Annotated in this window: 52 protein-coding genes (2 of these 52 running past the window's edge); 30 read left to right on the top strand and 22 right to left on the bottom strand. The window is 63.4% G+C overall.

The genetic code is table 11. The features are described from left to right. Together P9236_RS09310 and P9236_RS09305 are read right to left on the bottom strand one after the other, a co-directional pair. Positions 1–1,029, bottom strand: the 5' portion of a protein-coding gene (locus tag P9236_RS09310) for an MBL fold metallo-hydrolase (RefSeq protein ID WP_278074311.1). 501 nt of this gene lie to the left of the window's left edge; only the first 1,029 of its 1,530 coding nucleotides appear in the window; its start codon is at positions 1,027–1,029; its stop codon lies beyond the left edge, outside the window. After that, on the bottom strand, positions 1,016–4,687 hold the full coding sequence (locus P9236_RS09305; RefSeq protein WP_278074310.1) for a S8 family serine peptidase: 3,672 nt from the start codon (positions 4,685–4,687) through the stop codon (positions 1,016–1,018). The genes P9236_RS09310 and P9236_RS09305 overlap by 14 nt, the downstream gene beginning before the upstream one ends. A gap of 606 nt (positions 4,688–5,293) precedes the next feature. Between P9236_RS09305 and P9236_RS09300 the strand changes: the two genes are divergently transcribed. Then, the gene (locus P9236_RS09300) at positions 5,294–5,980 is read left to right on the top strand and encodes a Crp/Fnr family transcriptional regulator (protein ID WP_278074345.1); all 687 of its coding nucleotides are present in this window, start codon (positions 5,294–5,296) and stop codon (positions 5,978–5,980) included. An 18-nt stretch (positions 5,981–5,998) separates the two neighbouring features. Here P9236_RS09300 and P9236_RS09295 read toward each other — a convergent pair whose 3' ends face one another. Together P9236_RS09295 and P9236_RS09290 are read right to left on the bottom strand one after the other, a co-directional pair. After that, entirely contained in the window at positions 5,999–10,339 is a 4,341-nt protein-coding gene (locus tag P9236_RS09295; RefSeq protein WP_278074309.1) for a cytochrome P450, read from the bottom strand. Positions 10,340–10,458: 119 nt separating this feature from the next. Continuing rightward, entirely contained in the window at positions 10,459–12,240 is a 1,782-nt protein-coding gene (locus P9236_RS09290; protein WP_278074308.1) for an adenylate/guanylate cyclase domain-containing protein, read from the bottom strand. 405 nt (positions 12,241–12,645) lie between these two features. On the opposite strand from P9236_RS09290, the gene P9236_RS09285 reads away from it, so the two are divergent. Together P9236_RS09285 and P9236_RS09280 are read left to right on the top strand one after the other, a co-directional pair. Continuing rightward, positions 12,646–12,900 (top strand): PepSY domain-containing protein, encoded by a 255-nt coding sequence (locus P9236_RS09285; protein ID WP_278074307.1) that lies wholly within the window; start codon positions 12,646–12,648, stop codon positions 12,898–12,900. An 83-nt stretch (positions 12,901–12,983) separates the two neighbouring features. Beyond that, positions 12,984–13,733, top strand: coding sequence for a lysozyme inhibitor LprI family protein (locus tag P9236_RS09280; protein ID WP_278074306.1), 750 nt, complete (start codon positions 12,984–12,986; stop codon positions 13,731–13,733). 73 nt (positions 13,734–13,806) lie between these two features. Here P9236_RS09280 and P9236_RS09275 read toward each other — a convergent pair whose 3' ends face one another. Further along, positions 13,807–15,684, bottom strand: a complete 1,878-nt coding sequence (locus P9236_RS09275; RefSeq protein ID WP_278074305.1) for a murein L,D-transpeptidase — start codon at positions 15,682–15,684, stop codon at positions 13,807–13,809. 400 nt (positions 15,685–16,084) lie between these two features. Between P9236_RS09275 and P9236_RS09270 the strand changes: the two genes are divergently transcribed. After that, positions 16,085–16,486: a rhodanese-like domain-containing protein gene (locus P9236_RS09270; RefSeq protein WP_278074304.1), complete on the top strand. Its 402-nt coding sequence runs from the start codon at positions 16,085–16,087 to the stop codon at positions 16,484–16,486. Between the two features lie 5 nt (positions 16,487–16,491). On the opposite strand, the gene P9236_RS09265 is transcribed toward P9236_RS09270, so the two are convergent. Continuing rightward, on the bottom strand, positions 16,492–17,400 hold the full coding sequence (locus P9236_RS09265) for an alpha/beta hydrolase (RefSeq protein WP_278074303.1): 909 nt from the start codon (positions 17,398–17,400) through the stop codon (positions 16,492–16,494). A 47-nt stretch (positions 17,401–17,447) separates the two neighbouring features. Here P9236_RS09265 and P9236_RS09260 point away from each other — a divergent pair, with 47 nt between their 5' ends. After that, positions 17,448–17,900 (top strand): MarR family transcriptional regulator, encoded by a 453-nt coding sequence (locus P9236_RS09260; RefSeq protein WP_278074302.1) that lies wholly within the window; start codon positions 17,448–17,450, stop codon positions 17,898–17,900. A 12-nt stretch (positions 17,901–17,912) separates the two neighbouring features. Here the strand turns inward: P9236_RS09260 and P9236_RS09255 are convergent, their stop codons facing one another. Together P9236_RS09255 and P9236_RS09250 are read right to left on the bottom strand one after the other, a co-directional pair. Continuing rightward, positions 17,913–18,524: a pyridoxamine 5'-phosphate oxidase family protein gene (locus P9236_RS09255; protein WP_278074301.1), complete on the bottom strand. Its 612-nt coding sequence runs from the start codon at positions 18,522–18,524 to the stop codon at positions 17,913–17,915. A gap of 98 nt (positions 18,525–18,622) precedes the next feature. Next, positions 18,623–18,976, bottom strand: coding sequence for a DUF971 domain-containing protein (locus tag P9236_RS09250; RefSeq protein WP_278074300.1), 354 nt, complete (start codon positions 18,974–18,976; stop codon positions 18,623–18,625). A 196-nt stretch (positions 18,977–19,172) separates the two neighbouring features. Between P9236_RS09250 and moaA the strand changes: the two genes are divergently transcribed. The 12 genes from moaA to P9236_RS09190 all read left to right on the top strand — a co-directional run bounded on the left by moaA (position 19,173) and on the right by P9236_RS09190 (position 28,249). Then, positions 19,173–20,168: a GTP 3',8-cyclase MoaA gene (gene moaA / locus P9236_RS09245; protein WP_278074299.1), complete on the top strand. Its 996-nt coding sequence runs from the start codon at positions 19,173–19,175 to the stop codon at positions 20,166–20,168. A 54-nt stretch (positions 20,169–20,222) separates the two neighbouring features. Further along, entirely contained in the window at positions 20,223–20,720 is a 498-nt protein-coding gene (locus P9236_RS09240; protein WP_278074297.1) for a hypothetical protein, read from the top strand. A gap of 112 nt (positions 20,721–20,832) precedes the next feature. Next, positions 20,833–21,192: a hypothetical protein gene (locus tag P9236_RS09235; protein WP_278074296.1), complete on the top strand. Its 360-nt coding sequence runs from the start codon at positions 20,833–20,835 to the stop codon at positions 21,190–21,192. 114 nt (positions 21,193–21,306) lie between these two features. Next, a complete protein-coding gene (locus P9236_RS09230; RefSeq protein ID WP_278074295.1) occupies positions 21,307–22,227 on the top strand; it encodes a DMT family transporter in 921 nt (306 codons plus the stop codon). A 5-nt stretch (positions 22,228–22,232) separates the two neighbouring features. Continuing rightward, positions 22,233–22,865 (top strand): molybdenum cofactor guanylyltransferase MobA, encoded by a 633-nt coding sequence (gene mobA, locus P9236_RS09225; RefSeq protein WP_278074294.1) that lies wholly within the window; start codon positions 22,233–22,235, stop codon positions 22,863–22,865. Beyond that, positions 22,862–23,377, top strand: a complete 516-nt coding sequence (gene mobB, locus P9236_RS09220) for a molybdopterin-guanine dinucleotide biosynthesis protein B (protein ID WP_278074292.1) — start codon at positions 22,862–22,864, stop codon at positions 23,375–23,377. Before mobA ends, mobB begins: the two co-directional genes overlap by 4 nt. A 152-nt stretch (positions 23,378–23,529) precedes the next feature. Continuing rightward, positions 23,530–24,315, top strand: a complete 786-nt coding sequence (locus P9236_RS09215) for an ABC transporter substrate-binding protein (RefSeq protein ID WP_278074290.1) — start codon at positions 23,530–23,532, stop codon at positions 24,313–24,315. A gap of 78 nt (positions 24,316–24,393) precedes the next feature. Beyond that, the gene (locus P9236_RS09210) at positions 24,394–25,110 is read left to right on the top strand and encodes an ABC transporter permease (protein WP_278074288.1); all 717 of its coding nucleotides are present in this window, start codon (positions 24,394–24,396) and stop codon (positions 25,108–25,110) included. Beyond that, positions 25,107–25,931, top strand: a complete 825-nt coding sequence (locus P9236_RS09205) for an ABC transporter permease (protein WP_278074287.1) — start codon at positions 25,107–25,109, stop codon at positions 25,929–25,931. The genes P9236_RS09210 and P9236_RS09205 overlap by 4 nt, the downstream gene beginning before the upstream one ends. Before the next feature lie 193 nt (positions 25,932–26,124). Then, on the top strand, positions 26,125–26,994 hold the full coding sequence (locus P9236_RS09200; RefSeq protein WP_278074285.1) for an NAD(P)-dependent oxidoreductase: 870 nt from the start codon (positions 26,125–26,127) through the stop codon (positions 26,992–26,994). Between the two features lie 6 nt (positions 26,995–27,000). Beyond that, a complete protein-coding gene (locus P9236_RS09195) occupies positions 27,001–27,705 on the top strand; it encodes a DNA alkylation repair protein (RefSeq protein ID WP_278074284.1) in 705 nt (234 codons plus the stop codon). Beyond that, positions 27,665–28,249 (top strand): GNAT family N-acetyltransferase, encoded by a 585-nt coding sequence (locus P9236_RS09190; RefSeq protein WP_278074283.1) that lies wholly within the window; start codon positions 27,665–27,667, stop codon positions 28,247–28,249. The genes P9236_RS09195 and P9236_RS09190 overlap by 41 nt, the downstream gene beginning before the upstream one ends. Before the next feature lie 48 nt (positions 28,250–28,297). Here P9236_RS09190 and P9236_RS09185 read toward each other — a convergent pair whose 3' ends face one another. Then, positions 28,298–29,647, bottom strand: coding sequence for a hypothetical protein (locus tag P9236_RS09185; RefSeq protein ID WP_278074282.1), 1,350 nt, complete (start codon positions 29,645–29,647; stop codon positions 28,298–28,300). Here P9236_RS09185 and P9236_RS09180 point away from each other — a divergent pair. After that, positions 29,646–30,455, top strand: coding sequence for a DUF3299 domain-containing protein (locus P9236_RS09180; RefSeq protein ID WP_278074281.1), 810 nt, complete (start codon positions 29,646–29,648; stop codon positions 30,453–30,455). The genes P9236_RS09185 and P9236_RS09180 overlap by 2 nt on opposite strands. Positions 30,456–30,477: 22 nt before the next feature. Here P9236_RS09180 and P9236_RS09175 read toward each other — a convergent pair whose 3' ends face one another. The 4 genes from P9236_RS09175 to P9236_RS09160 all read right to left on the bottom strand — a co-directional run bounded on the left by P9236_RS09175 (position 30,478) and on the right by P9236_RS09160 (position 33,071). Beyond that, on the bottom strand, positions 30,478–30,969 hold the full coding sequence (locus P9236_RS09175; protein WP_066992738.1) for an Lrp/AsnC family transcriptional regulator: 492 nt from the start codon (positions 30,967–30,969) through the stop codon (positions 30,478–30,480). Positions 30,970–31,078: 109 nt separating this feature from the next. Beyond that, entirely contained in the window at positions 31,079–31,783 is a 705-nt protein-coding gene (locus P9236_RS09170) for a uracil-DNA glycosylase family protein (RefSeq protein WP_278074279.1), read from the bottom strand. Further along, on the bottom strand, positions 31,723–32,334 hold the full coding sequence (locus tag P9236_RS09165; RefSeq protein WP_278074277.1) for a glutathione S-transferase: 612 nt from the start codon (positions 32,332–32,334) through the stop codon (positions 31,723–31,725). The genes P9236_RS09170 and P9236_RS09165 overlap by 61 nt, the downstream gene beginning before the upstream one ends. A gap of 113 nt (positions 32,335–32,447) precedes the next feature. Next, entirely contained in the window at positions 32,448–33,071 is a 624-nt protein-coding gene (locus P9236_RS09160; protein ID WP_278074276.1) for a thermonuclease family protein, read from the bottom strand. Between the two features lie 76 nt (positions 33,072–33,147). Here P9236_RS09160 and P9236_RS09155 point away from each other — a divergent pair, with 76 nt between their 5' ends. After that, positions 33,148–34,668, top strand: a complete 1,521-nt coding sequence (locus P9236_RS09155; protein WP_278074275.1) for a HAMP domain-containing sensor histidine kinase — start codon at positions 33,148–33,150, stop codon at positions 34,666–34,668. 14 nt (positions 34,669–34,682) lie between these two features. Here P9236_RS09155 and P9236_RS09150 read toward each other — a convergent pair whose 3' ends face one another. After that, entirely contained in the window at positions 34,683–35,678 is a 996-nt protein-coding gene (locus tag P9236_RS09150; protein ID WP_278074274.1) for a nicotinate-nucleotide--dimethylbenzimidazole phosphoribosyltransferase, read from the bottom strand. A 159-nt stretch (positions 35,679–35,837) separates the two neighbouring features. Between P9236_RS09150 and P9236_RS09145 the strand changes: the two genes are divergently transcribed. Both P9236_RS09145 and P9236_RS09140 read left to right on the top strand, forming a co-directional pair. Next, entirely contained in the window at positions 35,838–36,068 is a 231-nt protein-coding gene (locus tag P9236_RS09145) for a DUF1289 domain-containing protein (protein ID WP_278074273.1), read from the top strand. A 13-nt stretch (positions 36,069–36,081) separates the two neighbouring features. Beyond that, on the top strand, positions 36,082–36,786 hold the full coding sequence (locus P9236_RS09140; protein WP_278074272.1) for a TIGR02281 family clan AA aspartic protease: 705 nt from the start codon (positions 36,082–36,084) through the stop codon (positions 36,784–36,786). Positions 36,787–36,858: 72 nt separating this feature from the next. On the opposite strand, the gene dusA is transcribed toward P9236_RS09140, so the two are convergent. Both dusA and P9236_RS09130 read right to left on the bottom strand, forming a co-directional pair. Beyond that, complete coding sequence (gene dusA / locus P9236_RS09135) at positions 36,859–37,869, bottom strand: tRNA dihydrouridine(20/20a) synthase DusA (RefSeq protein WP_278074271.1); 1,011 nt, start codon at positions 37,867–37,869, stop codon at positions 36,859–36,861. A gap of 202 nt (positions 37,870–38,071) precedes the next feature. Next, positions 38,072–38,497, bottom strand: a complete 426-nt coding sequence (locus tag P9236_RS09130; protein WP_278074270.1) for a DUF982 domain-containing protein — start codon at positions 38,495–38,497, stop codon at positions 38,072–38,074. 179 nt (positions 38,498–38,676) lie between these two features. Here P9236_RS09130 and P9236_RS09125 point away from each other — a divergent pair, with 179 nt between their 5' ends. Then, positions 38,677–40,134 (top strand): NCS1 family nucleobase:cation symporter-1, encoded by a 1,458-nt coding sequence (locus P9236_RS09125; protein ID WP_278074269.1) that lies wholly within the window; start codon positions 38,677–38,679, stop codon positions 40,132–40,134. Between the two features lie 103 nt (positions 40,135–40,237). On the opposite strand, the gene P9236_RS09120 is transcribed toward P9236_RS09125, so the two are convergent. The 5 genes from P9236_RS09120 to tpiA form a co-directional block, all read right to left on the bottom strand. After that, a complete protein-coding gene (locus P9236_RS09120) occupies positions 40,238–40,783 on the bottom strand; it encodes a DUF1697 domain-containing protein (protein ID WP_278074268.1) in 546 nt (181 codons plus the stop codon). Positions 40,784–40,805: 22 nt separating this feature from the next. Then, on the bottom strand, positions 40,806–42,443 hold the full coding sequence (locus tag P9236_RS09115; RefSeq protein ID WP_278074267.1) for a CTP synthase: 1,638 nt from the start codon (positions 42,441–42,443) through the stop codon (positions 40,806–40,808). Positions 42,444–42,614: 171 nt separating this feature from the next. Continuing rightward, positions 42,615–43,733: a L,D-transpeptidase gene (locus tag P9236_RS09110; RefSeq protein ID WP_278074266.1), complete on the bottom strand. Its 1,119-nt coding sequence runs from the start codon at positions 43,731–43,733 to the stop codon at positions 42,615–42,617. 213 nt (positions 43,734–43,946) lie between these two features. After that, positions 43,947–44,444: a preprotein translocase subunit SecG gene (secG, locus tag P9236_RS09105; protein ID WP_278074265.1), complete on the bottom strand. Its 498-nt coding sequence runs from the start codon at positions 44,442–44,444 to the stop codon at positions 43,947–43,949. A 169-nt stretch (positions 44,445–44,613) separates the two neighbouring features. Further along, positions 44,614–45,381, bottom strand: a complete 768-nt coding sequence (gene tpiA, locus P9236_RS09100) for a triose-phosphate isomerase (RefSeq protein WP_278074264.1) — start codon at positions 45,379–45,381, stop codon at positions 44,614–44,616. Positions 45,382–45,524: 143 nt separating this feature from the next. Between tpiA and P9236_RS09095 the strand changes: the two genes are divergently transcribed. The 6 genes from P9236_RS09095 (at position 45,525) to lexA (ending at position 51,797) form a co-directional block, all read left to right on the top strand. After that, complete coding sequence (locus P9236_RS09095; protein ID WP_278074263.1) at positions 45,525–47,417, top strand: peptidyl-prolyl cis-trans isomerase; 1,893 nt, start codon at positions 45,525–45,527, stop codon at positions 47,415–47,417. Beyond that, positions 47,414–48,424, top strand: coding sequence for an anthranilate phosphoribosyltransferase (gene trpD / locus P9236_RS09090; protein ID WP_278074262.1), 1,011 nt, complete (start codon positions 47,414–47,416; stop codon positions 48,422–48,424). The genes P9236_RS09095 and trpD overlap by 4 nt, the downstream gene beginning before the upstream one ends. A 4-nt stretch (positions 48,425–48,428) precedes the next feature. Continuing rightward, positions 48,429–49,241, top strand: a complete 813-nt coding sequence (gene trpC / locus P9236_RS09085) for an indole-3-glycerol phosphate synthase TrpC (RefSeq protein ID WP_278074261.1) — start codon at positions 48,429–48,431, stop codon at positions 49,239–49,241. 2 nt (positions 49,242–49,243) lie between these two features. Further along, on the top strand, positions 49,244–49,738 hold the full coding sequence (gene moaC / locus P9236_RS09080; protein ID WP_278074260.1) for a cyclic pyranopterin monophosphate synthase MoaC: 495 nt from the start codon (positions 49,244–49,246) through the stop codon (positions 49,736–49,738). A gap of 2 nt (positions 49,739–49,740) precedes the next feature. Continuing rightward, the gene (glp, locus tag P9236_RS09075; RefSeq protein ID WP_278074259.1) at positions 49,741–50,946 is read left to right on the top strand and encodes a gephyrin-like molybdotransferase Glp; all 1,206 of its coding nucleotides are present in this window, start codon (positions 49,741–49,743) and stop codon (positions 50,944–50,946) included. A 116-nt stretch (positions 50,947–51,062) separates the two neighbouring features. Further along, complete coding sequence (gene lexA, locus P9236_RS09070; RefSeq protein ID WP_278074344.1) at positions 51,063–51,797, top strand: transcriptional repressor LexA; 735 nt, start codon at positions 51,063–51,065, stop codon at positions 51,795–51,797. On the opposite strand, the gene P9236_RS09065 is transcribed toward lexA, so the two are convergent. Further along, on the bottom strand, positions 51,781–54,246 hold the full coding sequence (locus P9236_RS09065; protein ID WP_278074258.1) for a ComEC/Rec2 family competence protein: 2,466 nt from the start codon (positions 54,244–54,246) through the stop codon (positions 51,781–51,783). The genes lexA and P9236_RS09065 overlap by 17 nt on opposite strands. 102 nt (positions 54,247–54,348) lie before the next feature. On the opposite strand from P9236_RS09065, the gene gltX reads away from it, so the two are divergent. Both gltX and gltA read left to right on the top strand, forming a co-directional pair. Next, the gene (gene gltX / locus P9236_RS09060; protein WP_278074257.1) at positions 54,349–55,773 is read left to right on the top strand and encodes a glutamate--tRNA ligase; all 1,425 of its coding nucleotides are present in this window, start codon (positions 54,349–54,351) and stop codon (positions 55,771–55,773) included. Positions 55,774–55,954: 181 nt separating this feature from the next. Continuing rightward, positions 55,955–57,116: the 5' portion of a citrate synthase gene (gene gltA / locus P9236_RS09055; protein ID WP_278074256.1), read on the top strand. Its footprint extends 167 nt past the window's final position; only the first 1,162 of its 1,329 coding nucleotides appear in the window; the start codon lies at positions 55,955–55,957; the stop codon falls past the right edge of the window.

Genomic DNA, 57,116 nt, shown 5'->3' with positions numbered 1-57,116 from the left:
GCCGCGGTCGAGCTGCAGGGCGAGGTCCGCGGCAATCCCCATCCAGTCGGCATCGATACGGCGCCAGGACTGGTCGGGATCCTCGTTGCTCGACGGGTCGAAGACCGGCCCGGAATAATGCTTGCGGATGAAGGTTTCGACGCCGCGTTTCGCCTTCTCCCCGTCGGCGCCGTCCAGCGCCACCGACAGCGGCGTGCCGATGCCGCTCTTGAATGGGCTAAGCTCGTCGAGATAGCTCCCGTCGTCGGTTTCGTTGACGGCCAGACCTGCCTTGAGGGCTCGCGCGAATGCGCCGCCGGTGGCGAGCGGATACATCTCGCTCGCCTTTTCCTCGAGTTGCAGCGCCGCCTTGTCGCGCGGCGGACCCAGGACATAGACGCGCAGGTTCGGCATGTCGCCGATCGACGGCAGAGGCCTGCCTGGTTCGAAATAGAGCGGAGGTTTCGACGACAGTTTCGCCGCCGCGTCTCGCGCCGCCCGAACCCTTTCTCCCGCGGCGCCGAACTGGAAGCCGAGGACAGCCTGCAATCCGTCGTGGAGGCCCGCCATATACTGGGTTAAGGCGCCCGCTGCCTCGAGCTTCTGGCTGACGCCCTGCAGCGCGGACAGGGCCTGGGCCTTGAATTTGTCGAGCTCGGCGGCCTGCGGATCGTCGGCATTCTCGGTCCATGCCATCCACACCTCGCCGACAGAGAAGTCCTTGAACAGGTCGTTCGAGGTCAGAAAGCCGGAGACGTGATCCCAGTGCTCGTGAGTGACGACGAGGACGTCGATCTTGCCGCCTGTCTCCTTCTTGAGGTCGGCAACGATGTCGCCGACGAGCGCCGCACCGCCCTTGATCGACACATGGACGCCGCAGTCGATCAGCATGCGGAAGGGCGAGCCGTTCGGTTTCTTGAAGCTCAGCAGATGGCAGTCGCCGATGCCTTGGCAATAGTGGCGGACCGTGACGGCCGGCGCATGTGCGGGCGTGGCGGCCGCTCCCGCTTGCGGCTTCTTTCTTGTCGCCGGCTTTCTAGGCATTGCCATCGTCCTCCCCATGGCTGGCGTGCAGCAGGGCGAAGGGCTCCGAGACCTCGCTGCCGAAATAAAGCGCCCTGAGCGGCGACAGGTAATTCGCCTTCACGGTCTTGGCCTGACGCTCACGCCGCTCGGCGCTGCCGGTGTTCTTGATGATCGAATAGCGGATTTCCTCCTGATGCTCGCGCGGATCGATGATGATCGTCGCGCCACCGCGGAACCAGAAGAAGCCATCGCCGGGCTTCACGCCCTGCAACACCGGCTTGCCGTCGAAACCAACGGGGACCCGCTGCTGAATGACGGCGATCACCTCGGTGCGGAACGAGCCGTCCGGTTCGACGCGGCGGGTCGGTCGTACGTTGAAGACCTCGAAGGTGGTCTCGCCCTTCTTCGCTTCGTGCAGCAGGCTGCCGTCCTGCTTGTAGCGCGGCAGATCACGCAGCAGGCCGAACTGCTCGTAGAGCTCGGGATCGGAGGCAAAGCGCTCGCGCATGGCCGTCCACAGCCTGTAACGGTTCTTCTCGTTGAGGTTGAATATCCCGGGACGGTCGAGCTTCTGGTTCCAGCCCATGTCGATGCCGCTCAACAACCCCTTGAGCCAGGGTGGCGAAGGATCGTCGGGCTGGCTCCAGGCCAGCGTTTCTTCCGAAATCGTGCGCACGTCGCGCGGCAAAAGCTTCAGCTTGCGGAAGGACTCCATGAAGGCCAGGCGGTAGTGGAACGGATCGTCTGGAAAGGCGTCGATGTCGGCGGTGATCACCGCGCGCAGATACTCGCCGAAGGTGATGTCGACGGACGGACAGTAGTCGAGTGCGCGAATGCACATCGTCAGCATCTGCTGCGCGACCTTGGCGGTCTCCTCGGTGAGGCGATCGACCAGGCCTGGGTGAAGCGCGCCGGCGGGCAGCACGCCGCTTCCGCCCGTGGCCAGGCGTACGATATCCTGGATGCGCCGGTCGATAATGGCCAGAAACGCCTGGTAGACGGCGAAGACCAGGATCGAGCCTCGCTTGTGCGGCTCGAATGTCTTGTCATAGTCGAGGTCGCTAGCGCTGTAGTCGCGCAACGGCCCGGCGCGGCCGCTGCCTTCGCCGAACTGCTTGGCGATGCCCGACAGCAGCGAGGCCGCCGAGACGTCGCTGCGCACCTTCGCCATCTCGAAGCTGACCAACTCCTTGAGGCTGAAATGCTGAAACAGGGCGACGATGTCGGCAAACGCTTCGTGGAAGGCCGGAACGTCGGGGTTGGAGGCCTCCTGGAAGCGACGGTGCAGCCCGTCGAGCAGCGCATGTGACATCTCGTGGGCGATGATGTCGCTCGACAGGCAGGAAAACACCGTCGTGCCTGGCGTGGTGACATCGTCCCGCTTGCTCTCGGCCGGAAAATAGCCGAACAGCAGGGCCTTCTTTTCGGGACTGTAATAGGCATTCTGCGCGCGCAGGGCGTGCGGGTAGATGCGCAGCCGCGGCACTTCGCAAGCCCTCATGGTCATGTCGCCGCCTGGGCCGGTGCTTTCAGGATAGTGCGGAGCCCACAGAGCGCGGCGTCCCAACGCGCGCTCGAAATGCCCGATCGTCGTCATGGCGACGGCATAGACCATCTGCTGGTGGAACTGCGGATTGCCTTCCGACGGCGTCAGTCCGTCCTGGGCGAGCAGGGTCTTTTCGTTGAGGTCGACCGGATCATAGACGCAATTGGACGCCGGATCGACGTCGACGACCTCGAGGTATTCGCCGACCGGACCAGCCTCCAAGGCGTCGGCGGTGGCGGGCTTGTCGTCCCAGGGAACGGAAAGGGTCGCCTGATAAACCGACACCGAATCGAGTTGCTTTGCCACCGACGGATCGAGTGCATAGATGCGCAGCCGGCGCTTTGGCGGCGTCGCCGGGCGCGGTTTGCGCTTGATCGGCGGCGCATTGACTTGCGCAGCGGCGGCAACGGGTCGGGCCGACCTTCCCAGCCTGTCTTCCAGGAAAGCCCGCAGCGGCTTCGAGGGATTGCCCTCGTCCAACGCCGCTTCCAGGTAGCGGTTGCGCGCCGCGGACGAGATTGTGTCCGGATCGCCTTCCGGCTCGGCGATCGCCTGGTCGACCGAAGCCACGCTTTGCGCCATCTGGGTCAGTTCCAGCGCCAGCATCTTCCGGTGTCGAAGCTCCGCAGGCGACAGGGGCGCCAAGGCGTTGTCGTCGCCGACTATGAGATCGAGCCAGCCCCAGGAATATTTGGCCGGCGGCAGTTTCTTGTCTTTCAGCAGGTTTTCGGCCAGTGGCATGATCAGCAGCGCGGCATCCGCGCGCAACACCCCTTGCCCCGCCTTCTGCAGAGTTTCGGCGGCGCTCATCCTGGGCGTTGACTTCGCTGCCGCGGTGAACAGCGCGTGGCGAACGGCTTCGACGCGCATCCAGGGCTGCGAGTAGTTCTTCACGACGTCCCAGTGCTCGGCCAGCCAAAGCGCCGCGGCGGCGGCGATTTGCGGCGTCGCCGCCGAAGTGCCGTTGCCATCCATGTCGACGACCTTGGCGCAATCGATCTCGGCCCAAGGCACGTTCGGCGTATAGGCGCCAAGCGCCGTCGCCATTTTCGAGGCCGGCCCATAATTGCCCTGCATGGTCCCCAAGCTCAGGCCGGAATAGGCGCGGCCGTCGGCCATGACGCCGCACGCCGCAAGTACGCGATTGTAGCGGGCGGGAAAGACGATGCTTCGCGGTGTGAGGGTGAAGTTGTTGCCGGCCGCGGTAACCATCACCACGCCATCGTCATAGGCAAGGTTGACGGCGTCGACCAATGCCTGCGAGGTCAACCCGCCCATGCTCATGGACAGCACCTGCGCGCCTTGCCGGCGCGCATAGTCTATGCCCTGCACCATCGTGCCCGTCGTCAGCCGCACCACCCAGTCGGCGATGCGCACCGGGAGGATCTTTGCCAGCGGGGCACCGCCGACGAAATCCGTGAAACCTGGCCAATTCGGCGATGTGCCATCGAGCCTGTTGCCGGCGAGCAGGCTGAGCGTACCGGTGCCATGGCCGCGATTGCTGGTGAGCGTGTCGGCCGGCGCATGATCGGTTGCGTTGCCTGGCCCGGTGCCGTCGTCGACGAAATTACGCTGCTTGGTCGCGAGAAGCCCGGCCGGCAAGGTGCGATGGCCAGGGTCGAAGCCGGTATCGAGATGGGCGATGGTGATGTTGGCCTGCTTGGCGCCGACCTTGTTGCGGGCATCGGTGAATTGGCTGAAGGCCGGACCGGCATTCCAGGCGACCACGCCTGATTTTGTCGCCTGCCCGCCGCTCGGATCCTGGTCGTCGAACGTGCAGGCGGGGCTGGCGCTGGCCGCCATGCCGCGGTCGCCGCTGCTGTTCTTGTAGTCCCAATGCTGAACGATGTCGGGTTCGACCGCCAGGACACCGTCGCCGGCCGTCGCGAAACCCCTGCCGCGGGCCACCAACTTATGGGCATCGTCCCAAGGATTGTCCGAACCTGCCGCCGTGGAGGAAACCTGCAGCCAGGTCGCGCCGCGACCGGCGGCAGCGCCAAGGTTTGCGCCCGACGCATCTGGCGGCAGGGTCAGGATCGGTTCGACATCGAGGCCGCCCATGCCAAGTGACCTGCCTTGCGCCGCAAACCCAGCGCCGTCGCCGCTGACCTTGATCAGAAGCCTCCTCGCCGCCATGGCACACCCTCCCCCAGAAATGGAATCATGGTGTTGGCCGTCAGCTGCAGTCAGGCCAGGTCCCAAACCATGCTTCGATCGTTCTGTTTGCCAACTAGGAAACCGGCCGATTGTCTTTCCGCGCCAACATGCTTGGCGCCCGAAATATACATTCGGCAAAATGACAATCGCGCCGGCCGGCAGGCGCCTCTGTGATTGCCTTCACATACGCCGGGCGAACTTCGCGCACAAATATTGCACCGGGTGGCACTGGCTTCTGCTTCAACGCACAGGTTCGAATGGCTTCCGGGCCTGAAAATGGGGTCGGTCCTCGGCGGGGAATTTCGATCACCTAGCCATTTTCAGATTTGCTGTCCGCGCACGTCGGTTACCTCCCGCCGCGCGCGCGGACGGCGTTTCGAAGATCGGTTCGTGTCCGCCAGCGCGCTCCGGTCTCCTCATCGCAGGAAAAAGCTTGCCGACTATTTTACCGCCGGCAGCCCACGTCTGGCGCTCGAACTTGGCAATGGCCGTCGTGTCGCTGGAGCAGCAACGAAAGGAGACCAGGCCTTGATCGAGCATGCACTTATCATACAATTTCCGCTCAACGAGAGGCGGAATCGCATCATGTCCCAAGCCAGCGCAGACGACAGGAGCGCCCTGCCGCGTCTGGCGCGGATCGATCCGCGCCACTTCGATCTTCTGTTCGGCGGTTGTAAGGTCGAACGTTATGCCGCCGGCCAGCACCTGTTCATGCAGGAGGATTCATCCGACCGCATCTACGGTGTGATAAGTGGCACCGTCGAAATCTCGCTCTATTCGCCGGGCGGGCAGAAGCTGGTAGCCAATATCGAGCTCTCGCGCAGCCTTGTCGGCGAGATCGGCGCCTTGGACGGACGCCCGCGCACGGCAACCGCGATCTGCCTCACCGCATGCGAGCTGGTTTCGCTCAGCCGGACGCAACTGTTTGATCGCATTGAAAAAAACCCGCCACTGGCGCGCGCCATGATCGAACTCCTGTGCACACGGCTGCGCTGGGTCAGCGGCGAGCTCGGCGACCAGGCTTTCTTCGGCATCGAGGCCCGGCTGGCGAAGCGGCTGGTGTTCCTCAGCGGCGTCATGGCCGACTCCGCCGGCTGGATCCCGATCTCGCAATCGGAACTTGGCGAATTCCTGGGCGCGACGCGAGAATCGGTAAACAAGACGCTCAACGACTGGCGCAGCCGGCATATGATCGCCATCAAACGTGGTGGGCTGCGCATCACCAATGCCGCGGCACTGAACCAGATCGCCGAATCGCAGGACGACGACTGAGCGGCTTCTGCCCCCGAATCAGAGTCGCGAAATCAGGTAGCGCAGCGCGGACCGGCTCGGCATGAAGAAGTAGCCGCCGCCCTTCGTGGTAACGAATTGCGGCATGTTCTTGAGGACCGTGACCTTTTCCCATGACGGGATCGAGAACCGGCCATGGCTGCCTTCCTGCGTCCCGATCATCGGGTCCTTCTCGGCAACCAACCCCTGGAAAGAGGTGGACGAAACCCAGGTCTGCTGAATGAACTCGTATTGGCGCTCGATGTCGGCGTTGAGGCACATGAAGAGCAGACCTCTTTCGACCTTTCCACCCCTCGTCTTTTTCTCGTAGGTGCGACCGACGCGCAGGATGCGGTGGCGCTTGCCGATCTGGATCTGGGTCTCGCGATCCTCTCCCAGCGAATCGCGCGGGTTGGAGCGGCGTACATGGGAACCCAGAGGACAGTGATGTCCTTGCGGATCCTCGGCACCGAGCGCGAAATCATTGTCTATGGCACGGCCCGGGCGGTCAGGATTGCGCACCAGCGAACTGCCGTTCTGCCAGCGGCCGAGCATCTTGGCAGCAACCCAGTCCTGCGTGATGGCCGAGTTTTCCGTCTCGCCCGCAGCGCTCGCGGCAGCCTTGGCGCAATAGTCGTTGAAGCGATCGACATGCTGCTCGAACTGGCGCACGACGAGGAAGGAGCCGTTGCGGCCGAAGTCGCGCGGCGGCGGAGGCAGACCTGGAATCTGGCGGCTGCGGCGCACCTGCGACAGGATGCCGGTCTGGTCCTGTGAGGCCGAGACGGAAGGAGAGGCCGGATAAAAGCCGTGCTCGTCGCGGTAGCCGAACAGAAACTCGCCCGGCGCAACGAGATGCATCGGTGCGACACCTTTGTTGGCGCGCGACGTGCCCCGGACGACTGGCTGGGAAACGCCATCGACAAAGCCGAAGTGCTCATAGGCGCGCTCGCGCTGCGGCTTGCCGTCATGTTTGGTGGCGTTGCTAACGGCCTCGCCGTCCTTTTTTACAGCACGTGACGACGCGGGACCCTTCTTCGGCTCGCGATTCACGATGAGCGGCAGTTCGGCGACGATCGTCATTCCGGCGCCGGTCGTCTCTCGCTTCACGGCGGCTACGTCCGGCTCCAGTGTTTCTTCCGTCCTGGCGTAGCAGACCAGGACTGCGTCTATGCGCTTATCGAGCGAGCCCCAGTCCCATTTTTCCGGGCCATCGCCACCCATATCATCGAGGATACGGCTGCGCTCGGGGTTGCCCATGCCGTGCCTGAAGGCGATTGGGAAGGTTTCCAGCGGATCGTCGTCGACATTGCCCTGCAGGCCCAGGTGCCTCAGTCCGCAAGGGCCGAAGGCCACGATCATGGCCCGATCGGCCGGCACGCCGTCGCCGAAGGTCGTCCGCTTGAGCACGAAATCCAGCCACGCCTTGCGCGCCCCCGCCTGCAGATTGTCCGGCACCTGGATCGCCAGCATATGCCCTCTGGCAAGCGCACCCAACGGGCCGAAGAAGATGGTCTGGATCTCTCCGGTCTCCAGTTGCTGTTCGAGAGGTGTCGGGAAGGCGGAATTGATGTTGGCCAGCAGCGAGGTAGTCTTTTCAACCGTGGTCTTTTCGACCGCCGGCCGCTGCAGCGAACCGAACAGGCTCAGCCAGTCGCGAGCCTCATTGCCGACAGCTGATGCAATGCCGCGCCTTATCCGGGAGTTGATGCGGATACGCCTGGTGTTGAGGTCAGGATAGGCCGAGTACCAGAACAGCGTCGGCACCTGTTGGCGCCGTGCCCAGCGCTTGAAGCGGTCGCCGTCGCGCGCGCCGTCGAGAAACAGCCAGCGCGTGCGCGGATAACCCTTGGTGTTGCTCCAAACGCCGGTCAAGCCAGGCGCCGCCTTGGCTATGAAGTCCTCGAGATAACTTTCCCAGCTGCCGCCGTAGTTGGAGAAGAACATCAGCTTGTCGGTGCCGGGCAGCAATATCCAACGGGCGAAATGAATGGTGTTGATGGTGTTGAGAAAGCCCGGCCTGAACGCTTTCTGCGCCCCTATCGAGATCAGGTAAAAGGAAAGCCTGAGCGCCAGGCGTCTCAAGGTGCCGGCCTTCATCGTCGAAATCGCGGTCAGATTGTTTTGCGCCGCACGGTCCTCCTTGGCGAGGATCTCTTTGAGGGTAGATATGTCGATCGATGTGGTCTCCGGGCGATCCTTGTCCTCCAGGTATCGCAGCGCCCAGAAGCAGAGCCCAAGCAGGAGCGCAGCGGATGCCAGTATTCCAAGCGCGCTCAGCAACAGCGAGATACCGACGATGAAGGTGCTGCGCAGGCTGAACCCGACCGGATTTTCGAACACTTTCGCATAAGTCAGCCAGGCGCAGCCGAGCCAGAGCGCGATAACGCTCGCAAATACAGGCGGCGCAAGGAACGTCGAGCCAAATGCTCGACGCCAACTGCCCGGCGGCCTCTCCAGCAAACTTTCGGCCGGTTCGAATGCCCAAGAAAACGTTTCCAGCAACCGCAAATGCTGGCGCGCCTCGGCGAGCACTGCGGGAGCATCGCCTATGCCGCTGCGCGGTCGCTCGACGACGCCCCGGACCGCTTCGAACAGATCCTGCTCAGCCTTGATGCGTTGGACCGAGTGTCCCGGAGTTCCGGAAAAGACCAGCCCTGCCGCGCTGCCGAAAGAGGGCGATATTTCGATGTGACGCTTCTTCAGGAAACCCTCCAGCGAGCCACCGTCCCGCAAGCCGCACGCGTCCCTGAAGATCGGCCGCAGCCGGTGGCCCATGGCCTGCGTGATGGCGCCGATGACGTCATCGGTGCTGCCGTCGCCGGAGATCTCGAACACAAGTGCCCCGGTCTCCAGGCCCGATTTCTCGTCCTTGCCGGTGGCGGCGACGGCTAGGCTGGTGAAATGAATCGTGCCGACCCTGTTGAGCGCGTCTTTGATCTCGTCGATGGCCGGATTGCCTAGGGCGTCGACCTTGCTGCGCACGACATCCAGCGGCACGGCGCGGTTGATCGGGCAGACCACCGTCACCATCGACTGGGCGACCGTGCGGCAAAGCGGCGAGCGCTCGAAATCGACCTTGAGGCTCGCCGGATACGCGCCGATATAGCCCAATTTGCCGGCCCGGCCCCGGACGCGATCGAGCATCGGCTTGCTGAACAGGGCGCGAACGCATTCGCCGATCTGGATGCGGGCAATCTCGGCACCGATGCACAAGTGGATGCCGTGGCCGAAAACCATGTAGTCGCGATGCGGCCGCGACGTGTCAAACTCGTTTGGCCGCTGTACGATTTCCGGATCGAACATGGCCGACAGTGTCGCCGGCATCACGACCGTTCCGGCCTTGACCAGACGTTCGCGGCGCGTGCCCTGGCCGATGACCGCGTCGCGCCTGGTGTAGCGCCAGGGTCCGATCCAGATCGGCTTGAAGCGCATGGCTTCGAGTATCGCCCGGTCGAGCCTGTCGATGCTGTTTTCGGCAAGCGCCGCATCGACGGCCTGCCGGGCATCGGCACGCGACAGGATCACGTCCAGGCAATTACCTCCGGCGAGCACGTTGGTCGGGACGAAGCCGGCGATCATGCCGAGCATGATGGAGTGTATGTCGGGCAGCGACAGGCGTTTCTGATCGAGCTGGGCGACCAGCCGCGCCAGCGGCCGGTCGTCTTTTTCCCGCCGGTTCCTGATCGCGGCGATCGAACGATCGATGACCTTGATCAGGCGATCGCCGCCGACGACCGCAAGCTGGCGCGTGGTGGCGTCGGCCAACGGATCGGAGAAGAAAAGCGCGCTGAGCGCGATCGACCAGTCGGCGAATTCGGTCTCGTCGTCGATATCGAGGCCGAAATAGTCGCGGCAGATGCGCACCGGCACGATCTTCATCAATCCGGCGACGGCATCAAAGCCGGGGCTGGCACGGGTCATGATGGCGCGCGAATGGCGCTCGGCAATCGGCCTGACGGTGGCTTCGACTTCCGACGGCGGAAAGGCGCTGAGCACGGCGGACTTCATCTGCCGGTAGGCGCCACTGTCCTGCATGCCGAGGATGAAGTTCGATCCCCTCGCCAACTCGGTCATTTCCGGCCCGTAAGGCGTTTCGAACTCGTCGCCGCGCTCCAGTATGTCGCGGACGTCTACCCCTTTGGTGACGAGTAGAAACCTGCGGCCGAAGGCGAGGTTCGGATGGAAGCGCCGCAGCAAGGCCAGCCACCAACGCGGATGATCCTCCATGAGGAACTTGGCTATGCGTGCGGACAGCCCCTTCTTGCGCAGCCGCTCGATGTCGAACGGCGGCATTGCCGACACGGGGCCTTGCTTTTTCTGGGCCTCGCGTATGCCTTTGAAATACTTCCACTTGATCATGCGCGTTCGAGCCCCCCGGCTGTCCACATCATCGAGATGCCGGCGACCTCATGGCCTAGGTTTGCTTCGGTCCGGCGTATGTGATTTTTTTCACAGTCGTCCGTGTTCGATCCCAGCGATCATGCAATGGACTTGGCCCGATCGAAATTCGCGATCAGGAAGTTGTTCTTCGCGGGATCGACGAACGGTATCCAGCGAATCCTCTGCTCGGAGAAATCCGGATGCCTGGTCGCGAAAATGGCGAGTTCCCGTTCGGCCTCGTCGCGGCGGCCGCTCCGTATCAAGGCGCCGATTTTGAGGAACCTGGCATAGAAATAGCCCGGCGAAAGATTGAGCGAGCGGTCGGCAACGGCAATTGCCGCCGGCCAGTCTTCGACGAAGCAGTATGCAGCAGCCAGTTCCCCCAGATTATGGAAGCGGTAGAGGTCGAAGGGACTCAGCCGCTCGGTATCGAGGAAGTACGGGATTGCGCCGGCGGCATCGCCGAGCAGCAGGTGGGCGCTGCCCATCGCTGAGCGCGCGAAGGCAAAGCTCGGATTGATGTGGATCGCCTCAGTGAGATGCTCGGCGGCCGACGCCGGCCGGCCGCGCATGATGTCGGCAGCGCCGAGATAGGCGTGCGGCCGCGCGTCGAGGCTGTCCATCAGAAGCGCCTTGCGCGCGAACGCCTCGACCTTGTCTAGGTCGTCGCTGTCGCCGAAGCGGAGCCAAGCCCGCCAGAAATACCACCATGCCAACTCGTTCAGCACGGCGCTGGAATTCGGATCTTCCTGATAGGCCTTGTCGAAGAATTCGAGGGCGATCTCAGTGTCTTTGCGCGTGCGCCTGTTCATGTGCCAGCGGCCGCGGCGCACCAGTTGCCAGGTCTCGAGGCTCTCCCACGGTACCTGGAAAGTGCGCACCTGCTCGGCCCGGTCGACTTCCTTGTCGAGAATCGAAACGATCTCGCTGCCAACCTGGTCGCGCAGGCTGAAGATGTCGACCAGGTCGCGGTCGAAGCGCTGCGACCAGACGAGGCGCCCGTTCGACGTATCGGTGAGCGAGGCATTGAGCCGTATCTGACCGCTATTGCGCGCCAGCGTGCCGCCGACGATGTAGCGCGCGCCAAGCGCATTGCCGATCAGCCTGGTTCCGAGGCTGTCGTCACGGAACTGGAAACTGGATCCTTTGGCGATCACCGAAAGCCAGCGGGTGTTGGACAGGCCGTAGATGATATCCTCGGCAATGCCGTCGGCCATGTAGCCGACATCAGGCTCGCTTCCGTCGCCCTGGAACGGCAGCACCGCGATTGCCGGCGGTCCCTTTGAGAACGGTCTGTAATGCCCGGGAGCAGCAGGGATTGCGGCCAGGGGAGCCGCCATCGCCGCACCGTTGCCGCCGCGCCCGGCGATAAGGACGCGCACCGGCAAGGCGATGTTCTTCAGCATGAACTCGCCGAGGTCGGTAAAGGCCGCCGTCGTCTTGTCCTTCACGTGGTGCCAGGTCGTCTCCGAAATGGCGAGACCGTCATGCGGGGCGAATTCCTGAAGCCGGGCGGCGATGTTGACGTCGTCGCCGTAGAGACGACCCTCACGGACGATGACGTCGCCGGTGTTGATCCCGGCCCGGAATGGCATGCGCATCTCCTCGCCCACCGAGGCATTGAGCGCCATGATCCGATCTTGGAAATCGAAGGCCGCGCGCAAGGCTTCGATCGGATTGCCGAATTCGGCCATGATGCTGTCGCCGGCAACGCCGAATGTGCGACCGCCGAAGGCGCCGCAGCTGTCGGTGATGATATCGCGCCTTTCCTCGAAGGCCGCGACGGCGCGTTCGTCGTCGATGCCCATCAGCCGCGAAAAGCCCACGGCGTCGATAGAAATGATTGTCGCAAGCTGACGGGTATAGTTCCGTTCAGCCATGGTTGAGCCCTCGGTCCCTGTTTTCGGTCCAGAACAGGCGACTTCCGCTCTCAAAACACTTCGCCGTTTGCCAACGGAAAATCCTCGGCAGGCTCGGCGCGCCGTTGCCACCCTGTCGGGAACTTTAACAGGCTCTTGCCAAAAGCTCTACCACGAACAGCTAATGGAACGCGTCTTCGGTCCGATCCATGGTTAGCCGTTTATTACCTGAGGAACCAGGTCGCGGAACCTTCCTTACATATTGGAATCTCTTGGCTTTGATTATTTCAGCTTTCGCGAATGAAGGTGCCGCTGGTTGCGGCGAAACGAGTGTGGAGCAAGGCGTTGTTGCCCTGTGGCGGAACCAACAGGCCGGGATCCGAGTTTTCCAGCGCACTTGTGCCAACACGAGATTGAGGGGCAGTCATGCGCACTGTTGTTTTGGCAAGCGGTATCGCGTTTTTCCTTGTCGGCGGGTCGGCTTTCGCGGCCGAGCAGACGTTGCCGCCGCAAAATGCCAAGAAGCTCTCTGAAATCGTCGCCAAGGTCGAGAAGCGGAACGACTTCCAATATGTGAAGGAGGTCGACTGGAGCAGTGACGGCTATACCGTAACCTATTACACGACCGACAAGGCCAAGGTCGAAATCACCTATGATCCGCTGACCGGCGAGCCGAAGTAAGCGTGGTGCTTGCTGTCAGCCATTCCATCCGGACGGCTTCCTGCATAGACTGATGCTTCGAAAGCCGCACGGCGGAGGAGAATGTGCGTTTCTCGATCAGGGTGGTTTTCTGGCTCGCCCCGGCGTCGGTCCTGGGCACGTTGATCCTGAGCCTATCGACCTCGGAGCCGGCGCGCGCAGACGGGCCGTCCTTCGACTGCCGGAAGGCTGAGCTGCCCGCCGAGAAGGCGATATGCGCAGACCCGCAATTGTCGGCCATCGATGCGCTTGTCACCAAGGCGTTCAGCAGTTTCGAACCCGCCTTCGGCGGCGACAAGCGCAAGATCGCCAGACAGCTGATCGCGGACCGGAATGCCTGCAAGGCAGAGGCTGCCTGCATCGTCAGCGCCCAGAACAATGCGCTGCAGACCTATGGCACGGTGCCTTCCTGGGTTGAGGAGTACAACATTGCCCTGATCGACAAAAAGGCGCTCGACCTGGCGGCGCGGGCGCCCAAGCCGGCCGATCAGCCCCTCCCCTCGTCGATCGGCGGATGCGGCATCACCCATATCGCGACGCTGACGACAAGACTGGGCGACGATCCGCTTGCAACCGCCGGTCCGGAAGCCGGAAGCGCTGCGACATTCACGAATGGCGGAACCGCGGTGTCCTACGACCGCGAGCCGGGACTGGCGAGCTCCAAAGTCGGCGATCCGGTCGTCATGTGTCTGATCTCGATCCCGCGCGACTGTCCGCAAGGCGATCTGCGCGGCAGGGTCTATTACGGCGTCGATCTGGCCGGAAAGGGCACATGGACCCTGCCCGATTCGCAGCATCTATGCGGCGGCGCCTGAAGACCCTGCCGCAACGCCGGGCAGGCGCATCTTTCGCAGGGCGCGATGCCGGCTTTTAGCGCCCATCAATCGCTCAGCTTGACGGCGTGCGCACGGCTTCGGTCGCGTCCAGCGCCTGCATCAGTTTCGAATCGCGATCGTAGACGTCGTCGAAATACTCGACCTTGCCGGACATGTCCGGCCAGGCGGTGAAATAGGCGACGTAGACCGGGATGACGCGCGTGACATTCTCCGTCGAATGGCCGTGCTTCAGCTTCTCGGCGATATCGTCGACGGAAGTGCCGAGCACCGCGGCCGCCATGCCGCGTGGGTCCTGCAGGCGGATGCAGCCGTGGCTCAACGCGCGCACGTCGCGTTCGAAGAACGACTTCTGCGGCGTATCATGCATGTAGATGGCGTGCTTGTTGGGGAAGAGGATCTTCAACTCGCCAAGCGCATTGGCCTCGCTCGGCTGCTGGCGCACGCTGTACGGGATTTTGGCGCCGTAAGCGCCCCAGTCGACCGCGGCCGAGGGAATTTGCCTGCCGCTGGAATCCGTCACCTCATAGCCGGCGCGATCGAGATAGCCCGGATCGCTGCGCAGTCTCGGTAGCATCTCGTTGACGATGATCGACTGCGGCACACCCCAATAAGGGTGGAAATCGACCTGCTTGATCTGATTGTAGAAGAAGGCGGTCTGGTTGGTGACCTTGCCGATGACCACGCGGGTCTTCAGCTTTTCCTCGCCATTGTCGATATAGCTCGCCGTGAATGCAGGCTGGTTGATGAAGACACGCGGACTGCCGAGGTCGGAGGGGAGCCAGCGCAACTCTTCGAGCGCGACCCTGACCTTCCCGATCTTGTCGGCCTTGGATGTTCCGGCAAGCGAAGCGACGGTGCGCGGGCCGATGACGCCGTCGCCCTTCATGCCAGCCCGCTGCTGCACCGCCTTGATCACCGGCACCAGTTCGGGATCGTAAATCTCGCTCTTGCCGAGCCTGGCAAGGACCTCGCCATAGTCGCCGCCCATCTCGTCATCGAGATTGCGGGCAATCAGCGTCAAAAGCTTGGGCAGTTCCGGGCTGCTTTCGCCGGGCTTGAGCAGCAGCGCCGGATCGACGACGATCTCGTTCTCCTCGCTGGCCTGGAGCGACTCCAATTCGACACGCAGCGCCTGGTATTCCGGGTTCTGCGGGTGCCGCGATTCGAGATAGGTGCGCACCTCCTGCGTGTGCGCCAGCGTCTTCAGCACGCCTTCGAGATCGAGCGGCTTGGCCGGGAAATCGTAATAGCCGGTCATGCGGTTCGGGTCGACGCGGCCGCTCTGGGCGTCATGGGCATAGCGCAGCACGCGCGCCGACAAGGCCATCTCGAAGCGGACCAGTTCCTTGGTTCGCTCTTCGGGCGTCGCGGAAGCCGTGGTCGCCGGAACATCGACGGAGTAGTCGGCAGGCGTCAGGCCGTAGCTCGCAGCCTCGCCAAGCACCCGCACGGCATCCTGCGCCCTGCTGTTGGGTGCATCCCCCGTCACCCAGACGAAATCCGGATTGGCCGAGTAATAGGCGATCAGCGCCTTGGCGATATCGGGTTCGGCAAAGAGTTCATAGTCGCTCAGGCCCGCCAGCGCATCGCGAAACACGCTTCCGGTCACGGACGGCACAAAGGCTGCGTCCTGCGCGGTCGCCGGTTGCGGAACCGGCAGCAGCGACTTGAAGTCGACGCGCACGAGCTTGTCGGCCCTGTAGGTGTTGTAGGTCGGGCTGCTGATTCTGGCGCTGCCTCCGCCGCCGGCGCCGGGCAGCATCTTGCGCAGCTTCGGCGGCGGCGGAAACTCTCCTTGGGGGCTACGCCGAATGCCGCCGCCGAACAGCATGTCGAACAGGCCCTGCGCGCTCGCCGGCTGCTGCCCGAAGGCGAGTGCCGCCGCGATCGCGATCGGCATGACTGCCTTTTTGTTCCCGAGGATTTTCATACTTCACCCGCACCGGTTGAACCGGTTTCCCGTTCCGCGCCGCTAGACGGTCCCGCCCTCCGCATGGCGGATGTAAGGCGCGACTATACCGATTCATACTGATTTCGTTAAGCTTCCATAAATTTCCACGGCCGTGTTGCAGAACAGTTTCACATCCTTGTGAGACTTAAAACGAGCAGGCCGTTCCAAGTGTTCCGACACTCGGGGACAATCAGGCGTGGCGTTGCCGATAGGCGAAAAAGTCACATAGGTACGGGCAACGTTTCGAGTGGACTGTCGTCAAGCAGGAATCACCGGCGGATTCGACGGCCGCCCTGTGCGGCACGGCCAAGACGTGACAAACCACGGTCTTTGTGATCGAAATTCCGGCGGCCTCGAGCCACAGCCTGGAGGATGTGCAGTGAAGAAGGGATATCGCGAACTTCTCGACGAGGCGAATGCCGAGATCGAGGTCGTGTCGCCCGAGGAAGCCGCCGGGCTGCTGGAGGATGACGGCACGATCTTCGTCGATCTGCGCGACCCCCGCGAAGTCGAGCGTGACGGCAAGATCCCCGGCGCCAAGCATGTGACGCGCGGCATGCTCGAATTCTGGATCGACCCCGAAAGCCCCTATCACAAGCCGTTCTTCGCTTCGGGAAAGACATTCGTCTTCTTCTGCGCCGGCGGCTGGCGCTCGGCGCTGGCTACCAAGACGGCGCAGGACATGGGCCTTACGCCGGTCAAGCACATCCTTGGCGGCTACACCGCCTGGAAGGCCGCCGGCCTGCCGGTCGAGCCTAGTCAGAAGAAGAAAGCCGACTGATCCGATTAGTGCAGCGTCGACTCGCACTGCTCCGTCACGAAGCCCACGGCGCGCGCGACGATATCCTTGTCGGCAAGGATGCGGCGGTGGCCAAGCCCTTCGGCCCAATGCAGGCGAACATGATCGCCGGCTCCCGCATATCGCCTTGCGTGATCGGCATGGACTTCGCGGTCGTCCGGCGCATGGATGACGAGCGTCGGCACCGGCGCCTCGGCAAGCTGGCGATCACCGGTGAATTCGCTGAGCGGCCGACCCGACAGATGCTTCACCCGATCCGCCATGGCGACCCGGGAGCGCGGCCCGACATTCATCATCCGACTAAAGTCGTCGAAGATCGCCGGCAAGGAACTCGGAGCCGCGATCAGCACGAGCTTTGAGGCCGAGAGCGGCGGCACGTCCTTGACCGATGCCGCGACCGCGTTGGCAGCGATCGCACCACCGAAGGAATGGCCGACCACGGCCGCAAATGGGCCGAACCATTCGCCGGCTACTCGCGCCGCATCAACCGCGTTCACCATGTTGAGATGGCGGCCGAGCGAGTGGCCATGCCCGGGCAGGTCGAGCGAGACGACCTTGTAGCCGGCGCCGCGAAACCCTTCGATCAGTGCGCGCATATATTCGGTGCGCGAGCGCCAGCCATGGATGACGAGCACCGTGCCGCAGGAACGTCTGCCCGGCTCCGGCCGGAACTCGTGCACCGCAACGCAGTCCGTCTTCGTCTTCAGCCTGTGATGGCGCGCCTCGGCCATGAAGCCGGCAGCGCGCTCGACGGCGCGGCGCTCGCCATCGCTCAAGGATTTGACGTTTGGCGTGCGACAGAACAATTCGAACGCGGCGCGGCCGCTGAGACGCGGGGCGACACGCTCGGCCGCACCAAAGACGCCCCGGATGACCTTCAACCCAAATGATGCCATAGTGGCGGTCCATCCATTCGTTCAAGCATGAACATAATAGTTCAAAGATGAACATTAAGCAAGAGCTGCCCTGGGACAATCCGCGCTTTCGCAACTGGGTTGCGGTGGCGCGCGCCTGCCACGTGCTGGAGCGCACGCTGGCGGTAAAACTCGCCCCGCTCGATCTCAAGCCGGCGCAGCTCGACGTGCTGATGAACCTCTACCGCCACCCCGGCATGTCGCAGCACGACCTAGCCCGCAAGCTCTTGGTCGGCCGCTCCAATATCACCATGCTGTTGCCGCAGTTGGAAGCCCGCGGCCTGCTGCGCCGCGAGGGCGACGAGAAGGACAAGCGCGTGCTGCGGCTGAACCTCACCGAGGCCGGCGAGGCTCTGCTGATGCAGGCGCTGAAAGTGCACATGGCGCTGATCGAGAAGGCTATGAGCCAGTCGACGCCGGAACAGTGCGACATGATCGGCGAGCAGATGCGCAAGATCGCCGAGGTGCTGAAGGAAGCCTGAACGGCGATTTCCTTACCACATCGTCTTTTTCGCCCGCTCAGGCCACTCCCTGTCGTAGGTTTCGCCGTCGATGTTCTTGCGGCTCGTGATCTCGAGGATTTGCCCGGGCGTCGGCAGCGACTTCGGATCGACATGCTTTGCCGGATTCCAGAGCTCCGAGCGCACGATGGCGCGGGCACACTGAAAATAGACGGTGTCGACCGAAATGACGGTGACCGACCGGGCCGGCTTGCCGTCGACGGTAAAGGAGGCGCAAAGCTCCGCGTCGGTGGTGACATGGGCGCGACCGTTGACGCGCAGCGTAGTGCCGGAGCCTGGCACTAGGAACAGCAGCCCGACGCGCGGGTCGCGAATGATGTTCTTCAGCGAATCGGCGCGGTTGTTGCCGCGCCTGTCGGGCATAATCAGCGTCTTCTTATCGACGAGGCGCACGAAGCCGGCGAGATCGCCGCGCGGCGAACAGTCCAGCCCTTCCGGTCCGCTGGTCGCCAGCGCTACGAAGGGCGAGGCCTCGATGAAGGCGGCATATTCGGGAATCACATGGTCGAGCTCCTTGACGATCGAAGCCTCGCCGGGCAGCCCGTAAAGGGCCTCGAGCTGTTCGACCGAAGTGATGAGCGCCATCTTTTTCGCCTCCTGACCTTTTGCCGGCGCTACTCCACTTCAATGACGCCTTGACGACAGCCGGTCACTCGAAATTCGACGTCCACCACCCTGCCAGGCTAGCGATCGCGGCTGAGCCCCTTCTCGGCAAGCTCGGCGAGATAGGCATCCCAGCGCTCGTCCTTCTCATGCCCGAGCGTATGAAGATAGTTCCAGGTGAATATGCCGGTGTCGTGGAAATCGTCGAAGGTGATGCGCACCGCGTAATTGCCGACCGGCTCGATCTTGAGGATCGCCACGTTGCGCTTGCCGGGCACGGTCACCCGCTGTTCGGGCGAATGGCCTTGCACCTCCGCCGAGGGCGAGGCAACGCGCAATAACTCCGCCGGCAATTCGAACGGCTGATGTCCGGGAAAGGTGACGGTGAGCAGTTTGCGGTCTTTCGAGACCCTCAGTTCCTTCGGCGCGGTCATGTCTTGGTCCTGCTTTAGCTTCCCCATTCCCTACGCCGCTTCGCGCGGTGCGGAAAGGCCATAGAAGGCAGCCGACACGCAATGTCGGTCGGGAGATGTTACCAAAGATCAAGACCTTCTATCTTGAATGCGGAACCGGATCGTATCACATAGCGATATATTACGACGCCGCTCAGGCTACGGGAAACGCTTGCAAATGGACATGATCGACCCCTTCGGTCGCACGATCAGCTATCTGCGCGTGTCGGTTACCGACCGCTGCGATTTCCGCTGCACCTATTGCATGGCCGAGGACATGACCTTCCTGCCTAAGAAGGATCTGCTCTCGCTCGAGGAGCTCGACCGGCTCTGCAGCGTCTTCGTCGAAAAGGGCGTGAGGAAGCTCAGGTTGACCGGCGGTGAACCGCTGGTGCGCAAGAACATCATGCATCTGGTTCGCCAGCTGTCGCGCCATCTGGAGAGCGGCGCCCTTGAAGAGCTGACGCTCACCACCAACGGCTCGCAGCTTTCGCGCTTTGCCGCCGAGCTCGCCGATTGTGGGGTCAAGCGCATCAACGTCTCGCTCGACACGCTGGACGCAGACAAATTCCGCCAGATCACCCGCTGGGGCAATCTCGCCAAGGTCATGGAAGGCATCGACGCCGCGCAGGCCGCAGGGCTTCAGGTCAAGCTCAACGCCGTGGCGCTGCGCGACTTCAACGACACCGAAATCCCCGAGATGCTGCGTTGGGCGCACGGCCGCGGCATGGATTTGACTGTGATCGAGACCATGCCGATGGGCGAGATCGACGCCGATCGCACCGACCAGTACCTGCCCCTGTCGCTGCTGCGCGCCGCGCTCGAGCGCCAGTTCACGCTGACCGACATCCCTTACAAGACCGGCGGCCCTGCCCGCTATGTCCATGTCGCCGAGACCGGCGGCAGGCTCGGCTTCATCACGCCGATGACGCATAATTTCTGCGAGAGCTGCAACCGCGTGAGACTGACCTGCACTGGTACGCTCTACATGTGCCTCGGCCAGGAGGATGCCGCCGACCTGAGGGCGCCGTTGCGCGCCTCCGAAAGCAACGAGCTGGTCGGCGAGGCCATAGACGAGGCAATCGGGCGCAAGCCGAAGGGCCACGATTTCGTCATCGACCGCCGCACAAGCCGCCCATCGGTGTCACGCCATATGAGCGTCACCGGCGGCTGATTTTTTCTCCGATTTGGTGCAAGATCACCCTCGGTCACTGACCTTGGGGGCACCATGAAAGGTCTTCACCTTACCCGGCGCGCGCCTCTGGCGATCGCTCTGTCGTCCTTGCTGACGATCGTCACGACCGCTGCCGTCGCCAAGCCATTCACCTACGTCAATGCGCGTTTTGGCACCTCCTGCACCTTTCCCGACGAAATATTCAGCATAACCGAAGCCGAGCCGGAGAATGGCGACGGGCAGCAATGGAGCGCGCCCGACGGCGCCAGCCTGACCTGCTCCGGCATCTACAACATCGATAACGACACGCCGAAGGGCTTCGTCGCCGACGAAAAGGCCAACACCGGGCCGGGCTACGAGATCACCTACAACAAGACCGGCAAGAACTGGGCGGTGCTTTCCGGCATCAAGGGCGACAAGGTCTTTTACGAACGGCGCCTGTTCGGAAAGGACGGCGTCATTCGCAGCGTCTGGATCGAATATCCTTCATCGCTCAAGGCGAAATACGATCCGCTGACAGGCGCCATCGCGACCAGTCTGCGCGGCCCTTGAGGCATATGCGACGCGCTGAAAATAAACCCGCCGCGCCGCCCCACGCCTGATTTACCGTCGGTCCGTTCCGGCCTAGCCTCCGGACGCGATTTTCGCATCCAGGGGGATTCTCATGCGCAAATTGATCCTTACACTTGCAATGCTTGGCGTTGCTTCGGTGCCGGCCGCCGCCCAGTCGATCGGCGGTACCTACACGGTTTCCGGCACCAATTTCGACGGCTCGTCTTACGGCGGTGAGGCAACCATCACGCTCACCAGCGAGACGACCTGCACCATCCATTGGGAAACCGGCAGCTCGACCTCGGACGGCATCTGCATGCGCAACGACAATGCCTTTTCGGCGGGCTACGTGATGGGCAAGGAAATCGGCCTCGTCGTCTACAAGGTGGAGGACGACGGCTCGCTGCACGGGCTCTGGACCATCGCCGGCAAGGACGGCAACGGCACCGAGACGCTGACGCCCAAGAAATAGGGCGCTGTTTTCCTGCAAGCCGGGCCACGACCGATGCCGTGGCCCATTTCTTTGACGTTGCTGTTTCCCGCTTGGCTGCTAGAGGCTTGATCCAAAGAACAATTGGAAACGCCTTTGCCTCTTTCGCCCAATCTTCGCGGCGCGCTGTTCATGGTCGTGGCCATGGTCGGCTTCACGCTCAACGACGCGATCACCAAGTTTTCCTCCGAATCGATGAACATGGCGCAGGTCATGCTCGTGCGCGGCGCCTTCGCCTCGCTCTTTGTCGGCCTGCTTGCCTGGCATCGCGGCGCACTTGCCAATCCCGGCGCGATGCTGCAGCCGATGGTGGCCGTGCGCGTCGCCGGCGAGGCCGGCGCCACGGTCTCCTTCCTCGTTGCTTTGGCGCACCTGCCGATCGCCAATGTCTCGGCCGTGCTGCAGGCGCTGCCGCTTGCGGTGACGATGGGAGCCGCGCTTTTCTTCGGCGAAGGCGTCGGCTGGCGGCGTTGGCTGGCAATCGCTGTCGGCTTTGCCGGTGTGCTGATCATCGTGCGGCCGGGTTTCGAGGGTTTTAGCGCCTATTCGCTGCTGGCACTGACGAGCGTTGCCTGCTGCGCCGTGCGCGACCTCGCCACCAAGCGCATCCCGCAGGCGATCCCGACCATGCTGGTGTCGGCGGCAACGGCGCTGGCCATGACGGTGCTCGGCGCGTTGCTGCTGTCGCCGATGGGCGGCTGGACGCCGATGAGCGGCAAGGCAACCGCGCTGCTGGCGCTAGCGGCAGTGCTGGTGCTCATCGGCTACCAGTTCATCATCATGGCGATGCGCTCAGGCGATATCTCCTTCATAGCGCCGTTCCGCTACACCGCGTTGCTGTGGTCGATCCTGCTCGGCCTCGTCATCTTCGGCGACATTCCCGACCTGCCGATGATTGTCGGCGCCGCTATCATCATCGGCTCCGGGCTCTACGCGCTCTATCGCGAGCGTGTCGTCGGCCGGCGGCAGCCTGCCGCCGAAAGCACTGGACCCGACATGGCGCCGGACGGCATATAGGCCAGATGGACCGAAGCGTCGCGGGCATCATCCTTGCGGGAGGCCAGTCGCGCCGGATGGGCGGCGGCGACAAGCCCCTGCTTTCGTTGGGCAAAGCCAGGGTAATCGACCATGTCGCCGCCCGTCTTAGATCGCAAGTCGGCACGCTGGCGCTCAATGCCAATGGCGACCCGGCAAGATTTGCGGGTACGGACCTGCCGGTGCTCGAAGATTCCGTACAGGGCTATGCCGGCCCGCTGGCCGGCATCCTCACGGGCCTCGAATGGGCGGCGACGAACACGGCCTGCCGGTCGCTTGCGAGTGCGGCAGGCGACACGCCGTTCTTCCCCGGCGATCTCGTCGATCGATTGGCCGCTGCCGCGGGCGAACGGCCGGGCGCGATCGCTGTCGCCAGTTCCGACGGCAGATGGCATCCGACTTTCGCCCTCTGGCCGCTTGGCCTCGCTGATGCCTTGCGCCATTTCCTGGTCGACGAGGACAACCGCCGGGTTTCCGCCTTCATGGAGCGGCACGGTTTTGTCGAGGTGGAGTTTCCGATGATCGAGGCCGAAGGCCGGCGGATCGACCCGTTCTTCAACATCAATACCCCGGACGATCTTGCGAAGGCCGAAAGTCTGTTGCAAAGCCTCCAGCCATGAGACGCGTATTCGGCATCACCGGCTGGAAGAATTCCGGCAAGACGACACTGACCGAGAAGCTGGTTGCCGAACTGGTGCGCCGTGGCTGGACCGTCTCGACGGTGAAGCACGCCCATCATGACTTCGACATCGACAAGCCTGATACGGACTCCTTCCGCCACCGCCAAGCCGGCGCCATGGAGGTCGCGATCGTCTCCGGCCGGCGCTGGGCGCTGATGCACGAGCTGCGCGATGAGGACGAGCCGAAGCTGGACGAAATCCTGGCGCGGCTGGCGCCTTGTGACATCGTGCTCGTCGAAGGCTACAAGCGCGAGGCGCACAAGAAGATCGAGGCAAGACGGCTCGACGCCAAGGACCGGACGCCGCTTTCGATCAACGACCCAAACATCGTCGCCATCGCCGCCGACTTTCCGGTCGAAGGCGAAAACCTGCCTGTCTTCGACCTCGACGATACGAAATCGATAGCCGACTTTATCGAGCGCGCGACCGGGCTCATCGCAAAAGGCGAGTAACGCAACGGCACGCGGTGATTGTCGTTTGCTGTTGATTTGCAGTTGCTTTTTTCTTCGAAAGAGTGGGAGTATCTCGCCCGGCGGGCGGTCAAGAAAGCACCGCCCACAAGAGCCGCATGGGACAGCGGCCATGACAATATGAGAGGATCATCATGCGTATTGCACTGCGTATCGCGCTCGCCGCTTCGGCCGCGCTGCTGACACTTGGCGTTGCCCAGGCTCAGGAAAAGACCCTGAGGATCGGCACCGAAGGCGCGTACCCGCCCTTCAACAATCTGACCTCGGACGGCCAACTGGTCGGCTTCGACATCGATATCGCCAAGGCTCTCTGCGACGAAATGAAGGTGAAGTGCACCTTCGTCGCGCAGGACTGGGACGGCATCATTCCGGCGCTCCAGGCCGGCAAATTCGACGCCATCGTAGCCTCGATGTCGATCACGCCCGAGCGCCAGGAAAAGGTCGACTTCACGCACAAATACTACAACACGCCCTCGGCGATCGCCGTGCCGAAGGATTCGCCGCTCAAGGGCGTGACCAAAGCGGACCTCGCCGGCAAGTCGATCGGCGTCGCTACCACGACCACGCATTTCAACTATGCCTCGAAGACCTACACGGACAGCACGATCAAGGGCTATCCGAGCAGCCCCGAGGAGCAAGCCGATCTTGCCAACGGTCGCCTCGACGCCATCGAGGACGATATCGTCGTGCTGCAGCAGTGGCTGGATTCGCCCGACGGCGCCTGCTGCAAGATCCTCGGCCAGCCCTCGCCGCAGCCGGTCGAGATTTTCGGACCCGGCGCCGGCATTGCCGTGCGCAAGGGCGAAACCGATCTGGTCAACAAGCTGAATTCCGCGATCGACACCATCCGCAAGAACGGAAAGTACAAGGAAATCAACGACAAGTACTTCAAGTTCGACGTCTACGGCGCCGAGTCCTGATCATTGCGCTCGGGGCGGTGAGGAAGACCTCACCGCCCTCCCTTCATTCCGGGATCGCCACGGAGACACGCCCCGCCAATGCCGGCCCAAAGCATTTGGACACTTCTCAGTTGGGGCCCCGATGGCTGGAGTGACGACATCGCCTCCGGCGTGCTGGTCACGATTGCGCTGGCGCTCGCCACGCTCCCGATCGGCCTGGTGATCGGTTTTTTCGTCGCCTTCGCCAAACAGTCCCAGGAACCGTCACTGCGGCTCGCGGCCAACATCTACACGACGGTCTTTCGCGGCCTGCCCGAACTGGTGACGCTATTCCTGTTCTTCTTCGGCATGCCCCTGCTGCTGCAATATGTCGTGCGCCTGTTCGAACCCGAGGCGGCAGTCGACGTGAACAGCTTCATTGCCGGCATGATCGTGCTGTCGCTGATCTTCTCGTCCTACGCGAGCGAGGTCTTTCTTTCCGCCTTTCGCGCCATTCCCAAGGGCCAGTATGAGGGCGGCTACGCCATTGGCCTTTCGAAATGGCAGACGATGCGCCTGGTGATCCTGCCGCAACTGCTGCGCATCGCTTTCCCGGGCCTCGAGAATTGCTGGCTCAGCCTGCTCAAGGACACCTCGCTGGTGTCGGTCGTCAACCTCGCCGAAACCTTGCGCAATGCCGGCGTCGCGGCCCGCGTCACCAAGCATTCCTTCCTCTTCTACAGCGTCGCGGCGCTGGTCTTCCTGGTGCTCGCCATCCTGTCGTCTATCGCGACCGGCTATATTCTGCGTTCGCTCGGGCGGAGGGAGGCGCGATGAGCGTCAGCCAGGCTATCGCCGTCGATAGACCGCCGCCACAGGCGCGCGGCTGGCCGCGCGCCCGCATCGTTGGCTACGCGCTGGTCGGCGTGTGGATCCTCTTCGGCTTCGGCATCGTGGCCTATCTCGTCCACGCCTGGAATGCGGAGTTCTTCGCCAGATACGCGCCGGCTTATCTGCAGGGGCTGGGAACCACCCTGTCGCTGGTGACCATTTCGATGGTGACTGGCGCGATCCTGTCGCTGCCCGTCGCCTACGGACGCATGTCGAAAAACAGGATCTTGTCCGGTCTCGCCTATTGCTACGTCTATTTCTTCCGCGGCACGCCGCTGCTGGTGCAAACCTATCTGGTCTACTACGGCGTCGGGTCCTTCCGGCCTGAGCTCGAAACGGTCGGGCTGTGGTGGTTTTTCCGCGAAGCCTTCTACTGCGGCGTCTTTGCCTTCTCGCTCAACACCGCCGCCTACCAGGCCGAAATCCTGCGCGGCGCCATCGAAAGCGTGCCCAGGGGCCAGTGGGAAGGCGCCGCATCGCTCGGCCTGCACAAGCTGCTAACGCTGCGCAAGGTCATCATGCCGCAGGCGATCATCGTGGCGTTGCGGCCTTACGGCAACGAGCTCATTCTGATGATCAAGGCTTCGGCCATCGTCGCCATCATCACCGTCTACGACCTGATGGGGAATGCGAAGCTCGCCTACGCAAAATCCTTCGACATCCAGGCCTATATCTGGGTGGCGATCGTCTATCTGGTGCTGGTCGAGATCCTGCGCCACGGCGTCGAATGGATCGAGCGCCGGATCACCATTCACCTCAAACGATAGAGCGCCCGAGCAATTCCAGGAAAAGTGCGTAGCGGTTTTCCATCCGGAATTGCGTAAAGGCAATATTAGAACGGCTCTCTGAGCTGAACCGCTCTGGCTCGCCTGCACCAGTCGATGCGGCTCCGCGTGTCTTGACGAATTTTTCGCATGGCCTAGACCTTCCGCCACTGAATCTCTGTTGGAAGGCAGGCTTATGGCATCGGTTGCATTTCTCGGTCTTGGCGTCATGGGCTATCCGATGGCCGGGCACCTCAGGAACAAAGGCGGCCACGACGTCACCGTCTATAACCGCACCACGGCGAAAGCCGAGCAGTGGGTCTCCCAGCATGGCGGCAAGCTGGCGCTGACGCCGGCCGAAGCGGCCGCGGGCAAGGACTTCGTCTTCTCCTGCGTCGGCAATGACGACGACCTGCGCTCGGTGACGACGGGCGCCAGGGGCGCCTTCGCCGCGATGAAGAAGGGCTCCGTTTTCATCGACAACACAACTGCCTCGGCCGAAGTAGCGCGTGAACTTGCCGAGGCCGCTGAAAAGGCCGGCTTTTCCTTCCTCGACGCGCCGGTGTCGGGCGGTCAGGCCGGCGCCGAGAACGGCGTGCTGACGGTGATGGTCGGCGGCGAGCGGTCGGCCTTCGACAAGGCAAAACCGGTCATCGACGCCTTTGCCCGCATGGTCGGGCTGATGGGACCGGCGGGCGCCGGTCAGCTCACCAAGATGATCAACCAGATCGCCATTGCCGGCCTCGTCCAGGGATTGGCCGAAGGCATCCATTTCGGCAAGAGGGCCGGTCTCGATATCGAGAAGGTCATCGAGGTGATCTCCAAGGGCGCTGCCGGCTCCTGGCAGATGGAAAACCGCCACAAGACGATGAACGCCGGGAAATATGATTTCGGCTTTGCCGTCGACTGGATGCGCAAGGATCTCGGCATCTGCCTGGCCGAGGCCAACCGCAACGGCGCCAAGCTGCCGGTGACGGCGCTGATCGACCAGTTCTACAAGGACGTTCAGGACATGGGTGGCCGGCGCTGGGACACGTCCTCGCTGCTGGCTCGTCTGGAAAAATAGGCGACGATGGCCCTGCCCGATTCGAGCTGGAGCGCCGACGACATCGTCGCCCATTTGCGCTCGATCGGCACGAAGAAAAACCTGGCCGGCATGGCGCGGTTCGGCATCAACACCGCGACCGCACTTGGCATCGGCAATTCCGATTTGCGGCCGCTGGCGCGCAAGCTGAAGAAGAACCACGAACGGTCGCTGCTTCTCTGGCACACCGGCATCCGCGAGGCGCGGCTGATGGCCGCCTTCACAGGCGAGCCGAAGAAGCTCGACATCGGCCAGTGCCGGCGCTGGGCCGCCGACTTCGACAGCTGGGAGATCGTCGACACTGTCGCCGACCTGTTTGCCGAAACACCGTTCTGGCGCGAGCTGATCGAGGAATTCGCCCAGGATGAACGCGAGTTCGTCCGCCGCACCGCCTTTGCCATGCTGGCCTGGGGCACGGTGCATCTGAAAAAGGAGCCGGACGCGACCTTCCTTGCCTATCTGCCGCTGGTCGAGAAGCATGCGGGTGACCCGCGCAACTTCGTTCGCAAGGCGGTCAACTGGGCGCTGCGGCAGATCGGCAAGCGGTCGATGGCGCTGCATGCCCCTGCCCTTGCGTTGGCCGAGAAACTGGCGGCATCGTCCGACAAGACGGCGCGCTGGATCGGCAAGGACGCTGTCAAGGAATTGACGGATGCCAAACAGCTCGAACGGCTCGCCGCCCGAAGAACTTGACCTCGCCTCCATCCGCTTCATCGAGGTGACGCGGGAAACGCGCGGCCGTTTCGAAACCTTGTTCGAGCAGCCTGGCGCGCCGAAATATTGCTGGTGCATGGCTTGGCGCCATTCCAGCCGCGAGCACATTGAGAACGACGAGAAGAAGCGCATGATGATGGCGCTGATCGAGGCAGGCACGCCGGTCGGCCTCGTCGCCGAGATCGACGGCAAGATGGTCGGTTGGTGCTCGGTCGCGCCGCGCGAGACTTACCGCAAGCTTTCCAAGCGGCAGGACGACGGCGAGACAGGCGTCTGGTCGATCGTCTGCTTCTATGTCCCAAGCGTTTTGCGCGGTGGCGGCTTGGCTTCGGCCTTGCTGGACGCAGCCATCAAGCACGCCTTTGCCAAAGGCGCGCGCGTGGTCGAAGCCTATCCTGTCGACGAGGCTGCCCCGAGCTATCGCTTCATGGGTTTCCGCGACATGTTCGCGGCCCGCGGCTTCAAAGAGGTTGGCACTGCGGGCGCTCGCCGGCATGTGATGCGGCTTATGCCTAACAGGTGATTGGATGCCCTTGATGCCATTTGCTACCGCGCAAGGAAATGCCGGTTGCTATCGCCGCAGGTCATGAACCCCGAGCTCTTTCCACATCCACCCGAAGCTGTAGGTTGTCATCGGATGCGTCGGATCGGGCTGCTTGGCAGTCTGGTTTTCGAGATATTTCAGCCAATCGGCGACTTTTTGGCGACCGGCTGCGGTTTTGGCAGCCTGACGCGGCGTCTGGTTCCCCAACATTTTGACCGGCTGATCGAGCGTTTCCAGGTAGTGCCGATCCAAGTGTTCGTGGATGCTCTGCTCGGCGACTTCCCGCCGGATGTCCGATGGCGATGTTTTGGCACCTTTACGTGGCTGTTCGGCTTTCATCTGCTCGACAGTGCGGATTTCTGTTAGGGGTGTCCTGATAAGATCGCCGAGAGCCTGCTGGATCAAACCAGTCCCTCTTGCCGCCCGAGCTGCGGAATTGGCCGAAAGATGTAGGAAACGGCCCTTCAACTCGACATTACCCAGCACAAGCGGACCGTTGTCCATCGTGGTATCTATGGCAGGACCTGTCGCTGCTTTTGATTTGTCCCTGCCTTTCGGCGTCTCTTCCAGCCAGTTCCAGAATTTCGCGTCCGCCTGCGACAAGGCTGGAATATCGTTCAATCGGGCTGCGATGTCCTCCTGTTTCACCCCCGCTGCAAGCGGAAAGCGGGCGTTGTGGAATACGATTTCGTCACCATCGGTGTTTTGTAGCCGAGGCCCCGCCATCCTTCCAAGAGTGTCGAACAACCATGAGAGCGTGAACATGAATGCGGCAGCCTGCAGCTCGTCATCTTTGATGGCCGGTAGCTTTTTCGCATTTCTTTTGCCGAACAGGCCCCGCAGCCCGTCGAACAATGTTTCGGTGGCTTGCGGGGTAAAGGGCAACACACCCCCGGCCATGACGTTCTTACCCATGACAGGTACGATCCGCGCGGCAAGCCTGTCCCACTGCATCAAAGTCTTGGTGGCGGTACCCTCGCTGACCGCGATCGGCTCGCCGCCGCGGATAAGGTCGCGCGCCATAAAGGACGTGCCCGGAACGACGTCGCTCACCTCATACAAACTCATGACGGAGGTGCGCAGCGCCACCATATAGGCCTTTGAATGCGCCCTCTCCTTCCAACCTCGGCGCCTCAGATATTCATCGACGGTGTTGCTGGGTTCGCCCTCGAAATCTTGCGTCAGGAAATCCTCGAAAACGCAACCCCAGAGGGCATTCGTCCAGTGGTCGCCGAGGACTTCGGCGAGGTCTTCAAACTCCCCTTCGCCCTCGAGGATGGGGCCGAAATGTTCGTTGAAAACTTCTTCGAAGCATTCACGCCATTCGTCCCGCGCTAGAAACTTCATCAGCCCGCTGAGATCGTGGCTGGTCGGCATGAACATTCTCCGGTTTCTTGCCCCCGGCGCGACGCGTTCGCCGCCATTGTTTGTCGGTTATTTTCAGCGCCACTCCCGCGACCAGGCAAGCCCTCGGCGACGATTTCCCGGTGTTTCTTCCATTGCGACTTTCCGCCGGAGCGTTTCTGCGGCGCCCATCAATTCCATGCAGCCCAAAAATGCTGCAGAGATCACGGCAGATTTACTCGCTCGCAATCGCGAACCGGCCACAATGGAGCCAATGAAAAACCCTCTCAAAGCAGGCACAATCATCGCAGCGGCACTTGGTCTTGCCGTTAGTCAGGCCTCGGCAGAAACCGCGCACATCTTCTGGAAGGATCTGCGCCCGGCGACGCAGGCAGTCGCCGCGGACGCCAACCTGCCGATGATCGCGGCGAAACTGCCCGATCATGGCGAGACGCTGTCGCTCGATTTGCAGGACAAAACCATTCAATTGGCCGGCTATGCATTGCCGGTCGATCGCGATGGCGACCTCGTCTACCAGTTCCTGCTGGTGCCTTGGACCGGCGCCTGCAGCCACATGCCGACGCCGCCGCCGAACCAGATCGTGCTGGTGACACCTGCGCATCCCTACAAGCTGGCGGAGGCCTACCAGCCGGTCTCCGTGACCGGCGTGCTGAAGCCCGGTTTGGAGAAGAGCCAGCTCTTCATCCTGGATGGCGTCCTGATCGTCCAGTCCGGCTACACGGTGCGCAAGGCCGAAGTGGCCGGCGTCGAGAACGTGCCGGACGCCGTCACGCTGCCGGTCAACTCGCCGTGGAATTTCCTCAACAAAAAGAAGAACTAAGTTCTATCGTTTCGGGCAGCGCTTACGCCGCGTTCGCACCCGATTCCTTGTCCAGGATCATGTAGTCGAGCGGAATTTCCGTCGTGTACTTGATCTGCTCCATGGCGAAGGACGACGACACGTCGCGGATCTCGATCTTGGCGATTAGCCGCTTGTAGAAGGCGTCGTAGGCGGCAATGTCGGGCACCACCACGCGCAGCAGATAATCGACGTCGCCGCTCATGCGGTAGAACTCGACCACTTCCGGAAATTCCTGGATGACCTCGGAGAAGCGCCGCAGCCATTCATGGCTGTGCGAATTGGTGCGGATCGACACGAAGACGGTGACGCGCACATTGACCTTCTCGTGGTCGAGAATGGCGACACGCCGCTTGATGACGCCCTCTTCCTCGAGCTTCTGGATGCGCCGCCAGCAAGGTGTGGTCGACAGGCCGACTTTCTTGGCGACATCGGCGACCGCAAGTGTCGCGTCCTCCTGCAGGAGGCGGAGAATTTTTCGGTCAAGGCGGTCCATCGGGAGAACTCCAGGGGAATAGTTTCGCTATAATCCCTTTTATCAGGGCCTTTCACAAGAAAGAAATTCTGCCGATGGCGGCAAAAGCGAGTGATATCTTGCCGAATGCCTAGCCGATGCGATAGCGGATTTCCGACCGCAGGAAAGGCAGCAAATCCATTTCAAACCAGGGATTCTTCTTCAGCCAGCCGGTGTTCCGCCAGGATGGATGCGGCAACGGCAGCACCCTCGGGCCGGCCGCCGCATCCCAGATGGCACGCCAGTTTTTGACCGTTTCCGTCAGCGACGACCCACGCGCCATGCCCATGTGCCAGGATTGCGCGTAGCCGCCGATCGTCAGCACCAGATTGATTTGCGGCATCAACGCCATGAGCGGCGCGCGCCAGGCCGGCGCGCATTCGCGGCGCGGCGGAAGATCCGCGCCCTTGGCGTCCTGCCCCGGAAAGCAAAAGCCCATCGGCACGATGGCGAATTTTCTCGTGTCGTAAAATTCTTCGCTGCTGACGCCGAGCCAACTTCTGAGGCGATCCCCGGAAGCATCGGTGAACGGCATGCCTGAGATGTGAACCTTGGTGCCCGGCGCCTGGCTGGCGAGCAGGATGCGTGCGCTGGACGACGGCCTGAGCACTGGCCGCGGCTCGTGCGGCAAGGGTCGGCCGCGCGGCTGCTCGACGCAGATGCGGCAGGCCCGCACCTTGGCGGTGAGGCATTCCAGCTCTTCGCTCGTATCGGAGAGTTCGTCCAAACCCGGCCTCAGGCAGCGGCGCTTGGCCGGCTGGCGAGCGCCGCGTGCCAGCGCAGCACGTTCGTGCACTCTTCAGGCACCTTGATGCGGGCCGGCTTCATGAAATCGATGGCGATCAGCCCCGTGATGTCGGCGACCGAATAGGTGTCGCCTGCGGCGAATTCCCTGCTCACCAGCTCGCGGTCGAGGAGATGCAGGAACTCGATGGCCTTGGGCTTGTTTGCCTCGCCCCACTCCGGGATCTGCGGCACCTCCCACTCCTTCATCGCCGGGTGGATGTGCCGGAACGCCGCGGCAACGCAGCTCATGAGATTGAGCTCCATGCGTCTTTGCCACATCTCGACCATGGCCTTGCCGAGCGCGCCTTCGCCGAACAGAGCAGGCTCGGGATGCAACTCTTCGAAGTAGCGGCAGATGGCTATCGATTCGGTGATGATGGTGCCGTCATCGAGTTCCAGCACCGGCAGCCGCCGCAGTGGATTGCGCGACGCCACGGGCTGCTCGCGATGTTCCAACGCGCCCATATCGACTGGCACCAGCGGAACCGTCAGTCCCTTTTCCGCCAGGAAAACCCGAACCCGCCTGGGGTTCGGCGCGCGACCGCCATCGAACAGCTTCATTCCATTCTCCGATCTTTCGCCCCGATCATAGGGCGCGCTTCAATGCATGTCGCCCATGTCGCCCAAAAGTGCTCAGCGTTTTTGGGGAGACGGACATGATACCAAACAGAGCATCACCGGAAGCGAACAAGCTCGCGCAGCGCATCGCCAAGCGAAACCAACATGCCGTGCTTCCTCTCGACCGGCTGATCGTGATGGCCGTCGCGCCAGTCCTGCGGCTCTTCGAAGGAGCCGGCCCAGATGCCGGCCTTGGCGGCTCGCGCAACAGTCTCCTCGGTTTCGAAGTCGCCGAAGGCGACGGCCCATCCAGCCTGCACTTGAGCACGGTTGAGGTCTGTGTCGCCTGCCTTGCAGTCGCCGAGCAGCCTGCCGTAGCGGTCGCGCTGCCAGCCGCTGCAGGAAACCGGCCTGCTGGCGATCAGCCGCACCAGCGACTGCCGCGCAAGCTTGCCGCAGGGATAGTCTGAGCCGTCCTTGCGGCACGACTGGGTGTACTCCGGAGCGTCGATGCCGCGCATGCGGATGCGCTCGGTACCGAGCGTGATCGAATCGCCGTCATTGACGATCGCCATGCCCTGTTCCTTGCGCGTTTCGAAGCGGTCGAGCCGCGCCGCCACCAGGATGAAGAGACCGAGCAGAAGCGCGGTCAGCGCGTAGTCCAGCAGCCTGCGCCACAAGGTTCGCGGCGGGGCTGGCGCATATCGCCGGCGCGGTCTTCGCGACCAGGAACGGCTCATATGGCAAACAGTCTCTTAATCATTCGAACGTAGCTTAACGAACTGAAAATCGCTGCGCGCAGAAATTGAACTTGGCATGCCTTTGCTACGCTCGGACACAGCGGACAAATTCATTGTGGACCGCAGGAAACCGCATCGCAACAGCGATGTGGCGCGCGCGGTGCGCAGGACGCGTGATCGTCTCTCGCAGCAGGCCGGCAGCCTCGACTTCGACCGCGAGCTGCTGAAGCTGCATGCGCGCGCCATGGCGGTCAGCGCGATCGCCATACCGCTGCTCGTGCTCACCGTGGCGGCAGTCGGCCGCTTTGCCGGCTTGGGCAACCAGGTCGCCATCTGGGCTCTTTTCACCCTTCTCTGCTACACGATCGTCGCTTTCATGGCGCGGCGCGTCGAGCGCACGGAGGCGGCCGAGCTCGACCCGGTGCGGACGCGCCGCGATTTCCTGATCGGCCATGCGCTATGCGGCCTCGGCTGGGCCTGGTTCGCCTGGCTGGGCTGCGACACATGCCAGGTCGACCAGTTCCATGTCGTCAAGGCCATGGTGCTTCTGGTCGCCATGGCGACGACTGCGGTCATGGCATCGTCGCTGGGCGGCGCCCTGCTCGCGACCTTCGCCGTTCCGGTCGCGGTCTATGCCTATGCCGTCGCACGTGTTTGGACGCCGATCGAAGGGATCATGGCGGCGCTTCTGGTCGCCGCCCTGCCCTTTTTCGGCTACGTCGCGCGCCATCTCAACCAGGCTTCGTGGATGGTGCTCTCCTTTCGTTCCGAAAAGGACGCGCTGATCGCCGAGGTCGAGACGGCGAAGTCGATGTCCGACGAGGCCAGGCGGCGCGCCGAGGACGCCAATCTGGCGAAGTCGCGCTTTCTCGCTTCGATGAGCCATGAGCTGAGGACGCCCCTCAACGCCATCCTCGGCTTCTCTGAAGTGATGGCCAATGAAGTGCTCGGGCCGATGAACAACCCGACGTATCGCGATTACGCGCGTGACGTGCATGATTCCGGGCAGCATCTGCTCGACCTGATTAACGAGATCCTCGACCTGTCGCGCATCGAGGCCGGCCGCTACCAGCTCAACGAGGAGCCGGTGGTGCTGGTGACGATCGTCGAGGACTGCTGCCACATGATGGAGCTCAGGGCCCGCAACAAGGACATCCGCATCATCCAGGAGTTCGAGACCACACTGCCGCGCCTGTTCGGCGACGAGCGGGCAATCCGGCAGATCGCACTCAACCTGTTGTCCAATGCTATCAAGTTCACCCCGTCGGGTGGCGAAGTCCGCGTCCGTGTCGGCTGGACCGCGGGCGGCGGTCAGTACATCTCGGTCAAGGACAACGGTCCCGGCATACCGGAAGAGGAAATCCCCGTGGTGCTTTCGGCCTTCGGCCAGGGCACGATCGCCATCAAGAGCGCCGAGCAGGGAACCGGTCTCGGCCTGCCGATCGTGCAGGGCCTGCTCGATATGCATGACGGCGAGTTCGAGCTTCACTCCAAGCTGCGCGAAGGCACCGAGGCCATCGCCATCTTCCCGCTGAGCCGGGTGATGGAGGAATTGCCGGCGCTGCCGACCAAGGCCGTCGCCGCGCGGCGGCGCTAGTCCGGGCAAGTATTCTAGAGCCGAACCGCCGCCGCCATGCCGGAACTGGCGAGCGCCGCCGCCTTGACGAGACCGGCGGCAAGCCCAGCCCCTACCCCTTCTTCGTGACTGATACCGAGATCGAGCAAGGGCCGCAGACCGAGTCTTTCGGCGACCTTGGCATGACCGGGCTCCGGCGACAGGCTGGCGAGCAGGCAATGGTCGATCGCTGAGGAATTGACCCTGTGCAGGACCGCGGCGGCAGCCGTCGCGACGAAGCCGTCGAGCAGCACCGGAATCTTCTGCATGCGGGCGGCGAGAATGGCGCCGCACATCGCCGCGAACTCGCGGCCGCCGACCCGTCGCAATGCTTCGAGCGGATCGCCGAGGCCGGTGCCATGAAAAGCCAGCGCCCGATCGACCACTTCGGCCTTGCGCGCCATCATTGCTGCATCCGCGCCCGATCCCGGCCCGATCCAGCCGGCGCCCTTGCCGCCGAACAGGGCCGCGCATAGCGACGCCGCAATGGTCGAATTGCCGACGCCGAGATCGCCCAGGCATAGAAGGTCGGCGCCGCCGGCGACCGCTTCCATGCCGAAGGCCATGGTAGCGGCGCAGCCGCGCTCGTCGAGCGCCGCTTCCTCGGTGACGTCTCCTGTCGGAATGTCCAGCGCCAGGTCGAAGACCTTCAGGCCGAGATCGTTGGCGATGCAGACCTGGTTGATCGCCGCGCCTCCGGCGGCGCAGAGTTCAACGGCATTGGCGGTCGCAGAAACCGGCCGCGGCGAGATGGCATGGCGGACGGCGCCGTGGTTGCCGGCGAAGATCGCCACGAGCGGCCGGTTCACCGTCGGCGGCGCACGCCCGCTCCAGGCGGCGAGCCAGGCCGCGATGTCCTCGATCCGGCCAAGCGAGGCCTTCGGCTTGTCGACCTTGGCAAACAGCGTGCGGACGCGGGTTTCGGCGGCTGTGTCCGCCAGCGTCAGCGTCGTCAGGAGAGTGCGGAAGTCATCGAAAGGCTTTGCGGTCATTCCGGATGCGGTTCTTGCTGGAGAAGGCAGCGGCATAGCCGCGTTCGCGGCCGGGCACAACCTCCGGCAATGCCGCGAAAGCGTTGCCTGGCGGCGCATTGCGGAGGGCTTGCATTGGCTTTGCGGTTGCACCATGTGGAGTGAAGCCAAGAGAACAGCATGACCGCCATCGAGTCTCCGTGCATACTCGTCTGCTCGATCGACATGAAAACCGGCTTCTGTTTCGGTTGCGGCCGCACGCGCGATGAAATCGCCGGTTGGATCGCGATGACGCCTGAGGATCGGCGGGCGGTTATGGCCGATCTCCCGGGCAGACTCGAGACGGTGGAGCGTCGGCCACGCCGCGAGACGCGACGCGCCCGCATGGCGCGCGAGCGCGGCATGCCGTGAGAAAGGGCCGGCCATGAATCGCCTGTTCTGGATCGTCATGCTGGTAATCGGCGCGGGCCTGATCCTGCTGATGATGAACGATTCCGCCGGCAGCACCTTCGGTATCGCGAACCGCGATTTCAGCCGGCTTATCTGGGTGGGAGTCCTGGTGGCGGTGATCGGCGCCAGTCTCGTCCGCTCGGGCCGACCGCTCGGTGACATGGCGCGCAATCTCGGCGTCTGGGCGGCAATCGTGCTGGCGCTGATCGCCGGCTACCAGTACCGCTACGAGCTGCAGGACGTTGCCAGCCGCGTCACGGCCGGCCTCGTTCCGGGAAGTCCGCTGGCGCTCGGCTTGGACAACGGCCGCGCCACCGTGACGCTCGACAAGGCCGACAACGGCCATTTCGAAGCGCGAATCCTGGTCAATGGCGCGCCGGTGCGGACGGTTGTCGATACCGGCGCGACCAGCACGGTGCTCACGGCCGCCGACGCCCAGGCGGCCGGCTTCAACCCGGCGGCGCTCAGCTACACCGTGGACGTTTCGACCGCCAACGGCATGGCGCGCGCCGCCACCGTCAGGACCGACGAGGTAGCGATCGGCGGCATCGTGCGCAAGGATATGCCGGTCATGGTCGCAGCGCCCGGCATGCTCGAGCAAAGCCTGCTCGGCATGAATTTCATCAGTTCGCTGTCGGGTTTCGATGTGCGCGGCGACCGCATGATCCTGCGGGACTGATGCAATTCCAGGAAAAGTGTGTAGCGGTTTTCCGTTCGGAATTGCGTAAAAATAAGCTGCTCGACAAAAGCCTCAGGCGGCCTCGGCTTCGGCCGTCGCGAAATCAATGGCCGCGAATGCGGTCTTGAGAACTTCCGGCCCCGCGCCTGGCTTAGTGGCATCGGTGGACAAAATCTGCCTGTAGCGGCGCGCGCCCGGAAGGCCGTGGAACAGCCCGACCATGTGGCGCGTGACATGACCGAGCCGCCCGCCCTTCTCGATGTGACGCGCAGCATAGGCCGCCATGGCGTCGACCAGCGCCGCATAGTCGAAGGCGGTCGGCGGCTCGCCGTAAAATGCGGTATCGATCCCGGTGAGAACGCCCGGCGTATGATAGGCCGCGCGGCCGAGCATGGTGCCGTCGACATGGCCGAGATGTTCCGAAGCCTCGTCGAGCGATTGAATGCCGCCATTGATGCCGATGAATTCGTTCGGCTTTCTCGCTTTCAGCCGATAGACGCGCGGATAGTCGAGCGGCGGGATGTCGCGATTCTCCTTGGGGCTAAGCCCCTCCAGCCACGCCTTGCGGGCATGCACCCAGAGGGCATCGGCGCCGGCCGCCAACACGCCGTCGGCCAGCGCGTCGAGCGCGGTTTCGGGATCCTGGTCGTCGACACCGATGCGGCATTTGACGGTGACGGGGATCTTTACGGCTACCTTCATCGCCGCGACGCATTCCGCCACAAGCACCGGCGTCTTCATCAGGCAGGCGCCGAATGTGCCCGACTGGACGCGGTCGGACGGGCAGCCGACATTGAGGTTGATTTCGTCATAGCCGAAGGCCTCACCGATCACGGCGGCTTCGGCGAGCCTTTGCGGATTGGAACCGCCAAGCTGCAGCGCAACCGGATGCTCGATATCGTCGAATCCAAGCAAACGCTCCCGCGCGCCATGGATGATCGCGTCCGCCACCACCATCTCGGTGTAAAGCAGCGCCCGGCGCGTCAGCTGACGGTGGAAGAAGCGGCAATGCCGGTCCGTCCAGTCCATCATTGGTGCTATGGCGAGGCGCACCTTTTTGTAGTTGCTGCTCTTTTCCTGCATTTTCAGTGCTTTCGGCCCCAGCCATGAGGCATCCGCGCTCACATAAGAGATTTCGCTGCAATTTCCTACCCGCGGGCACGGAAACTGGCTGAAGGAGCGAATTGTCTGCAAAGAGGAGGTGTTCGACGGAATCACAAAAAAGCAAGAAGCGCTGCGCCAACTTAGGCGCAACGCCTTGTTTTGGCGTGATTTTCAGCTCAGCCTACCGCCTCAGGGCGTAGACATTGTCCGTGGGCGTGCCGCCCAAGGGCAGCGCCATGTCGTCGTCGAGAATCCGGGTGATGCGGGCAAAGCCGACAAAGGCCTTTCTCGCTTCCTCGGCCGACATGGTGCCCGACATCGCCGCCGAACAGCAATTCAGGGCGCACTGATAAACGGGGCCGCGTCTGCCCGTTGGCCACTTCCGCAGGAACACCATCGCTTCGGAGACGCTATCGACTTCCTCGAAGGGGTACCCCTGCCCACGCGCGATTCGCACTGGGGTAAAGAAATGCAAGCGATCCATCTTATCCTCCCGGTCGACCGCAAGGCGGCCGAACCGGAATAAACGCACGTCCGGCGGTTTGGTTCCAAACAAATTTGGTTGCCGTCCGAAAAAGTTCGGAATCGGGCGGTTGGCGCCCGTCACAGCCACTAGCTCGAGCCGACTCAGCCATCATACGCCTTGGTCGGCGATAATGGTGATTCTCATTGAATGTCTTTAAGGCGAAAGCCGGCAAATGGGTTGCTTGCCGGTTCCCCTGCGTAAGGCTTAACCTCGACGGTTAACGCGTGAGGGCGCGTTTTTGCAAAAGGGGAACACTTACAATGACCATACAAGGCGCATCGCCCGGCCTCTACAATGAGGATCTGGCTCCGGCAACGGTCAGAAACTGGGGGCCGTTTTCGATCTTCAACGTCTGGACGTCCGACGTCCACAGCCTCTGGGGCTACTACCTCGCCGCAAGTCTGTTCCTGTTCTGCGGCGGCTTCGTCAACTTCATTATCGCCATCGGCATCGGTTCGCTGATCATTTACGCGCTGATGAACCTGGTCGGCTATGCCGGCGTGAAGACCGGCGTGCCCTACCCCGTGCTCGCTCGGGCTTCCTTCGGCATCTGGGGCGCCAACATCCCGGCGCTGGTGCGCGCCGTCGTCGCCTGCTTCTGGTATGGCGCGCAGACAGCCGCCGCGTCAGGCGCGATCGTCGCGCTGCTGACGCGGCTGCAATGGTTCGACGAGTTCAACAAGAGCTCGCATCTTCTTGGCCATTCAACCCTGGAGGTGATCTGCTTCGTCGTCATCTGGGCACTGCAGCTTCTGATCATCCAGAAGGGGATGGAAACGGTGCGCCGCTTCCAGGATTGGGCCGGCCCCGCCGTGTGGGTGATGATGCTGATCCTGGCGGTCTATCTCTGTGTGAAGTCAGGCACCTTCGCCTTCACCAGCGACATTCCGATGGACGTGCTCCTCGACAAGACCAAGGATGCCGGCGTGCCCGGCGAGCCGGGATCGTGGACGGCGCTGTTCGCGGTGGCGGCGATCTGGGTGACCTATTTCTCGGCGCTCTACCTCAACTTCTGCGACTTCGCCCGCTACGCGCCGGACAACGCGGCGCTGCGCAAGGGCAACATCTGGGGCCTGCCGGTCAACCTGATCCTGTTCTCGCTGGTCGCCGGCGTCACCACGATCGCCGCCTACGACGTGTATCACGAGGTGCTCCTCCATCCCGACCAGATCTCCGCCAAGTTCGACAGCTGGTTCCTGGCGGCTCTCGCGGCGCTGACCTTCGCGGTGGCGACGCTCGGCATCAATGTCGTGGCCAACTTCGTCTCGCCGGCCTTCGACTTCTCCAATGTCTTCCCGCGCCAGATCGACTTCAAGAAGGGCGGCTATATCGCCGCGTTGATTGCACTTGTGCTCTATCCCTTCGCGCCGTGGGAAGGCAGCGCTGCCTCCTTCGTCAACATCATCGGCGCGACGATGGGGCCGATCTTCGGCGTGATGATGGTCGACTACTATCTGATCCGGAGGGCCGAGGTCGACGTCAACGCGCTCTACCGCGAAGACGGCGAGTTCCGCTTCCAGGGCGGCTGGCACGTCAACGCCTTCATCGCCGCCGGCATCGGCGCGATCTTCTCCTCGATCCTGCCCAACTTCACCAACTGGCTGCCGTCCTGGTGGGGCGTCTATGGCTGGTTCTTCGGCGTGGCGATCGCGGGCGCCGTCTACTACGTGCTGCGCACCATGGCGCTCGGCGCCGGAGCGAAGACGGCGAAGGCCTGAAAATGAGGCAGTAGGCAATAGGGACCAGGGAATAGCTTCTCTACTGCCTACTGCCTACTGCCTACTGCCTACTGCCTACTGCCTACTGCCTACTGCCTACTGCCTACTGCCTACTGCCCACCATCTCGGCCAGCCCACGCACCGTATTCCAATTGCGCGAGGTGCCGACGCCCATGCGCTTGTGATTGGAGGCTGCGAGCAGCCGCGAGCTTGGTCTTTCGCGGGAAAAGACCACCCAGATATCGCCGTCGACCAAAAGTACCTTCTCGTCCTTGGCTGCATAGGCCTGGAGCGCTTCAACCGCATCGGCCGGGGCAGACTTGCGCATCACCCGCACCGCGACCTGGTCGCCTGCATCGGCGGATTCGTCCGGGAATGGATTGCCTGCTGCGAGTTTCAGCCAAGCTTCGGCGCCGCGCACGATGATGTCGACACGGCGGCCGAAGGTTTCCTCGAAAGCGCTCTCCAGCCGTTGTTCGAGAACGGAAATCTTGGTCGTGCGTGCCTCGAAGACCAGATTGCCGGTCGCCACCAGCGTGCGGACATTTTTCAGCCCGAGGCTTTCGGCCATCGCCTTGAGGTCCGACATGACGACGCGCCGTCCCCCGCCGAGGATGATGCTGTAGAGCAGCGCGACATAAGTCTGCATGGCCAATCCGCCAGCCGACCGTTCAGACCAGTCGGCTCTGCTCCATCGCCGCTTCGATGAAGCTCGCAAACAGCGGATGCGGTTCGAGCGGCCGGCTCTTCAGTTCCGGATGGTACTGCACGCCGATGAACCAGGGATGGTCGGGATATTCGACCGTCTCCGGCAGCACGCCGTCGGGCGACATGCCGGCAAAGACCAGGCCGCAATCCTCGAGTCGCTGCTTGTAGTCGATATTGACCTCATAGCGGTGCCGGTGGCGCTCGGAGATCTGCGTGTCGCCATAAATTTCGGCAATCTTCGACCCCTTGGCGAGATCGGCCTGGTAGGCGCCAAGCCGCATCGTGCCGCCAAGATCGCCGGTGGCCCTGCGCTTTTCCAGCATGTTGCCCTTCAGCCATTCGGTCATCAGACCGACGACTGGTTCGTCGGTCGGACCGAACTCGGTCGAAGAGGCATGCTCGACACCTGCCAGCGAGCGCGCCGCCTCGATGCAGGCCATCTGCATGCCGAAGCAGATGCCGAAATAAGGCACCTTGCGCTCGCGCGCGAATTTCGCCGCCAGGATCTTGCCCTCCGAGCCGCGCTCGCCAAAGCCGCCGGGAACGAGGATGCCGTGCACCTTTTCCAGCCACGGCGTCGGATCTTCCTTCTCGAAAATCTCGCTTTCGATCCAATCGAGCTTGACCTTGACGCGGTTGGCGAGCCCGCCATGCGAAAGCGCCTCGATCAGCGATTTATAGGCGTCCTTCAGCCCGGTGTACTTGCCGACGATGGCAATCGTCACCTCGCCTTCCGGGTTGTGGATGCGGTTGGACAACGCCTGCCAAGGCTCCATGCGCGGCTTCGGCGCCGGGTCGATGCCGAAAGCGGCGAGCACTTCGGAATCAAGGCCTTCCTTGTGGTAGGCCATCGGCACGTCATAGATGTGCGGCACGTCGAGCGCCTGGATGACGGCGCTTTCGCGCACGTTGCAGAACAGTGAAAGCTTGCGCCGCTCTTCCTTGGGGATCGGCCGGTCGGCGCGCACCAGCAGGATGTCGGGCGCGATGCCGATGCCGCGTAGTTCCTTGACCGAATGCTGCGTCGGCTTGGTCTTCAGCTCGCCCGCGGTAGGGATATAGGGCATCAGCGTCAGATGCACATAGACCGCGTTGTTGCGCGGCAGGTCGTTGCCGAGCTGGCGGATCGCTTCCAAGAACGGCATCGCCTCGATATCGCCGACCGTGCCGCCGATCTCGCACAGGACAAAATCGTAGTCGTCATTGCCGTCAAGGACGAAATGCTTGATCTCGTCGGTGACGTGCGGGATCACCTGCACGGTGGCGCCGAGATAATCGCCGCGCCGCTCGCGCTCGATGATGTTCTTGTAGATGCGGCCGGTGGTGATGTTGTCCTGCTGGTTGGCCGAGCGTCCGGTGAAGCGCTCGTAGTGGCCGAGATCGAGATCGGTCTCGGCGCCGTCGTCGGTGACGAACACCTCGCCGTGCTGGTACGGCGACATCGTTCCGGGGTCGACATTGAGATAGGGATCGAGCTTTTTGATCCGCGCGCGATAGCCTCGCGCCTGCAGAAGAGCCCCAAGAGCTGCTGCGGCGATGCCTTTTCCGAGTGAGGAAACCACGCCGCCTGTGATGAATACATATCGCGCCATGGGAGTCATCGCTTAACGCGGCCTGATTGATTCCGCCAGAGAAAAAACCGCCGCGAGGGCTTTTTCTCAAAATGGCGCCAGTGGCCTCGAAGAGGCCTTTTCTTGCGGTCAAAACGAAAGGGCCGGCGGTGCCGGCCCTTTCGGCAGTTGCATGAACGCGTCGACGATGACGATTGGTCGTTAGATAATAACGACCTTGGTGCCGATCTTGACGCGGCTGTAGAGGTCCATGACGTGCTCGTTGATCATGCGGAAGCAGCCATTGGAGGCGCTGGTTCCGATCGACTGCGGCGCAATGGTGCCGTGGATGCGCAGATGCGTATCCTTCTTGCCGTCGTAGAGGTAGATGGCGCGCGCGCCGAGCGGATTCTCGCCGCCGCCGGGCATGCCGTCCTTGTACTGGCCATAGTGCTTCGGCTCGCGCTTCTGCATGTCCAGCGTCGGGATCCAGCGCGGCCATTCCTGCTTGTCGCCGACGGCCACCGTGCCCTTGAACTGCAGGCCTTCGCGGCCGACCGCGATGGCGTAACGGCGTGCGGTGGAAAAGGACTCGACGAGATAGAGGCGGCGGGCACTGGTGTCGATGACGATCGTGCCCGGCTCATAGCCGGTGAAGGTAACGTCCTGAGGCACGAATTCCGGCTTCACCTTGAACGGCCGCTTGGCGTCCTTCTTGGCGAGCGCCGAATCGAGCGCGCGGGTCTCCGGCAGATAGCTGATCGAGGACACCGACTGGCCGCCGAACAGCCCGGCGAACAACCCGCTGCTGCTCGCCTGCCGCTGGCCGGGCTGTTCGCTGCGCAGCTCACCATTGTTGCCGGTGGTCGTGATATTCATAGCCTCGGCCGGGATCGGTTCGTCGGTCTGGATCGGCGCGATAGGAGCCAAGGCTTCGAGCGGTGCGATGATCTTGGTGGTCTTCTTCATCGGCTTGGCGTCGGCCACTTCCGCCGACGTGCCCTTCTTGGATAGCCATTCCTGACGAGCCGCGTCCGCCTTGGCCTTGGCCGCCTCGCGCATCGCCATCTTGCGGGCCTCGAGCGCCTTGGCTTTGGCCGCTTCCTTGTCAGCCGCGATCTTGGCTTCGAGCTTGCTGATCTGGGCGAGGTCCTCGGAGGTTGGATTTTTCTTCTTCTTGAGGAGCTTCAGCTGCGATGCGTCGCTCTTGGCGGCGACGGGGATGGCGCCGGTCTTCTCGACCGACGGCGAAGCGGCCAGGTTTGCCGGTGAGGCGAAGGCCGCGGAACCGATGCCGAGGACGGCACAGAATCCCAAAATAATGAAGCTGCGAAGCTGCATGGCGAAGATCCGATCGTTCAATGCTTGTTGCCCACGGCGTCGCCCGGCGCCCCCCAAGGACGCCGAAAAGTGCCGCGCGCAATCTATAATCGATTAGCCGCGGACCTCTCAAGCTGAGCGAAGCGCTACGCTTGGTTGAATCTTCGTGATCAAGCAGCATTTGCCGCGACTGTGTTCAAAGAACAACAGATCGCGGCAGCAATGTTTGCCCGGCTACTGGTTCGGAACCTGCGGGGTGACCGGCAAGGTGACGCCGTTCGCGGCCGGCGGCGCGGTCGGATTCGCCGGCGCCTGGGTGGCGGGAGCGGTGGCCGGAGCCGTGGTGGTGGCGCCATTCGAAAGCGGGGTCGTGGTCGTCGTGCCGCCGGCAGGCGCCGCCGGCTGCGAACTGCCTACCGGACCGTTCGAGCCCGGCAGTTGGTTGAGCACACCCTTGCCGGCATTGTTGGTGGTCGAGGCAGGCGTGCGATCGAGAATGTCGATCGGCTTCTCGCCGTATCGAGCGATGATGGATAGTGCGAGCGAAGTCACGAAAAACGCGGCGGCCAGGATTGCCGTTGCGCGGGTAAGCGCATTGGCGGCGCCCCGCGCCGTCATGAAACCGGAGCCGCCGCCAATGCCGAGACCACCGCCTTCGGAGCGCTGCAGCAGCACCACGCCGACAAGCGCGAGCACGACCATGAGGTGGATGACGATCAGTACGGTTTCCATAATTTATCCTGGCGAGGCCTTGCGCGGCCGCGCATACGACCGATGATTTGGAGGCGGCTCCTTACAATGCTTTGGTGGCATTTCCAAGCCCGTGGCCGGGAATATGGGGAGCAATGCGGCCGTTGCAAAGATTTCAGCCTGCCTCTGCCGCGTAAGCCGGCTTCTGCGGCTACGCCATGTTCATGTAGGCTTCCGCGATGGCGAGGAAGTCGGCCGCCTTCAGGCTCGCGCCTCCGACCAGCGCGCCGTCGACATTCTCGACGCCGAGCAGTTCCACCGCATTGGACGGCTTGACCGAGCCGCCATAAAGAATGCGCATTCTGGCCGCGGCATCGCCGAGTAGCGCAGTGAGCTTGCCCCGGATATGCGCATGCGCCTCGGCAACGTCGGCGGCGGTCGGCGTCAGGCCGGTGCCGATGGCCCAGACGGGCTCATAGGCGATGACGGTGTTTGCGGCGGTGGCGCTTGCCGGCACGGAACCATCTAGCTGACGCGACAAGACATCGAGCGTCGCTCCGGCCTCGCGTTCGGCGCGCGTCTCGCCAATGCAGATGATGGCCACCAGCCCTGCCCGCCAGGCGGCCGATGCCTTGGCGTTGACGATCGCATCGTCGTCGCCGCATTGCTCACGACGCTCGGAATGGCCGACGATGACATGGCTTGCGCCGGCATCCTTCAGCATCTCGGCCGAAATCTGGCCGGTGTAGGCGCCGCTCTCCTTGGGGTGGCAATCCTCCCCGCCGGCGCGAACCGGCGTGCGGGAAAGGATCTCGGCCGCTTGGTGAAGCAAGGTCGCCGGCACGCAGACCAGCGCTTCCGTCTCCGCATCGAGCCCGCTCATGAAGCCATTGCCGATCATCCTCAACTCGTTGAGCGAGGCGCTGGTGCCGTTCATTTTCCAGTTGCCGGCGACGAGCGGACGGATTCCAGGGGTCATGGGGTCGGTTCTCCAGGCGACATAAGGCTGCGCCCTCACTACCAAAATCAAGCCACAAAGCAATCGACAGTGGGCCGGAAGGACGCTATTGCGCTTGCTTCAGACTCGGCGCATGCGAAAATGCGCAAAAATCGGAAGTAAGTATGCTTGGTTTATTGAGAAGCGCGGCGAGCACCTGGGTCGCGAAGGCGTTGCTGTCCTTGCTGGTGGTGAGCTTTGCCGTCTGGGGTATTTCCGGGCGCCTGTCGGGAACTTTGGCTGGGCACCATTCGGTGATCACCGCCGGCGGGACGACGGTGTCGATCAATGAGTACCGCCTCGCCTATGATCGCCAGATCAACTTGCTCTCTCAGCAATATGGCCAGCGCATCACGCACGAGCAGGCGAAGCTGCTGGGCATCGATAACCAGGTGCTCGCGCAGCTCGTTTCGGGCGCCGTCCTCGACGAGCAGGCCCGCAAGCTGGGACTCGGTCTTTCCAAGGACCGGCTGGCCGAGCTGACACGCGACGATCCGGCCTTCAGAGGCCCGAGCGGGCAATTCGACCGCAGGACCTTCGAATATCTGCTGCGCCAGGTGGGCATGCGGCCGGAGGACTATCTCAAGAACCGCTCGCAAGTGGCGGTGCGCCAGCAGATCGTCGAGGCGATCTCCGACGGCCTCAAGGCGCCGCAGACCTTCCTGAAGGCGGTTGCGCTCTATCGCGGCGAGGACCGCACGATCGACTATCTCGTGCTGCCGAAGACGCTCGTGCAGCCGATCGAGGCGCCATCTGACAGCGCGCTCAAAACCTATTTCGAAGCCAACAAGAAGAACTATGCCGCGCCGGAATACCGCAAGTTCTCCTATGTCCGGCTCGAGCCGCAAGACATCATGGACCCGACGGCGGTGACCGACAGCCAAGTCGCCGACGACTATAACAAGAACAAGGCGCGCTACACGACGCCCGAAATGCGCACCATCGAACAGCTGGTGTTCAAGACGCCGGACGCGGCCAAGGCGGCATATGATTCACTGAAGGCCGGCGCCACCTTCGACAAGATCGTCACCGCCGAGGGCAAGACCCAGGCCGACACCCTGCTCGGCACGCTGTCCAAGGACAAGATCGCCGACAAGGCGGTCGCCGACGCGGCCTTCTCGCTCAACGCCAACGAGGTTAGCCCGGTGGTCCAAGGCGCCTTTGGCCCGGTTCTGCTGCGCGTTACCGAGATCAAGCCCCAAGTGGTGAAGCCGCTTTCGGAAGTGTCCGATCAGATCCGCAAGGACCTGGCGCTCGGCGAGGCTAGCCGCGTCCTGCTCGACGTGCATGACAGCTACGAGGACACACGCGCCTCGGGCGCCTCTCTGGCTCAGGCCGCCGACAAGCTGAAGCTCAAGGTCGTCACCATCGACGCCATCGACCGCACCGGCCAGCGGCCGGATGGCACGATCGTCAAGGACCTGCCGGAATCGGCGAATCTCATCAAGGCGGTCTTCGAGGCCGAGCCGAATACGGAAAATGAAGGCCTGACCACCGCCGACAACGGCTTCGTGTTCTACGAGGTCCAGTCGGTCACCGCAGCGCGCGATCGTACGCTCGACGAAGTCCGCCAGAAGGTGGCGGCCGACTGGACGGCGGCCGAGACCGACAAGCGGCTCGATGCGAAGGCGCAGGAGTTGGAAAAGCGCCTCAAGGCAGGTGCGACGCTCGACGTCATCGCGGGCGAGCTGAAGCTCGAAAAGCAGACCAAGCGAGGCCTGAAGCGCGAAGCCGACGATGCCGATTTCGGCAAGGAAGGTGCTGCGGCCATGTTCGGCGTCGGCGAAGGCGGCACGGGTCTGATCCCCTCGCCCACCGGCGACGGCCAGATCCTGTTCAAGGTCGCCGAAGTCTTCGAACCGGCTGGCGCCGATGGCAGCTCGGTTCCCGACGATGCGCAGAAATCCTTCAGCGCCGGCATGTCCGACGACCTGCTCGACCAGCTGGTGGCGCAGTTGCAGTCGCAGTATGACGTTCGCATCGATCCGGCCGCCGTTTCGCAAGCACAGACACGATGAGCGCTCTCAAGACACACATAGCCAAGGTCGCCACCGGCACCGCACTCTCCTTCGAGGAAGCGCGCGAGGCCTTCGACATCATCATGTCGGGTGACGCGACGCCGGGCCAGATCGGCGGTTTCCTGATGGCGTTGCGCGTGCGCGGCGAGGCGGTGAGCGAGATTTCCGGGGCGGTCGCCACGATGCGCGCCAAGATGCTGCGCGTCGAAGCCCCGCTCGGCGCCATCGACATCGTCGGCACCGGCGGCGACAACTCGCACAGCGTCAACATCTCGACCGCCTCTGCCTTCGTCATCGCGGCGGCAGGGGTTCCGGTCGCCAAGCACGGCAATCGCGGCCTGTCCTCGCTGACCGGTTCCGCCGACGTGCTGACGGCGCTCGGCGTCAAGATCGACATTTCGCCGGAGACGATCGGCCGTTGCATCCACGAGGCGGGCGTCGGCTTCATGTTCGCGCCTGCGCATCATCCGGCGATGAAGCATGTCGGCCCGATCCGGGGCGAGCTCGGCACGCGGACCATCTTCAACCTGCTCGGACCGCTGTCCAATCCGGCCGGCGTCAGCCGACAGATGGTCGGCGTCTTTCTGCCGGAATGGATCATACCGGTGGCCGAGACGCTGAAGGCGCTTGGCGCCGAGCATGCCTGGGTCGTGCATGGCGACGGTTACGACGAGATCACCACCACCGGCGAAACGCAGGTTGCCGAACTTGCCGGCGGCGAGATCCGCACCTTCACGCTTACCCCGGAGGCAGTCGGACTGAAGCGCCATACCAAGGAAGAGCTGCGCGGTGGCGACGCGGCCTACAACGCCAAGGCATTACGCGATATGCTGGGCGGCGCCGCCGGCGCCTATCGCGATACCGTGCTGATGAATGCCGGTGCCGGCTTGGTGGTGGCCGGCAAGGCGACGACGCTCGCCGACGGCATTGAAGCCGCCGCGCAAGCCATAGACAGCGGCCGGGCCCTCGCGGTGCTCGACAAGCTCGTCGAGATTTCGAACGGTTAGAGCCTTGTCCGATATCCTGCGCAAGATCGAAACCTACAAGCGCGAAGAGATCGCCGCGGCGAAGCTCAACGTGCCGCTTGCCGATATCAAGGCCAAAGCGAAGGACATGGAGCCGCCGCGCGGCTTCCTCGCCGCGCTCGAGGCCAAACGCAAGGCCGGCGGCTTTGCGCTGATCGCCGAAATCAAGAAGGCGAGCCCCTCCAAGGGCCTGATCCGCGCCGACTTCGACCCGCCGGCGCTCGCCAGGGCCTATCAGCGAGGTGGAGCGGCTTGCCTTTCGGTGCTGACCGACGCCCCGTCCTTCCAGGGTGCGCCTAGCTTCCTGACCGCCGTGCGTGCCGCCGTCGGCCTGCCCGCTTTGCGCAAGGATTTCCTCTTCGATCCGTACCAGGTTTATGAAGCCCGCGCCTGGGGCGCGGATGCCATCCTCATCATCATGGCAAGCGTCGACGACGCTTTAGCCAGCGAGCTCGAAGCGACGGCTTTCGAGCTCGGCATGGACGCGCTGGTCGAGGTGCATGACGAAAAGGAGATGGAGCGCGCGCTTCGCCTCTCGTCGCGGCTGATCGGCATCAACAACCGTGATCTGAGGACCTTCGAGACCAGCCTCGAAATTTCCGAGCGGCTTGCAGCGATGGTGCCGGCCGGTCGGCTGCTCGTCAGCGAAAGCGGCATCTTCACTCATCAGGATTGCCGCCGGCTGGAGAAGAGCGGGATCGGTACCTTCCTCGTCGGCGAGAGCCTGATGCGGCAGGCCGATGTGGCTGCCGCGACCGAGCTTCTGCTGACGGGCAAGGCGCCGGCCGAGGCCTTTTGAGGATGCCTGCCCTCACCCATCTCGGCGCCAAGGGCGAAGCCAACATGGTCGATGTCGGCGACAAGGCCGAGACGACACGCACGGCGATCGCCGAGGGCTTCGTCTCGATGCGAGCGGAAACGCTGGAGATGATCCTGGCCGGCGACGCCAAGAAGGGCGACGTGCTGGGCACGGCGCGCATCGCCGGCATCATGGCGGCCAAGAAGACGCATGAGCTCGTCCCGCTCTGCCATCCGCTGCTCCTGACCAAGGTCGCCGTCGATATCGAGCCCGACCGCGCCCTGCCCGGCCTGAAGGTCACCGCGCTTGCCCGCGTCACCGGCAAGACCGGCGTGGAGATGGAGGCGCTGACCGCGGCGTCGATCGCCTGCCTCACCATCTACGACATGGCCAAGGCGGCGGACCGCGCCATGGTTATCTCCGGCATCAGGCTGGTCGAGAAGACCGGCGGCAAGTCGGGCGACTACAAGTCCGTCAAATCCGGGGCGAGTTCCTGACGATGGCGCTGGTTCCGGTCGCCGAGGCGCTCGGGCGCTTGTTGGATGGCGCAACCGCGCTGCCGGGCGAAAACGTGCCGCTGGCCGATGCGGCCGGCCGGGTGCTCGCCGAACCGCTGGTGGCGCTGCGCACCCAGCCGCCCTTCGACGCTTCGGCCATGGACGGCTATGCCGCCCGCGCTGTCGACGTGACCTCCGTGCCGGCGCGGCTTTCCGTGATCGGCGTGGCGCCCGCCGGGCGCGGTTTTGCCGGCTCCGTCGGCAAGGGTAAGGCGGTGCGCATCTTCACCGGTGCGCCGCTCCCCGAAGGCGCCGACACCGTCGTCATCCAGGAAAATGTTCGCGACCTCGGCGGCGGCAGCATCGAAGTGACCGAGCCGACGGCGGAAGCACGCAACGTCCGTCGCCGTGGACTCGACTTCGGCCAGGGTGATGTACTTCTCGAAAAAGGCCGCCTGCTCGATCCAGCAGCGCTATCGCTGGCGGCGTCCGCCAATCATCCGAGCCTCAACGTGGTGCGTCGGCCGATGGTGGCCATCATCGCCACGGGCGACGAATTGCTACCGCCGGGAAGCGCGCTCGGCCCCGACCAGATCATCTCGTCCAACGCCTATGGCGTAGCGGCGACGGCGCAGTCGGTCGGTGCCCGCGCCCTCGACCTCGGTATCGCCGCCGACCGGCAGGATGCGATTTCGGCGCTGGTCAAGAAAGCGGTCGCGGTCGGCGCCGATGTCATCGTCACCCTCGGCGGCGCCTCGGTCGGTGATCACGATCTGATCCACGACGTGCTGACCGGCGAAGGCATGCAGCTCGATTTCTGGAAGATCGCCATGCGCCCCGGCAAGCCGCTGATGTTTGGCCGGCTTGGCAAAATCCGCTGCATCGGCCTGCCCGGCAATCCGGTGGCGAGTCTTGTCTGCTCGCAATTGTTCCTGAAGCCGCTCCTGGCGCGTCTTGGCGGCCGCGATTTCCGACAGGACATCCGCACCGCGCAGCTGGCTTCCGCGATGCGCGCCAACGATCTCAGGCAGGACTATGTGCGGGCAGTCGTGCGCGAGGATGCCGGACAGTTGATCGCGACACCGTTCAGCATCCAGGATTCCTCCATGCTGAGGACGCTCGCCGAGGCCAACGGCCTGATCGTGCGCGAGCCGTTCGCCCCGGCTGCGGAAGCCGGCGACGAATGCAGCGTTCTGATGTTACGCTGAACAAAACGTCAACAGATTCACTAAACTTTAAACGGTTGCGGAACACAACTGGAACAGATAGTGTTTGTTCTGGGTTTGTTTTTCTGATTCTGGTTCCAGAACCCATGGGGGCCGCCATGCTGACGCGCAAACAACATGAACTGCTGATGTTCATCCATGAACGGCTCAAGGAAAGCGGCATTCCGCCGTCTTTCGACGAGATGAAGGAAGCGCTCGACCTCGCTTCGAAGTCGGGCATCCACCGTTTGATCACGGCACTGGAGGAGCGCGGCTTTATTCGCCGGCTGCCGAACCGCGCGCGCGCTCTTGAGGTGCTGCGCCTGCCCGATTCGATCGCGCCCGGCCTGAATGCGGCGAGAAAATTCTCGCCGAGCGTCATCCAAGGCGGTCAAGGCAATCTCGGCCGGCAGATCAAGCCGGCAGCGCCCTCCCGGACGCCGACGCCCAGCAATGACGACGACGCCATTTCGGCCGTGTCCATCCCGGTGATGGGTCGCATTGCCGCCGGTGTGCCGATCGACGCTATCCAGCACCAGACGCACTCGATCACAGTTCCGCCGGATATGATCGCTGGCGGCGAGCACTACGCGCTTGAGGTCAAGGGCGATTCGATGATCGAAGCCGGCATCTTCGACGGCGACACGGTGATCATCCGCAATGCCAATACAGCGAGCCCGGGCGAGATCGTGGTGGCGCTGGTAGACGACGAGGAAGCGACACTGAAACGCTTCCGCCGCAAGGGCGCCTCGATCGCGCTCGAGGCCGCCAACCCGGCCTATGAGACCCGCATCTTCGGACCGGACAGGGTCAAGGTGCAGGGCAAGCTGGTCGGGCTCATTCGTCGCTACTGAGTGGCGGCGGCTTGGTCTGTGGCTTCTCAGGCCGCTCGTATGGCGCTAGTCCCCTCGCCTCGCGCGAGTAGCGCCGCTGTTCGTGCCAGGGGCGATAGGGCTTTTCGACGGCATATTGAATGGCGGCTCGCGCCGTTGCCGACTGCGCGTCGAAGTAGACGGCGGCGCTGCCGTCACGCGCAAGCTGCCGCTTGGTGACGACGAGGATGCGTGGATCGCGGCAAGGATTGTAGGCCGTGGCGTCGTTGATGACGATAAGGTCGGCGAAGCTGCAGGCCGGCCTGGCGCTATCGTGGTTTTCCGCCAAGGCGACGATTGCACCGGACGGATGCCGGCCAATGCAGAGATCGCCAGTGCAGTAAAAGGGGGATCCCGCCGGCAGGTCGACCGGGTCTGCGATGTCGAGTGCGCCTTTCGCGAATGTTTCCGGCGGCACGATCGTTTCGGCCCGCAGCGCGCGTTTCCAATTGTCGGTGGTGAACTCGTTGGAGCGGGCGCGATTGATGGCGAGCTCGCCGCCGCCGATCGGCATCGCCACCAGATGCGCGTCCTCGGAGATCAGCAGGTCCGGCGTGCGCACTTGCGGGACCGCCAGTAGTGCGGCCAGCGCGAAGGGCACTGCCGCCAGCCTGAGCCAGGTGGTGGCCATGGTTGCTATCACCAGCGCGATTGTCGCGAGCAGCACCGACTGGATCGAGATCAGCCCCACGGCATCGACCGGCGACCGTTCCGAAATCCAGGCCGAAATCGCGATCATCGCCGTCAGGCCCTTGCCCATAACGTAGAGGAAAGGACCATCGAAGCCGAATGGCATCGCCAGTGCGCTAAAGACGGCAAACGGCATGACGACCAGCGACACGATCGGCATGACGGCCAAATTAGCCAGCAGGCTGAGCGGCGAGACGCGCTGGAAGTGCCAGATGGCAAACAGCGCCGTCGCACTTCCGGCAATGATCGACGTCATCGCGGCGCCGCCCGCTCCGACCGCAAGCTTGTGCGACAGGAACCGCAGGAACGACCGCTTCGCCGGCGGCGCTCTCACCTTGCCGGCGCGGTAGTCGGCCCAGCCCGCATAGGCGCCGACAAGGGCCGCGGTCGCGGCGAACGACATCTGGAAGCTCGGACCAACCACTTCGTGCGGCGACACCAGGATGACGGCGATGGCCGAAATCGCCAGGTTGCGCATCGTGAGCGCCGCGCGATCGAAGAGCACGGCGATCAGCATGACAGCGAGCATGATGAAGCTTCGTTCGGCGGCGACCACCACGCCGGAGATGACGAGGTAAGCGGCAATCGACACCAGCGCGATCGCAGCGGCATACTTCTTCACCGGCCGGCGTGACGAAAAATCCGGAAGCAGCGCGAAGACGCCGCGCAGCAAAAGCATGACTGTGCCGGCGACCAGCGCCATGTGCAGCCCAGAGATCGAGATAATGTGGTAGATGCCGGTCCGCCGCATCGCCTCGTTGATTTCCTCGGGAATGCCCGCGCGAACGCCGACGATCAGCGCCGCGGCAATCTCGCCTTCGGGTCCGCCGACGCTGCTTCTGATGTGATCGGCAATCGCCTCGCGCGCGTTCTCGATCGCTGAGGCGATGCTCGCCTGGGCAGGAGGGTCATTTGTCGGAATGACTTTCGGATCGCCGAGGAAAAATCCACTGGCGCCGATGCCGGAGAAATAGCTGTCGAAGGAAAAATCATAACTTTCGGGGCGAACCGGTCCGGTCGGCGGCAGGAGCCGTGCATAGCCCGTCACCAGCGATCCTGCCTTCACGTTCGGCGGAATCCTGCGTGCCGAGAGCCTGACGCGATCCGGCGCGTAGCGCAGTTTTGGCTGCGCGGTCGAGACGAGGTCGATGGTCAGCCGCACCCGGCCATTGGCCATCTCCTCGGCGACGACGACGCGACCCGTCAGCCGCGTCTGTATCTCTGAGCCGAGCATCGGCGTTGCGGTCCGCCATGTCTCGACCTTCGCGGCGACAAAGCCCAGCGCGCAAAACAGCGCCGCCATGAAGATAAGATGCGTCTTTGGCGAAGAACGGGAAACCACCGCGCAGACGGCCATCAGCCCCACCGCCGCCAGCGGCCGGTAGAGATCCGGCTCGCTGTTCAAGGAAAAATAGAGGATCACGCCGGCGGCAAGGAACACCGGCACCAGCAGGAAACCGATGCCGCGGTCGAGCTCGGTCGCGGCGGCCGAGGCGACGCTTCGGCGAAGCGCGGAAAAAGAGGCGCGGCGGAACTGCCTGCGGATTCGGTCGATGGTTGCCGGCTGAAGCGGCTGCGGCGCGGCATCACCGCCCGGCGGCAAGATCTCCGTGGCCGGACGCGGCGCCGGAACCGAAACCGGCGTCGCTTCTGCAGGCGCGGTGCCTGCAAACAGCAGGCGCTCGCTAACGCCAGCCGTCGTCCCCTCGCCCTCCTCCGCACCTCGGCCACGTCCAGCCATCGGGTCTGCCCCTTGCGCCCCAGACCTCCTATGCTACATGAACGCCGACCGCGCGAAAGTCCGCGCAATCACGCACTCCTTCAGTGCCACTCTGAGAGTTTCATGTCCGACAAGGTCGTCACCCGTTTCGCCCCCTCGCCCACCGGCTACCTGCATATCGGCGGCGCGCGCACGGCGCTGTTCAATTGGCTCTACGCCAAGCACACGGGCGGCACGATGCTGCTGCGCATCGAAGACACCGATCGCGAGCGCTCTACTGAGGCGGCGACGGCCGCCATCCTCGACGGATTGACCTGGCTCGGTCTCTCATGGGATGGCGAGGCTGTATCGCAGTTCGAGCGCGCGCCGCGCCACCGCGAGGTGGCCGAGGATCTCGTGCGCCTGGGCAAGGCCTACTACAGCTACGAGACGCCGGCCGAGTTGGAGGCGATGCGCGAGGCAGCGCGGGCCAAGGGCCTGCCGCCGCGCTACAACGGGCAGTGGCGCGACCGCGACTCGTCCGAGGCGCCTCCCGGCGTCAAGGGCGCTATCCGCATCAAGGCGCCGACCGAGGGCGAGACCGTCGTGCACGACCGCGTGCAGGGCGAGGTGCGCTTCCCGAACAAGGACCTCGACGACTTCATCATCCTGCGCTCGGACGGCAACCCGACCTACATGCATGCCGTCGTCGTCGACGACCACGACATGGGCGTCACGCACATCATCCGCGGCGACGACCATCTGACCAACGCCGCGCGCCAGACCGTCATCTACAACGCCATGGGCTGGGCGGTGCCATCGATGTCGCACATCCCGCTGATTCATGGTGCCGACGGCGCCAAGCTGTCGAAGCGCCATGGCGCGCTCGGCGTCGAGGCCTATCGCGCCATGGGCTACCTGCCTGAGGCCCTGCTCAACTATCTGGCCAGGCTCGGCTGGAGCCATGGCGACGACGAGGTCATGTCGATCGAGGACATGATCGCTTGGTTCGACATCGGCGACGTCAACAAGGGCGCCGCCCGCTTCGACTTCGCCAAGCTCGAGGCGCTGAACGGCGTCCACATGCGCAAGATGGACGACAAGGCTCTTCTCGACATCTTCGTCGCCACCCTGCCCTATCTCGGGGGCGGACCGGCGCTCGCGGCAAAGCTCGACGACAGGCGCAAGGCGCAGCTGCTTGCCGCCATGCCCGGCCTCAAGGAGCGTGCAAAGACGTTGGTCGAACTCGTCGATGGAGCCGCCTTCCTCTTCGCGGATCGGCCGCTGCAGCTCGACGAGAAGGCCGCCGGGTTGCTTGGCAATGACGCGCGCGCCATTCTGCGCGGTGCCCATGCCGCGCTCGCGGCGGTCGCCGGCGAATGGAACGCCGCAGCCGCGGAAGCCGCTATTCGCGACTTTGCGCGGACCGGCGGTCACAAGCTCGGCGCCGTGGCCCAACCGCTGAGAGCCGCGCTCACCGGCCGAAGCACATCGCCCGGCGTGTTCGACGTGCTTGCCGTGCTGGGACGCGACGAAAGTCTAGCGCGGATTGGAGATCAAATCGATTAGGAGCGAACTGGCCCAAGAAGATTGGCATTGAAAGGCGTGTTTCGCAGTGCAACATTAGGCCTTGGCCCAATCTGGCACGCACCCCCTTAAAATGCGGTGGCAAGTTCGCGCATTCCGGTGATTTCGACGTGTCGTTTGCAGGAATTGCCTTGCCGGCATGAGGAAACAAAAGGAGTTTGCAATGAGCGAAGCTGCGACAAAACTGGAACCGGGCGGCAAGGCGCATGAGTCGACCGCCAAGCTCGAACTCGCCGGCAAGACCCACGAATTCAAGGTGCGAAGCGGCTCGACCGGGCCTGACGTCATCGACATCGGCGCTCTCTACAGCACCACCGGCGCCTTCACCTACGATCCCGGCTTCACCTCGACGGCGAGCTGCGAGTCGGCGATCACCTTCATCGACGGCGATGCCGGCATCCTCTTGCATCGCGGCTATCCGATCGACCAGCTTGCCGAGCACGGCGACTTCCTCGAGGTCTGCTACCTCCTGCTCTACGGCGAGCTGCCGACCAAGGCGCAGAAGGACGACTTCGACTACCGCGTGACGCGCCATACCATGGTGCATGAGCAGATGTCGCGCTTCTTCACCGGCTTCCGGCGCGACGCGCACCCGATGGCAGTCATGTGCGGCGTGGTCGGCGCGCTGTCGGCCTTCTACCACGACTCGACCGACATCTCCGACCCATACCAGCGCATGGTCGCCTCGATGCGACTGATCGCCAAGATGCCGACCATCGCGGCGATGGCCTACAAATACCACATCGGCCAGCCCTTCATTTATCCGAAGAACGATCTCGGCTTCGCGGCGAACTTCCTGCATATGTGCTTTGCTGTGCCCTGCGAGGAATACAAGATCAATCCGGTGCTGGCCCGCGCCATGGAGCGCATCTTCATCCTGCATGCCGATCACGAGCAGAACGCCTCGACCTCGACGGTGCGCCTTGCCGGCTCTTCGGGCGCCAATCCGTTCGCCTGCATCGCCGCCGGCATCGCTTGCTTGTGGGGTCCGGCGCATGGCGGCGCCAACGAGGCGGCCCTCAACATGCTGGGCGAGATTGGCCACGTCGACCACATCCCGGAATTCATCGCCCGCGCCAAGGACAAGAACGACCCGTTCCGGCTGATGGGCTTTGGCCACCGCGTCTACAAGAACTACGATCCGCGCGCCAAGATCATGCAGAAGACCGCGCATGAGGTGTTGGGCGAGCTTGGCATCAAGGACGATCCGCTGCTCGACATCGCGATGGAGTTGGAGAAGATCGCGCTGACCGACGAGTACTTCATCGCCAAGAAGCTCTATCCCAACGTCGACTTCTATTCGGGCATCACGCTGAAGGCGCTGG

Source organism: Mesorhizobium sp. WSM4884 (assembly GCF_029625675.1).
Lineage (GTDB): Bacteria > Pseudomonadota > Alphaproteobacteria > Rhizobiales > Rhizobiaceae > Mesorhizobium.
Note: the sequence above shows the minus strand (reverse complement) of the source record. Positions and strands in the feature narration are given on the sequence as shown.

Excerpts from the sequence above, each read along its gene's own strand:
- P9236_RS09300 (WP_278074345.1), top strand. The coding sequence starts at position 5,294 with ATGTCCCAAGCCAGCGCAGACGACAGGAGCGCCCTGCCGCGTCTGGCG.
- mobB (WP_278074292.1), top strand. The coding sequence starts at position 22,862 with ATGAGACGCGTATTCGGCATCACCGGCTGGAAGAATTCCGGCAAGACG.
- P9236_RS09145 (WP_278074273.1), top strand. The coding sequence starts at position 35,838 with ATGACCGCCATCGAGTCTCCGTGCATACTCGTCTGCTCGATCGACATG.
- P9236_RS09095 (WP_278074263.1), top strand. The coding sequence starts at position 45,525 with ATGCTTGGTTTATTGAGAAGCGCGGCGAGCACCTGGGTCGCGAAGGCG.
- moaA (WP_278074299.1), top strand. The coding sequence starts at position 19,173 with ATGGACATGATCGACCCCTTCGGTCGCACGATCAGCTATCTGCGCGTG.
- P9236_RS09295 (WP_278074309.1), bottom strand. The coding sequence starts at position 10,339 with ATGATCAAGTGGAAGTATTTCAAAGGCATACGCGAGGCCCAGAAAAAG.
- P9236_RS09250 (WP_278074300.1), bottom strand. The coding sequence starts at position 18,976 with ATGACCGCGCCGAAGGAACTGAGGGTCTCGAAAGACCGCAAACTGCTC.
- P9236_RS09150 (WP_278074274.1), bottom strand. The coding sequence starts at position 35,678 with ATGACCGCAAAGCCTTTCGATGACTTCCGCACTCTCCTGACGACGCTG.
- P9236_RS09120 (WP_278074268.1), bottom strand. The coding sequence starts at position 40,783 with ATGCAGACTTATGTCGCGCTGCTCTACAGCATCATCCTCGGCGGGGGA.
- tpiA (WP_278074264.1), bottom strand. The coding sequence starts at position 45,381 with ATGACCCCTGGAATCCGTCCGCTCGTCGCCGGCAACTGGAAAATGAAC.
- gltX (WP_278074257.1), top strand. The coding sequence starts at position 54,349 with ATGTCCGACAAGGTCGTCACCCGTTTCGCCCCCTCGCCCACCGGCTAC.
- P9236_RS09285 (WP_278074307.1), top strand. The coding sequence starts at position 12,646 with ATGCGCACTGTTGTTTTGGCAAGCGGTATCGCGTTTTTCCTTGTCGGC.
- P9236_RS09125 (WP_278074269.1), top strand. The coding sequence starts at position 38,677 with ATGACCATACAAGGCGCATCGCCCGGCCTCTACAATGAGGATCTGGCT.
- lexA (WP_278074344.1), top strand. The coding sequence starts at position 51,063 with ATGCTGACGCGCAAACAACATGAACTGCTGATGTTCATCCATGAACGG.
- secG (WP_278074265.1), bottom strand. The coding sequence starts at position 44,444 with ATGGAAACCGTACTGATCGTCATCCACCTCATGGTCGTGCTCGCGCTT.
- P9236_RS09190 (WP_278074283.1), top strand. The coding sequence starts at position 27,665 with ATGCCAAACAGCTCGAACGGCTCGCCGCCCGAAGAACTTGACCTCGCC.
- P9236_RS09200 (WP_278074285.1), top strand. The coding sequence starts at position 26,125 with ATGGCATCGGTTGCATTTCTCGGTCTTGGCGTCATGGGCTATCCGATG.
- trpD (WP_278074262.1), top strand. The coding sequence starts at position 47,414 with ATGAGCGCTCTCAAGACACACATAGCCAAGGTCGCCACCGGCACCGCA.
- moaC (WP_278074260.1), top strand. The coding sequence starts at position 49,244 with ATGCCTGCCCTCACCCATCTCGGCGCCAAGGGCGAAGCCAACATGGTC.
- P9236_RS09290 (WP_278074308.1), bottom strand. The coding sequence starts at position 12,240 with ATGGCTGAACGGAACTATACCCGTCAGCTTGCGACAATCATTTCTATC.
- P9236_RS09115 (WP_278074267.1), bottom strand. The coding sequence starts at position 42,443 with ATGACTCCCATGGCGCGATATGTATTCATCACAGGCGGCGTGGTTTCC.
- P9236_RS09110 (WP_278074266.1), bottom strand. The coding sequence starts at position 43,733 with ATGCAGCTTCGCAGCTTCATTATTTTGGGATTCTGTGCCGTCCTCGGC.
- P9236_RS09240 (WP_278074297.1), top strand. The coding sequence starts at position 20,223 with ATGAAAGGTCTTCACCTTACCCGGCGCGCGCCTCTGGCGATCGCTCTG.
- P9236_RS09215 (WP_278074290.1), top strand. The coding sequence starts at position 23,530 with ATGCGTATTGCACTGCGTATCGCGCTCGCCGCTTCGGCCGCGCTGCTG.
- P9236_RS09255 (WP_278074301.1), bottom strand. The coding sequence starts at position 18,524 with ATGGCGCTCATCACTTCGGTCGAACAGCTCGAGGCCCTTTACGGGCTG.
- P9236_RS09180 (WP_278074281.1), top strand. The coding sequence starts at position 29,646 with ATGAACATTCTCCGGTTTCTTGCCCCCGGCGCGACGCGTTCGCCGCCA.
- P9236_RS09065 (WP_278074258.1), bottom strand. The coding sequence starts at position 54,246 with ATGGCTGGACGTGGCCGAGGTGCGGAGGAGGGCGAGGGGACGACGGCT.
- P9236_RS09210 (WP_278074288.1), top strand. The coding sequence starts at position 24,394 with ATGCCGGCCCAAAGCATTTGGACACTTCTCAGTTGGGGCCCCGATGGC.
- dusA (WP_278074271.1), bottom strand. The coding sequence starts at position 37,869 with ATGCAGGAAAAGAGCAGCAACTACAAAAAGGTGCGCCTCGCCATAGCA.
- P9236_RS09185 (WP_278074282.1), bottom strand. The coding sequence starts at position 29,647 with ATGCCGACCAGCCACGATCTCAGCGGGCTGATGAAGTTTCTAGCGCGG.
- P9236_RS09195 (WP_278074284.1), top strand. The coding sequence starts at position 27,001 with ATGGCCCTGCCCGATTCGAGCTGGAGCGCCGACGACATCGTCGCCCAT.
- glp (WP_278074259.1), top strand. The coding sequence starts at position 49,741 with ATGGCGCTGGTTCCGGTCGCCGAGGCGCTCGGGCGCTTGTTGGATGGC.
- P9236_RS09140 (WP_278074272.1), top strand. The coding sequence starts at position 36,082 with ATGAATCGCCTGTTCTGGATCGTCATGCTGGTAATCGGCGCGGGCCTG.
- P9236_RS09305 (WP_278074310.1), bottom strand. The coding sequence starts at position 4,687 with ATGGCGGCGAGGAGGCTTCTGATCAAGGTCAGCGGCGACGGCGCTGGG.
- P9236_RS09205 (WP_278074287.1), top strand. The coding sequence starts at position 25,107 with ATGAGCGTCAGCCAGGCTATCGCCGTCGATAGACCGCCGCCACAGGCG.
- P9236_RS09165 (WP_278074277.1), bottom strand. The coding sequence starts at position 32,334 with ATGAAGCTGTTCGATGGCGGTCGCGCGCCGAACCCCAGGCGGGTTCGG.
- P9236_RS09265 (WP_278074303.1), bottom strand. The coding sequence starts at position 17,400 with ATGGCATCATTTGGGTTGAAGGTCATCCGGGGCGTCTTTGGTGCGGCC.
- P9236_RS09155 (WP_278074275.1), top strand. The coding sequence starts at position 33,148 with ATGCCTTTGCTACGCTCGGACACAGCGGACAAATTCATTGTGGACCGC.
- P9236_RS09175 (WP_066992738.1), bottom strand. The coding sequence starts at position 30,969 with ATGGACCGCCTTGACCGAAAAATTCTCCGCCTCCTGCAGGAGGACGCG.
- P9236_RS09275 (WP_278074305.1), bottom strand. The coding sequence starts at position 15,684 with ATGAAAATCCTCGGGAACAAAAAGGCAGTCATGCCGATCGCGATCGCG.
- P9236_RS09160 (WP_278074276.1), bottom strand. The coding sequence starts at position 33,071 with ATGAGCCGTTCCTGGTCGCGAAGACCGCGCCGGCGATATGCGCCAGCC.
- P9236_RS09235 (WP_278074296.1), top strand. The coding sequence starts at position 20,833 with ATGCGCAAATTGATCCTTACACTTGCAATGCTTGGCGTTGCTTCGGTG.
- mobA (WP_278074294.1), top strand. The coding sequence starts at position 22,233 with ATGGACCGAAGCGTCGCGGGCATCATCCTTGCGGGAGGCCAGTCGCGC.
- P9236_RS09260 (WP_278074302.1), top strand. The coding sequence starts at position 17,448 with ATGAACATTAAGCAAGAGCTGCCCTGGGACAATCCGCGCTTTCGCAAC.